Origin of the sequence: Nonomuraea rosea (assembly GCF_039539705.1) — a bacterium.
GTDB lineage: Bacteria > Actinomycetota > Actinomycetes > Streptosporangiales > Streptosporangiaceae > Nonomuraea > Nonomuraea rosea.
Genome location: NZ_BAABDQ010000031.1, coordinates 1 through 57671, shown reverse-complemented (window position 1 = coordinate 57671; position 57671 = coordinate 1). Strand labels below are relative to the sequence as shown.

The following is a 57671-nucleotide window of genomic DNA, read 5'->3' as shown; positions in this document are numbered from 1 at the left end:
ATCAGGCGTTGACCCACCCCGACTTCCTCTGGCGCAACCCCGACCCGAAGCCGTCCTACGACGTCGTCATCGTGGGCGGCGGCGGGCACGGGCTGGCCACCGCCTACTACCTGGCCAAGAACCACGGCCTGCGCAACGTCGCCGTCCTGGAGCGGGGCTGGCTGGCCGGCGGCAACATGGCACGCAACACCACGATCATCCGCTCCAACTACCTGTGGGACGAGAGCGCCGCGATCTACGAGCATTCGCTGAGACTGTGGGAGGGGCTCAGCGAAGAGCTGGACTACGACCTGCAGTTCAGCCAGCGCGGCGTGCTCAACCTGGCCCACAACCTGGGCGACGTGCGCGAGGGCCGCAGGCGGGTCAACGCGAACCGGCTCAACGGCGTGGACGCGGAATGGCTCGACGCGGACGAGGTCAAGAAGCTCTGCCCGGTCATCAACGTCTCCGACCGGGCCCGGTACCCGGTCATGGGCGCCACCCTGCAGCGGCGCGGCGGCATCGCCAAGCACGACCACGTGGCGTGGGCCCTGGCCCGAGGGGCGGACGCGTACGGCGTCGATCTCATCCAGGGCTGCGAGGTCACCGGGTTCGAGCTCACGGGCGGGCGGGTGACGGCCGTGGAGACCTCGCTGGGCCGGATCGCGGCGGGCAAGGTGGCGCTGGCCGCGGCCGGGCACACGTCGGTGCTGGCCGAGCGGGCCGGGCTCCGGCTGCCGCTGCAGTCGCACCCGCTCCAGGCCCTGGTGTCGGAGCTGCTGGAGCCGGTGCTCGACTGCGTGGTCATGTCGAACGCCGTCCACGTGTACGTGAGCCAGGCGCACAAGGGGGAGCTGGTCATGGGGGCGGGCATCGACGCGTACAACTCCTACGGGCAGCGCGGCGGCGTCCACGTCATCGAGGCGCAGATGGCGGCGGCGCTGGAGCTGTTCCCGATCTTCAGCCGGGTCCGCGTGCTGCGCACCTGGGCCGGCATCGTGGACGTCTGCCCCGACGCGTCGCCCATCATCGGCACCACGCCGGTCGGGAACCTCTACATCAACGCGGGCTGGGGGACCGGCGGCTTCAAGGCGACGCCGGGCTCCGGCTGGGTGTACGCCCACACGATCGCCGAAGGGACGCCGCATCCGCTGGCGGAGCCGTTCGCGCTGGACAGGTTCACCACGGGGGCGCTCATCGACGAGCACGGCGCGGCGGCGGTGGCGCACTGATGCTGCTGATCCCGTGCGCGCACTGCGGGCCCCGCGACGAGAACGAGTTCCACTACGGCGGCCAGGCCGGGATCGCCTATCCCGCCGCCCCCGCGGACCTCTCCGACGAGGAGTGGGCCGGGTACGTCTTCCTGCGCGACAACCCCAAGGGCTGGTTCCGCGAGCGCTGGTTCCACGTGCACGGCTGCCGGACCTGGTTCTCCGTCGAGCGGCACACCGTCACCCACGAGATCAGGCCCATGAGATCGGAAGGGGCCTTATGAGGTTCACGTTCGACGGCCGTCCGCTCCAGGGCGAGCCGGGTGACACGCTGGCCGCCGCGCTGCTGCGCAACGGCGTGCGGGTGGTGGGCCGCAGCGTCGAGCTCGGGCGCCCGCGCGGCGTCTTCACCGCGGGCCCCGAGGAGCCGAACGCGCTGGTGCGCGTGGGCGCGGACCCGATGCTGGCGGCCACCACCGTGGAGCTGTACGACGGGCTGGAGGCGTGGAGCCTGCGGGGCAAGGGCCGGGTGGATCCCGAGGCGGCCGACGACCGGCGCTGCGACAAGGGCTACCTGCACTGCGACGTGCTGGTGATCGGCGGCGGCCCCGCCGGGCTGGCCGCCACGGTCGCGGCCGGGCGGTCGGGGGCGCGGGTGATCCTCGTGGACGACCAGCCCGCGCTGGGCGGCGACCTGCTGAACAGCAAGATTCTGCTGGACGGCGCGCCCGCGCTGGAGTGGGTGCGGTCGCTGGAACTGCCCGCGCGGGTGCTCACCAGGACCACGGCGACCGGCTACTACGACCACGACTACGTGGTGGCGGTGGAGCGCCGGGCCGGGGGCGAGCGGCTGTGGCACATCAGGGCGGGCCGGGTGGTGCTGGCGACGGGGGCGCACGAGCGCTCGCTCGCCTTCCCCGGCAACGACCGGCCCGGCGTCATGCTGGCCTCGGCCGCGCGGGCCTACGCCAACCGGTACGGCGTGCGGCCGGGGCGGCGGGCGGTGGTGTTCGCGTGCGCGGACTCGGGCTACGAGGCGGCGGCGGAGCTCGCGGCGGCGGGGGTGTCCGTGGCCGCCGTCGTGGACCCGCGCCCCGAGGGGCTTACGGCTGGCGACGCCGAGGTGCTGGCCGGTCAGGTGGTGACCGGGACCGTGGGCGACGCGGACGGGGTGCTCACCGGGGTGCTGGTCGGCGACCGGCTCATCGAGGCCGACCTGCTGGCCGTCGCGGGCGGCTGGAACCCGGCGGTGGAGCTGTTCAGCCAGTCGCAGGGGCGGGTGCGGTTCGACGCGGAGCTGAGCGCGTTCGTGCCGGGCACGTCGGCGCAGAACGAGCGGTCGGCAGGGGCTTGCCGCGGCCTGTACGGCACCCGCGAGGCCATCGCGGACGGCTACGCCGCCGGCGCGGCGGCGGCCTCCGCCCGGCCGGACGGCTCGCCGGAGCATGCCGTCGCGGACGGGCCGGACGGGCCGGACGGGGCGCGGATGCCGGACACCGGACCGGACGAGGTGCGGATGCCGGACACCGGACCGGACGAGGTGCGGGTGCCGGACAGCGGACCGGACGGGTTGCGGGTGCCGGATTGCGATGAACGTCCGCAGCGGCCGCCTGCCGCACTCTGGCTCGTCGAAGGCCCCGGCACGGGGGAGCCGGCGTTCGCGGACCTGCACCGGGACGTGACCGTGGCCGACCTGGCCAGGGCGACGGGGACCGGGATGCGCTCGGTGGAGCACGTCAAGCGCTACACCACCGCGGGCACCGGGGCCGACCAGGGCAAGACCTCGGGCGCGGTCGTCGTGGGCGTCATGTCCACCTTGCTCGGCGCCGGGCCCGGCCGGATCGGCACCACGACGTTCCGGCCGCCGTACGTGCCGGTGTCGTTCGCCACGCTGGCGGGACGCGACCGCGGCGCGCTGTCCGACCCGGTCAGGACCACCGCCATGCACGACGCCCACGTGGCGCGCGGGGCCGTGTTCGAGGACGTCGGCCAGTGGAAGCGGCCCTGGTACTTCCCCGTGGACGGCGAGCCCATGGAGGCCGCCGTGCTGCGCGAGTGCCGGGCGGCGCGCACCGCCGTCGCGGCCATGGACGCCTCCACGCTCGGCAAGGTCGACATCCGGGGCGCGGACGCGGGCGGGTTCCTGGACCGGATCTACACGAACATGTACTCCACCCTGGCCGTCGGCGCCTGCCGCTACGGCCTGATGTGCACGGCGGACGGGATGGTGTTCGACGACGGCACCACGACCAGGCTCGCCGACGACCACTTCCTGATGACCACGACCACGGGCAACGCCGCCGCGGTGCTCGACTGGCTGGAGGAGTGGCGGCAGACGGAGTGGCCGGAGCTGGACGTGTCGTTCACGTCGGTCACCGACCACTGGGCGACGGTCGCCGTCGCCGGGCCGCGCGCGCGGGAGGTCATCGCCGTCGTCGCGCCGGAGGCGGTGGATCTGGCGTTCATGCGGTACGCGGCCACGGACGTGCTCGGCGTCGAGGGCCGGGTGTTCAGGATCAGCTTCTCGGGCGAGCTGGCCTACGAGGTGAACGTGCCGTGGCGGTACGGCAGGGCGCTGTGGGAGACGGTCCTGGGCCTCGGCGCGGTGCCGTACGGGACCGAGACCATGCACGTGCTGCGCGCCGAGAAGGGGTTCGCGATCGTCGGCCAGGAGACGGACGGGACGGTCACCCCGCAGGACCTCGGCATGGCGTGGATCGTCTCCAAGCGCAAGCCGGACTTCGTCGGCAAGCGCTCCCATGCCCGCCAGGACACCGCCAGAGCGGATCGCAAGCGCCTGATCGGCCTGCTGGCCGACGACCCGGCCGCGTTCGTCGAGGAAGGGGCCCAGCTGGTCGCGTCGTCCGACGGGGCGTCCATGCTCGGCCACGTGACCAGCAGCTACGTCAGCGCCGCGCTCGGCCGCCCGTTCAGCCTCGCCCTGGCCAGGAACGTCGCGCCCGGCGACCGGCTGACGGCGGTGGCAGGAGGCGCCAGGCATGCCGTGACCGTCGTGGACCCCGTCCTCTACGACCCTGACAACGCCCGCCGCGACGGCGACCCCCTGACGGCCGCGCCCGAGCCGTATCGGGGCGACTGCCGGGCGGAGAGCCCCGCCGCCGCCTTCGCCGCCCGCTTCGAGGCCGTGAGCAGCCCGGACGCGCGCCTGCGGGAGGTGCCGTTCGTGCCCATGTGGGAGGTCCGGGGCACGGATCCGGGCGCGGGCCTGCGGCTGGGCCCGGACTGGTGGCTCGTGGCCGGTCACCAGGATCCCGGGCCCGGCTGGGTGGACGTGTCGGGGCAGCGGACGATCCTGGAGCTCTCCGGCTCCTCCGCCCTCGACGTCCTGATCACCGGCTGTCCCATCGACCTGCACCCGTCGGTCTTCCCCGGTCACGCCCAGACGCTGCTGGGCAGGACCGCGGTGCTGCTGGAGCGGCGGGACGGCGACGCCTACCGGATCTACGTCAGGTCTTCGTTCACGAAATACCTGGCAGAGTGGCTGATCGACGCGATCAAGGCGTTATAAGACCATTTATGGGCACTTACTAGACCTAAACTTTGCTTGGCAATCGAGGCCTGGGAGTACACGTGCGCGTTCGGGCGTTCATGGCCGGTCTGGCCACCATGGCGATGCTGGCCGGTTGCGGAGGGCTCGAAGCGCAGTCGTCGGGCCCCAAGACCTCAAAAGCGGACTCGGCCTCGGTGTCGGACGCCCGCAAGAAGCTGGCCAAGCTCTCCGTCAAGGGCCGTGCCCCCAAGACCGGCTTCGACCGCGACGAGTTCGGTTCCGCTTGGTCGGATGTGGACCACAACGGCTGCGACACCCGCAACGACATACTCAAGCGCGATCTGGACAACGAGAAGTTCAAGTCGGGCACCCATGACTGCATCGTGCTGAGCGGCACGCTCAAGGACCCGTACAGCGGCAAGACGATCGACTTCAAGCGCGGCCAGGACACCAGCACGGCCGTCCAGATCGATCACCTGATCCCGCTGTCGGACGCCTGGCAGAAGGGCGCGCAGCAGTGGTCGGCGACCAAGCGCAAGGAGTTCGCCAACGACCCGCTGAACCTGATGGCCGTGGACGGCCCGCTGAACGGCCAGAAGAGCGACTCCGACGCCGCCACCTGGCTCCCGCCGCGCAAGGCGTACAGGTGCACGTACATCGCCCGCCAGATCGACGTGAAGGCGAAGTACGAGGTGTGGGTGACCTCGGCCGAGAAGGACGCGATGAAGACCATTCTCGACGGTTGCTGATCTCTGTACGGCCGGTCACGACGTCCGTAAGATCCGGATCATGACAAGGGGTTTGCAAGTGCTCGCGGCGGCCATGCTTGCCGTGGCCGCCACCATGGTTCCGGCCACGGCACAGGCGGCGACGAGCCTGGTCGTCCTCGACTGGAACGTCCATGGTGACGGTGCCGACATGAAGGCCATCGCCGCGGTGATCCGCGGCAGCGGCGCGAACATCGTCACGGTTCAGGAGATCCATCGCAGGCCGGACGCCGACCAGGTCGCGCAACTGGCCGCTGAGCTCGGCTGGGACCTCACCGCCAACGCCCACTTCGGCGTGGGCGACGACGTGGGCCCGTGCGACGACCCGCAGCCCGGCAAGGCGGGCAACGCGATCCTGTCCAAGTTCAGGATCGTCGAGCGGGTGACGATCCCGCTCTCCGACTTCGCCACCTGCCCCGTCAACCGCTCGATGGCCGGCGTCAAGCTCGACCTGGGCGGCGGCTCGGCGGTCACGGTGTTCAGCACGCACCTGTCGCCCGGGCTGTCGGCGACCTCGGTGGCCCGCCGCGAGGCGCAGGCCGACAAGGTGCGCGCCTACTTCGGATCGAGGACCGGGCTGATCCTCACCGGCGACTTCAACGCCCCGCCCACGGACGCGCTGTCGAAGCAGTTCGTGAGCGCGGGCTGGGCCGACACCGGCGCCAAGTACGCGAACATGCCCACGCTCGGCAACGCCCGCATCGACTACGTCTACACCAAGGGCATCACCACGACGAGCGGCTCCGTGCTCTCGACCACCGCCTCCGACCACCGCCCGATCGTCATGCGCATGACCCGCTGAACCCCGTCCAGACATGAGGACGCCGGCCCGCCGTGTGGCGGGCCGGCGTCTTTCGCGTGATGGGTCAGTCGTCGCTGCCGTCGTCGTCGTTGTCGGCCTGCTCCGTCTCGTGCTTGGTGACCTTGCCGGTGGCCGCGTCCACGTCCACTTCGTGGCGCTCCGCGCCCTTGACGAGCTCGAGCTCCCACGTGTCCGCCTGCTTGCCGCGGCTGTCGTGGTCGAGCTCGTCGACCCAGGCGCCCGGCACCTGCTTCTGCGCGGTCTGGATGGCCTGCTCGGCCGTGACCTTGGGGGCGGGGGCGGCCGAGGAGGAAGTGGCGGCAAAGGCGGCGCCACCGCCCGCGACCAGCGCGACGACCCCGGCACCGACGACGATGAACTTCTTCGTGATCTGCATGACTCCACGAAACCGCGATCTTCGATAACCGCGCGCTAAGCCGCGGTTAACAGCAGCACCATGGCACAGCCGGCCGCCATATCGCTTTTCCATAACACCGTGCTATGGGGCCCAATAAGGTCAGCGGCTGTCTTGGCTGATCAGGGTGATTTCGGCGGCGCCGGAGCGCCGAATTCGGGAAACGGCGCCGTGGTCATTCGCTGGAACGGTACAAGAAAGCATCTCAGCAGTTGAAGCCCGCCGTCCCCGCAGCCGGCCGAGCTCTGTCCCTGGTCGCGCACGGAGTGTCACGCACGCGAAACCTCCTTGTCGTGATCGTTGCCAGCTGCTTTCCTTCGAATTTGTACTCGGAAAGTCGGCCATTTTAGCTTTCTGTCCCTCCACGGGGGAGGTTCGAGCAATGCCCGCCAAGAGTCGATTCAGACGTGCCCGAATTAGGGTGCTGTTACTGGTCTCCACGTTAGCGGCGTCGTTCCTGGCGCCCATCGACGTGGCCGCCGCCCAAGCCGATCCACCGGTCCCGAAGGTCACGCAGGGCGGCGCGCCCGCGGCCCGGCCGATGCCCGCGGGGGTCCGCCCGGACGCGGCGCTCAGCCCCGATAAACGTCCGCCGGTGGTGCCGCCGGGCACCAAGGCCGAGGGCAAGCCGGCCAAGGTCGCGGACCGGCAATGGTCGCCGCTGGCCAGGCAGGCCGCCGCGGCCACCGCCGCCGCCATCGGCTCCACCGGCCGCCCGGCCGCCGCGCCCGCCGCCGTCGAGGACGGGTTCAGCGCGCTGTCGCTGCGGCCCGGGTTCGTGCTCGGCGACACCTCGCTGGTGCTGTACTTCGGCGCGGGCCAGGTGGATCCGTCGTGGTCGGGCGCCAGGGTGCGGCTGTACGAGAAGGACTCGCCCACCGAGCAGGCGTCGGTGCTCGTGCCCCGGGCCGAGCTCGACAAGACCACGCTGACCTGCGGCGGCGCGGGGGACTACTGCCGCTCCTTCGGCACCGCGGACGGCTGGGTGCTGGAGACGGGCAAGGAGTACTTCGTCACCGCCGCGGCGGTCTACGACGACAGGGAGGTCGCGTCCGGGCCCTCGGACCTGGCCGCGCCGCGGGAGACGATCGACCCGCCGCCGGTGCCCGATGAGCAGGCGGCCGGGTGCGGGTGCGGCAACGCGCTGGCGCTGACGTCGGCCGGGCAGGCTCAGCGGGCGCTCGGGGTCAACACCGGCACCGGCGCGTACGTGCGTACCGAGCAGGACTTCGCGATGACCTCGTTCGGGCCGCAGTTCGTCACCGCGCGGACGTACTCGTCCATGAACCGGGGGCCGAGCCCGCTGGGGCCGGGGTGGGCGTGGTCGTACGACATGCGGGTCAGCGAGCAGGACGGCGTCGCGACCGTGCGGGCCGAGGACGGCGCGCAGGCCAGGTACACCGCGCAGGACGGCGGCGCGTACCAGCGCCCGCCCGGCGTGCGCAGCACGCTGCGCAAGACCGACGGCGGCTGGGTGCTCGCCACGCCCAGGCAGGTGCGCTACGTCTTCGACGCGCAGGGCCGGCTGACCGCCGTCCGCAACGCCCGCGACGTCGGCGTCACGCTCGCCTACGAGAGCCCCGGCGTCAAGATCACCGACGCCTCGGGCCGGATCGTCAGGGTGCGCGTCGAAGGCGGCCTGATCCGCGAGATCAGCCTGCCCGACGGCCGCAACGTGAACTACTTCTACACCGGCGGCCTGCTGACGTCCGCGCTGGACGCACGCGGCTTCCCGTGGAAGTACGCCTACCACGCCAACGGGCTGCTGGCCCAGGTGATCGACCCGCACCGGGTGGCGGCCATCTTCAACACCTACGCCGCCGACGGCCGGATGGCCGCGCAGAAGGACGGTCTCGGAAAGCAGACCACGTTCGCGTGGGACGCCGCCAAGCAGGAGGCCACCACCACCGACCCCGACGGCGTGGTCATCTGGGACGGTTACCGCGGCAACACCCTGGTCTACTCCCAGCGCGGCACCGGCGACTCCGACAACCACCGCTACGACCGTGCGCTCAACAGGGACCTGGTGGTCAACGGCAACCAGCACCAGCACGAGGCCACGTTCGACGCCAACGGCAACCGGATCGAGGCCAGGGCGCCGCGGCCGCTGGGGTACTCGGAGAAGGTCGCGTTCGACGCGAACAACAACCCGACCGAGCACACCGACGCCAACGGCCAGGTGTGGAAGGACACCTACAACGAGTTCAACGAGCTCGTACGCAGCGTGGACCCCGAGAACCACGACGTCACCTACGAGTACGACGCCCGCGGCCTGCTGATCGCGACCAAGGACCAGCGCGGCAAGGTCACCCGCTTCGAGCACTTCCCGCCGGGCGGCCTGAACGCCGGCCTGCTCAAGGCGACGGTGTCCCCGCTCGGACGGCGGGCCGAGTCGGTGTACGACCTCACGGGCCGCGAGATCGCCACGATCGACCCGCGCGGCACCGTGCAGGGCGGCAACCGCGCCGCCTACACGACCAGGTACGGCTACGACGCCCAGGACCGGCTGCTCAGCACGCTGGAGCCGGGCAAGTTCGGGGCCTGGCGCAGCGGCTACGACGAGACCGGCCGGCTCATCCGCAAGCAGACGCCCACCGGCCAGACGACGACCTACGCCTACTTCGCCAACGGCCTGCTGAAGACGGTCGACGACGAGCGGCGTACCAGCGCCTACACCTACACGGAGGCGGGCCGCCAGGCGACCTCGCAGGAGCTGCTGCGGACCCGCGCGCCGATCGTCACCTCCTACGCCTATGACGGCAAGGGCCTGCTCAAGAGCGTCGTCTCGCCGCTCGGCAACGAGCCGGGCGCGAACAAGGCCGACTACACCACCACCTACTTCTACGACGCGAACGACAACCTGGTCCGCGTGCGGCACCCGTACCCGGGCGGCGGGCACGTCGATCGCGACGTCAAGGTGGACCCGCTCGACCGCACCACCGCCAAGACGGACGAGCTCGGCAAGCAGTCCTCGTTCACGCACGACGCCGCGGGCCGGCTCAGGGCCACCACGGACAACCTCGGCAGGGAGACGCGCGCGGCCTACGACAAGGCCGGCCGCCAGACCGAGATCACCGACTCGGGCGGCAAGACCACCAAGACCGAGTACGACGAGGCCGGCAACCGGATCAAGGAGACCAGCGCCACCGGCGGCATCACCACCTGGGCCTACGACGACGACGGCCTGCTGAGCAAGGTCACCGACCCGCGCGGCAACGCCGAGGGCGCGGACCCCGACAAGTTCACCACCCGCTACGAGTACGACCAGGCCGGGAACCAGGTCAAGTCGATCGACCCGCTGGGCAGCACCACGAAGATCACCTACGACGTGAGCAACCGGGTCTCGGCCGTCACCGATCCGCTCGGCCGGACCACCCACCAGTCGTTCCGCGAGGACGACCTGCTGGCGACGGTGCACACGCCGGACACTCCGTACAACCCGCTCGATCCCACCGCCCGCTCCACCGTCTACAACTACGCGGCGGACGGGATGCTGGAGTCGGTCCGCGACCCGATGGGCCGCCACACGCGGATGGCGTACGACGACGCGGGACGCCTGGTCACCAGGTCCGACCCGCTGGCCCGCCGGGTGGAGATCGCCTATGACGCGGAGAGCAACCCGCTGACGGCGATCGCGATCAACGGCCCCGAGTGGCTGACGCCGGAGGAGCGCGCCAAGCGCACGGTCACCAGCGCGTACGACATCCTCAGCCGGCGCACCAGGACCACGCTCGGCTCGCAGGGCCCGGTCTACACCTTCGCCTACGACGCCAAGGACCGCACCACCGCCTACGGCGACCCGACCGGCGTGCGCGAGGTGAAGTACGACGACGAGGACCAGATCGAGAACGTCGTCCGCAAGACGGCCGGGCAGGCGGAGGAGAAGTTCACCTACGGCTACGACGAGCGCGGCAACATCACCTCACGCGTCTACCCCGACGGCACGAAGGTCGGCATCGGCTACGACGACGACAGCCGGGTCACCTCGCACACCGTGGGGGAGACCGAATGGCGGTTCGGCTACGACCCGGCGGGCCGGCGTACGAGCACCACGCTGCCGACGGGCGGGCTGACCGAGAAGCGCGCGTACGACGAGGCGGGCCGGCTGACCGGCGTGCGCACCGCGGCCGGTGACGCGGCCCCGGTGTCGGCGTACGACCTGACGCTGGACCGGGTCGGCAACCCGACCAAGGTCGTCACCACCAGGGGCGAGCGCACCGAGTCGGTCGCCTACGACTACGACGACGTCAACCGGGTGACCTCGGCCTGCTACTCGGCCACGAGCTGCGCGTACGGCAGCGAGATGACCGGGCGCATCGACTACAGCTACGACCTGATGGGCAACCGCCTCAGCCAGAAGCGGACCGGCACGGCGGGCAACGACCTCACCACCTACCTCTACGACGCCGCCGACCAGCTCCAGCGCGAGACCGTGGTCAAGCCGGGCGGTCTCACCTCGAAGGACTTCGCCTACGACGTCAACGGCAACCAGATCCGCGCCGGGGCGGACAGGTTCACCTACAACCTCGACAGCAGCCTCGCCACGGCGAACGTGAACGGCAAGGCCACGTCCTTCACCTACGACGCCACCGGGCTGCGGCTGAGCGCCGCCGGCCCCGGCGGCACGCAGCGGTGGAGCTGGGACACCAACGGCACGCTGCCGCAGATCGCCCTCGACACGGCCACCGACGCCTCCGGCGCCACGCTGGACAAGCGGATCTTCGGCTACGGCCCCGACGACGAGCCGCTCGCCATGATCCTCGGCGACGGCGCGCACATCTACACGCACGACTGGCTCGGCGGCGTGGCCAACATGCTCTCACCGACCGGCCAGGTCGAGGCGGGCTACGACTACGACCCGTTCGGCAACCCGCGTACCGGCACCACGCTCACCGCGCCCGCCGGGAAGACCCCGCAGGCGGAGACGGGAGCGGAGGCGGCGCCGTCGAACCCGCTGCGCTTCACCGGCGCCTACCAGGACGACACCACCGGTGAGGGCAACTACTACCTGCGTGAACGCAACTACAACCCGGGCACGGGCCGGTTCACCAGCACCGACCCGATGCCCATCAGCGCGGGTGCGACCTCCGCCTACACCTACGCGGCCAACAACCCGCTCGTCTTCACCGACCCCACGGGCGAGATGCCCGACGCCGGGGCCACCGGCGGCGGCGAGACGGCACCGGGTCAGGAGGCCGAGCCGGGCCCGAGCCCCGAGGACGTGGCCAAGGCCCAGCAGATGCAGAACAAGAGCATCCTGGACGTGATCCTGGAGGCCGGCGGCCAGATCCTGATGGAGATCCTGGGCGTCAACGACATCATCAACTGCCTCCAGGGCGACCTCGGCGCCTGCATCTCCGCCGTCGTCGGCTCACTGCCGTGGGGCAAGATCTTCAAGGCGCCGAAGATCATCGGGGCCATCTGGAAGGCCGGCAAGGCGGTCATCGCCTTCTTCCAGGAGCTGAAGTGGGCCAAGGCCATCCTGCGCGGCGCGGAACGCGCGGCGGAGGCGGCCAAGGCGGCGGCCGCCAAGGCGGCCAAGGCAGCCGCGGAGAAGGCGGCGGCGGCCAAGGCGGCGGCCGAGGCCCAGGCCAAGAAGCTGGCGGCGGAGGCGGCCGAGCGGGCGAAGGCCCTGGCGGCCAAGGCCAAGGCGAAGACCAAGACGCAGCAGCCGTCGGCCAAGCCGAAGGTCGAGGCGGGCGACGCCTGCCCCACCCGCAACAGCTTCGCCGCCGGCACCCTCGTCCTGATGGCGGACGGCACGTCCAGGCCGATCGAGGACGTACGGCTCGGCGAGGAGGTCGTCGCGACCGACCCGGAGACGGGGGAGACGGCCGCCAAGCCCGTCGTGCGGCAGATCCTCGGTGAGGGTGAGAAGCACCTCGTCAAGGTCTCCCTGGAGTCCGGCGGCCACCTGGTGGCCACGGATGGGCACCCGTTCTGGGTCGAGTCGGCGCACGCGTGGCTCGACGCCGGGGATCTCGCGCCCGGAATGTGGCTGCGCACCAGCGCGGGGACGTTCGTCCAGGTCAAGGCGATCCAGAAGTGGACCGCCCAGGAACGGGTGCACAACTTCACGATCGCCGACCTGCACACGTACTACGTGGTCGCCGAGGCGACGCCCGTCCTCGTCCACAACTGCGGATGGGGTGAGCTGCGCGCGTACCGGGCCCGTCAGGGGATGCCGTCCGCGGGCAGCGCGGACGACGTCTTCACCGCGGCCCGGCTTAAGATAGACGGCCAGGTCTTCTTCGGCAGGAACGCGCACGGCCGGAACATCGACATCCGCGTCAACGCGCAGACCAAGACCCACGCCGAGGCGGACGTCTTCCAGCAGGCGAAGAACGCTGGAGCGAAGGGCAAGGTGGCGGTCCTGCACGTCGATCGCGACTTCTGCCGATCGTGTGGCGCGACGGGCGGAGTCGGATCGCTGATGCGCGGGCTGGGCGTCGAGGAATTGCTCGTGCACACGCCCTCCGGGATCTTCACCATCAATGCGACACGAAGACCATCGATTCCCATACGGCTGGGGTAGGCGCGCTGTGATCAAGCTGGCTGGAGACGACAGGACCGGCTCGAAGACCGACGACTGGGAGGTGGACGATCCCGGCATGGAGCGCATCGCCGCATCGATCGGCCGCCTCGACGGCCTGCGGTTCACGGAGGTGTCCGTGACGGACGACGAGCCGTTCAGGTACGTCTCCGTCGCGGGCGGCCCGGAGCTCTTCCTGGTCACCGGCGAGTCGGCGGACGGCGCGATCCTGCAGCTCAGGGGGTCCGACGCCGGCGGCGGGCAGGTCAAACTGGTGTGCGGCGGGCAGCTCGGGGACTTCGAGCGGTCCGACCTCGTCACCGGGGACGCGGCCGTGGCCGCGGTCGCCGACTTCCTCGCCGGTTTCCCCGGCGGGCTCGGACCGGCCTGGTCCGCCGAATAGCACGTGACGGCCCGGGGAGCGGCGGCTCCCCGGGCCGTCGCCCGCTCAAGCCTGTTCGGGCCCAGCCGCCGGGGCGGTCAGGGTCACCTCCACGAGCGCGCCGCCGCCCGCCGGCCGGGAGACGGTCAGGCGGCCGCCGCACGACTCCGCGGTACGCCGGGCGATGTCGAGGCCGAGCCCGGTCGAGCCGCCCGCGCTGTTCCCCCGCTCCAGCAGCGCGGGCTCGAAGCCGGGCCCCGAGTCCTCGACCGCCAGCAGCGCCCCCTCGGAACGCGGCGCGAGCCGTACGGACATCGCCGCCCCTTCGGGAGTGTGCGCGAAGACGTTGCCGAGCAGCGCGTCCACGCAGGCGGCCAGCTCCTCGGCCCCCACCGCGACCGGCAGCGGCGCGGCCGGCAGGGAGATCGCCACCTCCCGCCCCTGGTCCTCGGCCAGCACCGACCAGAACCGGACCCGCTCGCGCACCACCGCCACCGCGTCGCACGACCCGCGGCCCGCCGAGCGCCGCCGGGCCTCGGTGATGACCGCGCTCACGGCCCGCTCAAGCGCGTCCACCCGGGTCTGCAGCCGTGCCGCCTCCTCGGGGTCCCGCAGCGACTCCGCGTCCAGCCTGAGGCCCGTCAGCGGCGTACGGAGCCGGTGTGAGAGGTCCGCCACCGACTCCCGCTCGGCCACCAGCAGGTCGTCGATCCGCCCGGCGAGCTGGTTGAGCGCCAGCGCCACCGAGCGCACCTCGGGAGGCCCGCCAGGCTCCGCCCGGGCGCTCAGATCCCCTCCGGCCAGCCGGTGCGAGACCCGCGCGAGCCCGTCCACCGGCCGCGTCACGGCCAGCGCCAGCCGGTCGGCCAGCACGATCCCCAGCACCACCAGGGCGAGCCCGAGCAGCAGCAGCGCCAGCCACGCCTCGCGCACGCCCCGCATCAGCTCCGCGTCCGGCACGAACACCCTGATCACGGCCGTGCCCTCCGGCGACTGCGCGGAGACGAGCACCTCCCTGCCGCCCGGGGCCGAGGCGGTGACGCTGCGGCCCGTCGCGGCCAGGCGTACCGCGTCGGAACGCGCGGCCGACACGCCCACCGAGCTCCCGCCGGGCAGGAACACCGTCACGGGCCGCGCCTGCTGCTCCACGGCCAGCTCCAGGTCGGGCGTGCCCACCGCGACCGCCACGGACTCGGCGGCGGCGGTGGCCCGGCTCATCGCGCCGTTCTCGGCCACGGCGCGGATCAGCAGCGCCATCGGCACCAGCAGCGCGATCAGGACGAGGGACGTCGTCGCCGCGACGAGCAACGCCAGCCACCGCCTCATGACGCGCCCCCCGCGCCCCCCGCGCCCCCCGCGTCGCCGGTCGCGCCGCTCATGACGGCTCGACCAGCTTGACGCCGACGCCGCGCACGGTGTGCAGGAACCGGGGCTCCGAGGCCGTCTCGCCCAGCTTCCTGCGCAGCCACGACAGGTGCACGTCCACGGTCTTGTCCGCGCCGCCGTACGGGAGCTGCCACACCTCGGTCAGCAGCTCCCGCTTGGTGACCACCTCGCCGGGCCGCGCCGCGAGATAGTGCAGCACGTCGAACTCGCGCGGCGTCAGATCCAGCGCCGCCCCGTCGAGCGTGGCCGTGCGCGCCCGCGGGTCCACTCTCAGCGTCCCGACCGCCAGCGGCTCGGGCGTGGATTCGCCCGCCCGCCGCAGCACGGCCCGCACCCGCGCGTCGAGCTGCGCCGCGCTGTACGGCTTGACCACGTAGTCGTCGGCCCCCGCGTCCAGCACCGGCACCATCTCGGCGTCGCCGTCGCGGGCGGTCGCCACGATGACCGGCACCCGGCTGACCGCGCGCAGCATCCGCAGCAGCTCCACCCCGTCGAGGTCGGGCAGCCCGAGATCGAGCACGATCAGGTCGGGCCGGTCCTGCACGGCCAGCCGCAGCCCGTCCAGCGCCGTCGGGGAGGAGGAGACGGCATGGCCGAGCTCCCGCAGCCCGCGGCTGAGCGCGGTGCGGATCGCCACGTCGTCCTCGATGAGCAGGATGTCAGCCATATCAAGAAACGTAGACGCTCCCTGGCCATGCCTTGAGCAGCCTTAGCGTCGCCTTAACCTGGCATTAGCCGTACAGGGGGGAAGCTGGGGGCGATGAAGAGACTCGTAGCCGCCTGGGCCGCCACCGCCGTCGCCGCCACCGGCACGGCCGTGGCGGTGCTCGGCCTCCTCGGAAACGGCCTCACCGGCACCAGCAGCCACGTGCTCAGCCAGGGCGAGGTGCGCTCGGCCCTGGCCACCGCCACCACGCGGGCGGCGGCCACGCCCGGTGCCGCGCCGTCGCAGGCGGCGCAGGGCAAGCTGATCCGCAGCGCGGGCGGGACGGTGATCGCCTCCTGCGACGGAGACCTGGTCACGCTGCGCTCGTGGAGCCCGGCCCAGGACTACTCAGTGGACGACGTCGAGCCGGGCCCCGCCGTCGAGGCCAAGGTCGAGTTCGAGCCGCACGAGGGCGACGAGCTCGAGCTCAAGATCACCTGCTCGGGCGGCCGGCCCGTCATGCGCACGGAGTCATAGCTCGGCGCTCAGCGCGGACTTGGTCAGCTCGGCCTGTTGCCGGATCTGCCCCATGATGATGGGGTTCACCCCCTTGGCCTGGAAGACCGCGACCATCCGGTCCATGACCGCGTTCGCCCGTCCCAGGTCGCCCTGCCGGGCTTCGGCCCTGGCCAGGCGGCGCATCACCAGGTTGAGGGTGATGTTGTCGAGGGTGGCGTCGTTGGCGACGTGGGTGAGCTGCTCGATGCCCTGTTTGGGGTCCGGCGGGCGTACGCGCAGCCGCTTGCCCGCCGTCAGCGCCTTGAACTCCCGCTCGGCGTTCAGCCCCTTGACCAGGCGGGCGTAGACGGCCAGCGGGTGCGTGCCGTACCTGTCGATCACCTCGTCCAGCGCCTGGTTCCCCGAGCGCAGCGCGGGGGAGTCGGAGCCCTGCAGCGAGAACAGCTTGCCCTGCTCCTCGCCCAGCATGAGCTCGGCCACCTGGTGGTCGTCGCGGCTGACCGGCAGACGCACCTTGACCAGGCAGGCGGGGGAGACGATGCGGGAGCCGTCGGCCGCGATGTACTGGGCGCGCACCTGGTATTCGCCGGGCTGCTGGAAGTAGTGGCCGTCGCGGCCGTGCCCGATGTACGCGCTGCGGTACATGGCCGGGTTGCCGGTGTCCAGGCGGATCTGCGGCGAGGAGTCCACGCAGTGCCGCATCATCGGCCGGTACAGCACGGTCCTGCCGCCCGGCTGCGTGATCGACACCTGGGTGAACTCCGTGTCCGGATGCAGGTGGCCGTGCGTCGTGCGGGGCTCGCCGGCGTACGACAGCTTGAACTCGATCACGACGGGCTCGCCCAGCTCGAACGACTCCTTGGCGCGTAGTTCGAGCCGCAGGCCCGACAGGTCCTCGACGGGCTGCTCGAAGGGTGCGATCTCGGCGGCCCCGGTGCCGAACGCGTTCGCGCCCATGGTCACCTCGCGGAAGAAGCCGTGCCGCAGGTGCACCAGCTCGGGGTCGGTGAAGTGGAACGGGAACGCCGCCCAGTAACCGGGCTCGCCGCCAGGGCGGTAGTTCTGTACGTAGTTCATCCACGACAGGTCGCCGAAGCCGCCGTCGGGGCCGAGGGGCTGGGGCGGGCTGGCGAGGTTCTTCTGCCAGGAGTGCAGCAGGTTGAAGGCGTGCCCGAGCTCGTGCACGTACGTGCGTAACTGCGCCCGGTGCGCCTGCGGCGTGTCGCCCCTGATCGCGTCGTAGAACACCGCGGACCCCTGCCGCTGGTGCGCGTCGTTGTAGTCGAACATGATCCCCCGGTAGCCGCCCACGTGCTTGCTGGCCACCAGCAGCCACAGCCGCCAGGCCGGCGCGTCGCCGAACGAGGCGAACTGCTGCGTCATCGCGTGGTGCAGCTCGGCGTCGTCCCACGCCAGGTCCGCGCCCGACCCGTCCACGGGGATCACCCCCGGCTCCGCGACGGTCAGCTCGATGCCCGCCTCCGCGTACGCCGAGCTCACGTTCAGCTCCCGCGCGGGAGCGCCGGCCGGCCCCGGCAGCGAGCCCGTCGCGTACGACACGAACGGCACGGTCCCCGTCACGGAGTCCTGCTCCAGCAGCACGCTGCGGAAGAACGGCGAGGCGAAGGCCACCCGATACGTCCGCCCCGCGACCTCCGCCGCGGCCGTCCCCTCGGAGACGGCGATGCTCACGTCCTTGTCCGCGGTCTCGAACGTGAAGCTCCCGCGCCCGCTGATCCGCGCCTCGCCGCCCTCGGCCCGCACGGAGGGGGCGTTGACCACGAACGAGCCCGCGTAGGAGGTCGTCGCGCCCGCCACGGTGAACAGGTCGCCGCTCACCCGCCCGGTGGGCCTGGCGCCGTCGACGTCGAGCCGGAGCGCCAGCCGCGAGTCGCCGTCCTGTCCCTGGTACAGCCCGCTGATCATGGGAGCTCCCTGGGGGAATCGCTGGGGTTATACCCGGGAACACTTCCCCCGCAGGAAGACCCTGTCAACGACCTCCGCGAACTTGCAACGCCCCCAGCAGCTCCTCAGAGGCCTTGGTGACGGCCTCGACGGCCCGGTCGAACGCCTCGGCGTTGTGCGCGGCGGGCGCGCGGAACCCGGAGATCTTCCTGACGTACTGCAACGCGGCCGCGCGCACGTCCTCCTCGGTCACGCTCTCGGTGAACGGTGGACGCAGCGTCTTGATGCTTCTGCACATGCCCTAACGGTAATAGCCGATTCGCTGACTTATCTCCCGCGCGCCCTCGACGAGCAACTCGCCCACCTCGGGCAGCCGGGGCGGCGTCAGCCGGTAGGAGGGCCCCGAGACGCTGACCGCGGCCACCACCGAGCCGTCGCCGCCCCTGATCGGCGCGGCCACCGCGTTCAGCCCCACCTCCAGCTCCTCCACGGTGCCGGCCCAGCCGCGCTCCCTGATCGCGCCGAGCTCCAGCCCAGGCTCCGACGTGATCGTCCGCGGCGTGTAGCGCTCCAGCTCGGGGGGCAGGCGCAGGGCGCCGAAGGCCAGCAGCACCTTCCCGCTCGACGTGGCGTGCGAGGGGGTGCGCTGGCCGACCCAGTTGTGGCCGCTGATCGCGGCGGGGCCGCGCACCTGGCTGATGTTGACCGTGTCGCCGTCCTGCGGCACCGCGATGTTGACGGTCTCGCCCACCGCCTCCGCCAGGCGCAGGCACACAGGTCTGCTCTCGCGCGACAGGTCGAGCTGGGCCGTGGCCGCGCCGGCCAGCCGTACGACGCCGAACCCCAGCCGGTAGCGCCCGCGATCGCCGCTCTGCTCCACCAGCCCGCCCTGCTCCAGCGCCGCCAGCAGCCGGAACGCGGTGGACTTGTGCACGTCGAGCTCCACCGCCAGGTCCGTGACCCTCGTGGCGCCCTCGCGGGCCAGGATCTCGAGGATCGCGATGGCCCGGTCGACCGACTGCACGGTCGTGCTGTTGCCCATAGCGCAACAGCGTACTTTGTCCTAGCGATGTGACAGGCTCGGACCATGGCAGAGAGAACCGGTTTTCCCGACGGCGCGCCCTGCTGGGCGCAGCTCCTCACCACGGACGCCGTCGCCGCCGAGCGCTTCTACGCCGATTTGCTGGGGTGGGAGTGCCATGCGCAGGGCGGATGGACGATGTGCCGCCTCGGCGGCCGTCCCGTCGCCGCGATCACCCCTGATCCGCGGGCCGGCGACCCGGCCGCCTGGACGGTCTACCTCGCGACCTCCGACCTGACCTCGGCCGTCGCCAAGCTCGACGCGGCGGGCGGCAAGCTGATCGAGGGGCCGGCCGCGGGCTATGCGCTGGCCAGCGACCCCTCAGGCGCGACGTTCGCCCTCTATCAGGCGACGCCGGAGTTCGCCGGAGCGGGGGTGGTGGCCGAACCAGGGGCGATGAGCTGGGCGGAGGCCAACGTCCCCGACGGCGAGGCGGCCGACGCCTTCTACGCCTCGCTGTTCCCGTACGAGCAGGAGCAGGTGCCGGGCGGCATCGACTACGCCGTCTACAAGTCGGGCGGCGAGCCGGTCTGCGGGCGGCTGCAGATGAACGAACTCTGGACGGGCGTGCCGCCGCACTGGATGGTCTACTTCGACGTGGCCGATCTCGACGCGGCCGCCGCGACGGCCGTCGAGCTGGGGGCGCAGGTGCCGGTGCCGCCGTTCGACTCGCCTCTCGGCCGCATCGCGGTCATCCACCACGCGGGCGGCGGTGGTTTCTTCAGTCTGCGTCAGCCGCTACGGGGCTGAGCTCGGCGCCGAAGTCGAGGGCGATCTTCCGCATGCCCTCCGCGAGGTCGTCGCGGTCCAGCGCGTCGATCCGCTCGGCGGGCCCCGACACCGACATCGCCGCCACCACCCGGCCGCCGTCCCACACGGGCACGGCCAGGCAGTGCACGCCCAGCTCCTCCTCACCGAGGTCCATGGCATAGCCGCGGGCCCTGACGAGGTCCAGCTCGGCGCGCATGGAGGTCAGGTCGGTGAACGTGTTCGGGGTGCGGCGCGGCATGCCGGTCCGCTCGAAGACGGCGACCGCGTCGGTGGCCGGCCGCCCGGCCAGCAGCACCTTGCCCACGGCCGTGCTGTGCGGCAGCACCCGCCTGCCCACCTCGGCGAACATGCGCAGCCTGCGCGGCGAGGGCACCTGCGCCACGTAGACGACGAAGTCGCCTTCGAGCACGGCCAGGTTCGCGGTCTCGCCGGACAGCTCGACCATCTTGGTCAGGTACGGCTGCGCCCACACGCCGACCATGCTCTCGGCGATGCCGCCCAGGCGGACGAGGCCGCCGCCCAGCGCGTAGCGGCGGTCGGATTCCTGGCGCACGTAGCCGCGCGCGAGCAGGGTCTGCAGCAGCCGGTGAATGGTCCCGTACGGCAGCCCGGTCCTGGCGGCGATCTCCGACAGGCCCGCCTCGCCACCGTGCTCGGCGAGGGCTTCCAGCACGTCGAGCGCCCGCTCGACCGACTGGACGCTCACAGAGCGACCCCGCGCAGCGAGGCGTCGAGCACTTCCGCCGTGTGGGCCACCCTGATCTCCGCGCCCGCGCGCCGCATGGCCGTGGCGATCTGCATGGTGCAGCCGGGGTTGGCCGACACCAGCAGCTCCGCCCCCGTGGTGCCGACCGCCTTGGCCTTCCTGTCGCCGAGGTCGCGAGCGGCCTCCGGCTGGAAGATGTTGTACGTGCCCGCCGACCCGCAGCAGATCGCCGACTCGGGGATCTCCCGCAGCTCCAGCCCGGGGATGCCGCTCAGCAGCTCGCGCGGCTGGGCGCGGATGCCCTGGGCGTGGGCCAGGTGGCAGGCGTCGTGATAGGCGACGGTCAGGGGCAGCGGGTGCCGCTTGGCCACGGGCCCCAGCTCGGCCAGATATTCCGACAGGTCCATCACCCTGAACCCGGGCTCGCTCCCCAGCAGCTCCCCGTACTCCTTCATGGACGACCCGCAGCCGGCCGCGTTCACCACGACGGTGTCCACCCCGGCCCTGGTGAACGCCTTGACCGTGCGCCTGGCCAGCCGCCTGGCCTGATCGGCGCGCCCGGAGTGGACGCTGAGCGCCCCGCAGCAGCCCTGGTCGCGCGGGATCACCACGTCGCAGCCCTCCATCGCGAGCACCCGCGCGGTGGCCGCGTTGACCTGCGGGAAGAACTCTCCCTGCACACATCCCGTGAGCATCCCGACCACGGCCCTGCGCTCGCCCCTGGCCCTGATGACGCGCGGCATCCGCTGCCGGTGCTCCACGCGCGGCGCCAGCGCGGCCATCGCGCCGAGACTCGGATGCACCCGGCCGAGGAACGGCGCCATCCGCGCGGCCAGCCACATCGTCGGCCGCAGCAGCCGCAGCCTGCGCGGGTAGGGGAAGAGGTTGAACACGATCCCGCGCACGGCGCGCTCCCGCGGCTCGCGCACGTGCTCGCGCTCGACCTCCACCCTGGTCAGCTCGATCAGCCGGTCGTACTGGACGCCGGACGGACAGGCCGTGACGCACGCCATGCAGCCCAGGCACGCGTCGAAGTGCCCGGCCATCTCCGGCGTGACCGGCGTGCCCTCGACGTGCTGCTGCATGAGGTGGATCCGGCCGCGCGGTGAGTCCATCTCCTCGCCCCACAGCGCGTACGTCGGGCAGGTCGGCAGGCAGAAGCCACAGTGCACGCAGTCGTTGATCAGCTTCGGGTCCACGTCAGATGCCTCCCAAGAACCGTCCGGGAGACATCCTGCGCCCGGGGTCGAACCGTTCCTTGACCCGCCGCATCAACGGCAGCCCGCTCACCTGCCCCCACCGGTCGACGCTCTCGTACGGCGAGGACAGCACGCTCACCCGCCCGCCGACGGCTTCGACCTTCGTGCGCAGCCCGGACACCGCGGTGGCCAGCTCGTGCTCCCCGACCGCGGTCCACGACTCCAGCAGCACCCGGCCGTAGACCGGTGAGCCGCGCAGCGCCAGGCCCGCCCCGGCGGCCGCGTCCAGCACGGCCCCCGTGCCCGAGGGCGGGAAACGCACCTCCACCAGCACGTCGTCGTTCAGGATCAGCCCCCACCATGAAGGCCGCTCATCGGTCACTGTTCCGGCGCCGATCAGGTCGCGCAGGGCCTGCGCGCGCGACTCGGCCGCCGTCCCCTCGACCAGCACGGCCAGGCCGAGCGGGCCGTCCGGCTCCGGCCGGTCCACCTCGACCGCGCTCGGCTCCGCCTGCGAGGCGGCCAGCGCCGCCGCGACCGGGGGCAGCGCGGCGCGATCGATCTCCGCCGTGACCCAGCGGCGCCCGGGGGGCAGCGGATGCAGGCGGAACGTGGCCTCCGCGATGACGCCGAGCGTGCCGTACGAGCCGGTGAAGAGCTTGCCCAGGTCGTAGCCCGCGACGTTCTTGACCACCTTGCCGCCCGACTTGGCGACGGTGCCGTCGGCGAGCACGACGGTGATGCCGATGAGCAGGTCGCGGGCGGTGCCGTACCGGAAGGAGCGCGGGCCGGGAAGCGCGGCGGCCAGCGTGCCGCCGACGGTCGTGCCCTCGCTGAACGGCACGTCGAGCGCCAGCTCCTGGCCTTTGTCCGCGAGCACGGCGGCCAGGGCGTCCATCGTCACCCCGGCCTGCGCGCGCACGACGAGGTCGCCCGCGGCGTGTTCGAGCACCTCGTTCATGCAGCACATGTCGAGCAGCACGTCGCAGCGCTCGGGCGGGCGGCCCCAGTGCAGCTTCGTGCCGCCGCCCGCGGGCACCACCGCCAGGTCGTGCTCCGCGCAGGCCCGCAGCACGGCCGCGACCTCACCGACCGACTCGGGCAGCGCCACCCAGCGGGGACGCACGCCGCTGACGGCGTCGTCGTCGTCCGCCGGCCTGACCGTCACCCCGGTTCCGGCCAGCGCCGCTTCTTCCTGGGCCTGCATCAGAGCTGTTCCGCCTTCCCGGACTCGACGAGGGGGTGCACGCCCTTGCGCACTCCCGGCACCTCGCCGCACAGCCGCGGCGTGGGGAACACCTTGCCCGGGTTCGCCAGCCCCTGGGGGTCGAACGCGCATCGGACGAGTTGCATGGTGTCCAGGTCGTCTTCGCTGAACATCCTCGTCATATAGCGCGATTTATCCACCCCGACGCCGTGCTCGCCCGTGATCGAGCCGCCGTGCTCGATGCACAGATCCAGGATCGCGCCGGACACCACCTCGGCCCGCTCTCCCGCCCCCGGCTCCGCGTCGTCGAACAGCACCAGCGGATGCAGGTTGCCGTCCCCCGCGTGGAAGACGTTGGCCACCCTGATCCCGTGCTCCTTCGAGAGCCGGTCGATGGCGGCAAGCACGCCGGGCAGCGAGGTGCGCGGGACCACGCCGTCCTGCACGATGTAGGCCGGGCTGATGCGCCCGACGGCCGCGAACGCCGACTTGCGGCCCTTCCAGATCGCCGCCCGTTCGGCCGCATCGGCCGCCACCCGCAGCTCGAACGCCGCCGAGCAGATCTCCCTGAGCTGCGCGAACTGCCGCTCCACCTCGGCGGCCGGCCCGTCCAGCTCCACGATCAGCACAGCGCCGGCGCCCGCGGGGTAGGAGCAGGCCACCGCCGCCTCGGCCGCCTCGATGGCCAGCGCGTCCATCATCTCGATGGCGGCGGGCACGATGCCCGCCCCGATGATCGCCGAGACCGCCTGCCCGCCCTGCTCGATGCTCTCGAACGCGGCCAGCACCGTGGTGACGGCCTCGGGCGCGCGGCACAGGCGTACCGTGATCTTGGTGGCGATGCCCAGCGTGCCCTCCGAGCCGATGAACGCGCCCAGCAGGTCGTAGCCCGGGTCCATCCGGTCGAGCGTGACCAGGTCGCCGTCGGGGGTGACGATCTCGCAGGCTTCGACGTGGTTGACGGTGAAGCCGTACTTGAGGCAGTGGGCGCCGCCGGAGTTCTCCGCCACGTTGCCGCCGATGGAGCAGACCTGCTGGCTGGAGGGGTCGGGGGCGTAGTAGTAGCCCTGGTCGCGGACGGCCTCGGTGATCGCCAGGTTCGTCACGCCGGGCTCGACGACGGCTCTGCGGTTGGGCAGGTCGATCTCCAGGATCCCGCGCATCTTGGAGGTGACGATGAGGACGCCGTCCTCGCGGGGGAGCGCGCCCCCCGACAGGCCGGTGCCCGAGCCCCTGGCCACGAAGGGCACGCCGAAGTCGTTGCAGAGGCGTACCACGCGGGCGACCTGCTCGGCCGTGCCGGGCAGCACGACCACGCCGGGGGTCGCCCGGTGGTAGGTGAGCCCGTCGCACTCGTACGTGCGCAGGCGCACAGGGTCGGCGATCACCGAGTCATGGGGCAGCAGCGAGCGCAGGGCCGCCGTCAGCGTTTCCAGCACCGATCCCCCTTTTTGCATGTCCTACGGCATTTGAGCATAGGCGGGCAGGGTCAGGAAGTCGGCGAAGTCGTCGTCCAGCGCGACCTCCTTGAACAGCGCGGTCGCCTGCGCGAACAGCTTCTCGTCGTAGCCGGGCCCCGCCGCGATCTTGTCGAGCTCCTCCGTGATGATCTGCTCGACGAGCTCCTTCGTCACCTGAGCGCCGGTGTCGGCGAGCGTGATGTCGTTGTGGATCCACTGCCAGATCTGCGAGCGCGAGATCTCGGCCGTGGCGGCGTCCTCCATGAGGTTGTGGATCGCCACCGCGCCCAGCCCGCCCATCCAGGCGGCCAGGTAGCGCAGCGCCACGTCCACGTTGTTGCGCAGCCCGGTCTCGGTGATCTCCCCGGGCGTCTCGGAGACGGCCAGCAGCTCGGCGGCGCTCACGCTGACGTCCTCACGCAGCCGGTCGAGCTGGTTGGGCCGCGACCCCAGCACCCCGTCGAACACCTCGCGGCAGATCGGCACCAGGTCGGGGTGCGCCACCCAGGACCCGTCGAACCCGTCGCCGGACTCGCGCGTCTTGTCCGCCCTGACCTTCTCCAGCGCCACGGCGTTCACCTCGGCGTCGCGCCGCGACGGGATGAACGCCGCCATCCCGCCGATGGCGTGCGCCCCGCGCTTGTGGCACGTCCGCACCAGCAGCTCGGTGTACGCGCGCATGAACGGCGCGGTCATCGTCACCGCGTTCCGCTCGGGCAGCAGGAACTCGCGCCCCCTGGTGCGGAACTTCTTGATCACGCTGAACAGGTAGTCCCAGCGGCCCGCGTTGAGCCCGGCCGAGTGGTCGCGCAGCTCGTAGAGGATCTCCTCCATCTCGAACGCCGCCGGGTAGGTCTCGATGAGCACGGTCGCCCTGATCGTGCCGTGCGGGACGCCGAGCAGTTCCTGCGCCCTGGTGAACACGTCGTTCCAGAGCCGCGCCTCCAGATGCGACTCGATCTTGGGCAGGTAGAAGTACGGGCCCTTGCCCTTGTCGATCTGCCGCTGCGCGCAGTGGAAGAAGTAGAGCGCGAAGTCGAACAGCGACCCCGACACCGGCCGGCCGTCCACCTCGGCGTGCTTCTCGTCCAGGTGCCACCCGCGCGGCCGGACCACGACCGTGGCCAGCTCGCCGTCGGGCTTCAGCGCGTACGCCTTGCCGCCGGACTCGAAGTCGATCGTGCGGTCGAGCGCGTCACGCAGGTTGAGGTGGCCGCTCACGCAGTTTTCCCAGAGCGGCGAGTTGGCGTCCTCGAAGTCCGCCAGCCACACCTTCGCGCCCGAGTTGAGCGCGTTGATGGTCATCTTCTTGTCGACCGGGCCGGTGATCTCGACGCGGCGGTCCTCCAGGCCGGGCGCCGGGGGCGCGACCTTCCAGTCGCCCTCCCTGACCCCCTTGGTCTCGGCCAGGAAGTCGAGGCTGCCGCCCGCCGACAGCTCGGCCTGACGCGCCTGACGGGCCTCCAGCAACTCCAGCCGCCGGGCGCCGAACTCCCGCTGGAGAGCCGCCACGAACGCGAGCGCCTCCGGCGTGAGGATCTCGTCGAACCGGTCGAGCATCGGGCCGGTGATCTCCATGGGACCTTCTTTCCACTGTGCGGAAAATGAGTTCTGGATTGTGGAAGCGAAATTACTCCTCTCGCCCTTCCCGGGTCAAAGGCGGGGTTCCCCCGGGGCGTGTCCCCGGGGTTTCCCCGATGCGGGGCGGTGCCATGCCACGAAAGGATTCCGAGCATGAAGACGATGGTGATCGCGGGCGGGCTACTGGCCTCCGCCCTGCTGCTGACGGGATGCGGGCTCGCGAGCATCGGCGGCCCCAACAACCAGGACACCGTCTCCTACCAGGTGACGGACAAGGTCACGAAGCTCCAGCTCAAGAGCAACGCCGGCGACGCCGTGGTCACCGAGACCGACGGCAACGCCATCAGGGTCGTCGAGACCCTCCACTGGCGCGGCGACGAGAAGCCCACGCCGCAGCACAAGGTCGAGGGCGGCGCGCTGTTCGTCACCTACGACTGCGCGTCGAGCTGGGGCAGCTGCGGGGTCGACTACAAGATCGAGATCCCCAAGGGGCTCCCCGTCGACCTGGACAGCGGCTCGGGCGACATCACGCTCAGGAGCCTGACCGGGCCGATCGACGCGCACGTCGGCTCCGGCGACCTGGGCGCCACGGGCCTCGCGGGCAAGAAGGTGTTCGTGGAGGCGGGCTCGGGGAACATCCAGTTGCAGTACACGGCCGTCCCGGAGAGCGCCGAGCTGAAGGTCGGCTCAGGAGATATCGCGCTCAACGTCCCCGACGGTGCGTATGACGTGAAAACCGAAGTGGGCTCCGGAGACGTGGCAGTATCCGTAAAGACCGACAAATCTTCGCCCAACAAGATCTCGCTGACCTCGGGTTCTGGGGACATCGCCGTGCTGCCTGGATAACCAGGTGATTGCGCCGCGGCTGTCGTGCCACCATCGTGGGAAGACACCGAGGTGTCCAGACGTTCCCTAATAGAGATGACACGAATGCACGAATACACCGCGCTCGACGAGTTCGAGACCGGCGACATGGACCTTGAGGAGCGCCAGGCGCTGCGTCGCGTGGCGGGCCTCTCCACCGAACTCCAGGATGTCTCCGAGGTCGAATACCGGCAGCTGCGGCTCGAGCGGGTCGTTCTCGTCGGCGTCTGGACCTCCGGCACCGTCGCGGACGCAGAAAACTCCCTGCTCGAGCTCAAGCTCCTGGCCGAGACGGCCGGGTCCGAGGTGCTCGACGGGCTCATCCAGCGGCGCCAGAAGCCCGACCCGGCCACTTACATCGGCTCGGGCAAGGCCCTGGAGCTGCGCGACGTGGTCGAGTCCAGCGGCGCCGACACCGTGATCTGCGACGGCGAGCTGACCCCCGGTCAGCTCCGCCAGCTCGAAGAGACGGTCAAGGTCAAGGTGATCGACCGCACCGCGCTGATCCTCGACATCTTCGCCCAGCACGCCAAGAGCCGTGAGGGCAAGGCCCAGGTCGAGCTGGCCCAGCTCTCCTACCTGCTGCCGCGCCTGCGCGGCTGGGGTGGCAACCTGTCCAGGCAGGTCGGCGGTCGCGCCGCGGGCGGCGTCGGCATCGGCGGCCGTGGCCCCGGTGAGACCAAGATCGAGCTGGACCGCCGCCGCATCCGCGAGCGGATGTCCAAGCTGCGCCGCCAGATCGGCGGCATGTCCACCTCACGCGACACCATGCGCCACCGGCGCCAGAGTCGCGAGGTCCCGGCCGTGGCCATCGCCGGCTACACCAACGCGGGCAAGTCCTCGCTGCTCAACCGCATCACCGGTGCGGGCGTGCTGGTGGAGGACGCGCTGTTCGCGACCCTGGACCCGACCGTGCGCAGGGCGCGCACGCCCGAAGGCAGGCTGTTCACGATCGCCGACACCGTCGGCTTCGTCCGCCACCTGCCCCACCAGCTCGTCGAGGCGTTCCGCTCCACGCTGGAGGAGGTCGCCGACGCCGACCTGATCCTGCACGTGGTCGACGGCTCGCACCCCGACCCCGAGGGGCAGCTCTCGGCCGTACGCGAGGTGTTCGCCGACATCGAGGGCGCCTCCGACGTACGCGAGATCGTCGTGATCAACAAGGCTGACGCGGCCGACCAGGAAGTGATCGACCGGATCGCCAGGCGCGAGCGCGAGAGCATCGTGGTCTCGGCGCGCACCGGCAAGGGCATCACCGAGCTGCTGGCGCTCATCGAGCGTGAGCTGCCGAGGCTCGACCACGAGGTCCATCTGCTGGTGCCGTACGACAGGGGCGACCTGATCTCGCGGGCCCACAAGGAGGGCGAGGTGCTCTCCGTGAACCACGTCGGGGACGGCACGATCCTGCACGCCCGCGTGCTGCCCAGCCTGTTCCAGGAGCTGGAGCGGGTGGGCAAGCCGGTCGAGCGCGTCGCCTGACCGGTCCTTTCTCGCTTCGCCGGGCAGCTCTCGCCACAAATCTGCGCAGAGCTGCCCAAAAGCGGCAGTGGTCCCCGAACCCTGGGATTGCTAGGATGGCCAGACCTAACGTTGGTCTGGTTTTTTGGTTTGGGTTCTGGGTTTCGGATGATGACTCTTGGTAGCGATGTCGTCAGCGGGGGCCATGGGGACGAGGTAGGGCTGGGTGACGGTTGGGATGAGTGGGCTTTCTTCCGAATAACCCTGTACACCGAGCCCAGCTGTGAAATAACGTAACTGAACTGAAATCGCCGGATCATGACCCCGGCGATACGGTCACCGCACAAGTGGATGCGGATGAGAGCAGGAGACCCCCCATGTCGTCCGGACCCGGAGCGGACTCAGTGGGCGCGGCGAAAGCCGTGCGCTGGGTGCTGCACTCATGCCGGGCCTCTGACGGGGGCTCGTGCGGGGCGGTGATGCGGTGACCGTTCGACTGCTTACCAACATCGGCCGCCTCTGGACCGGCAACGAGGTCCTGAGCAATGCCGCCATCCTCGTGCACAACGACCGCATCGCGTGGGTCGGGCGAGCGCCCGACCTCCCGCAGAGCGTGCCCGGAGTCGTCGACGACATCGTCGACGTCGACCACGTCGAAAACCTGGGCGGCGCTCTCGTCACGCCCGGCCTCATCGACGCCCACACGCACCCGGTCTACGCCGGCAACCGCTACGCCGAGCTGGCCATCCGCACCGGCGGCTCCAGCGCCGCCTCGATCACCGCGGCGGGCGGCGGCGTGGGCTCGACCGTCACCGTGACGCGCGGCACCGACCCGTGGACGCTCTGCAACGGCGTGCGCGAGCGGCTGCGCGGCTGGCTGCTCAGCGGCACCACCACCGTCGAGGCCAAGACCGGCTACCACCTCACCCGCGACGGCGAGCTCGCCGACGTGCGGCTCCTGCGCGAGCTGGAGAAGGAGCCGATGATGCCGCGGGTGCACGTCACGTTCCTGGCCGCGCACGTGGTGCCGCCCGAATACTTCGGCCGCCAGCGCGAATACGTCGAGGCCGTGGGCGCGTGGTGCGCCGACGCGGCCGCCGCCGGCGCCGACAGCGTCGACGTCTACTGCGACGAGGGCCACTTCACCACCGAGGAGTCCCGCTGGGTCCTCGCCTCGGGCCGCAACGTCGGGCTGCTGCCGCGCATCCACGCCGGCCAGTACAGCCGCCGCGGCGCCGTCCAGCTGGCCGCCGAGCTCGGCTGCGCCTCCGCCGACGGCCTGCACCACATGTCCGACGAGGACATCGCCATCATGTCCCGCTACGGCGTGCCCGCCGTCGTCTGCCCCGCCACGGCCCTCCAGCGCGGCCAGCTCCCGCCGGTCCGCCAGATGATCAAGCACGGCGTGCAGATCGCGCTCGGCAGCGACCACAACCCCGGCTACTGCGGCATCACCTCGATGTCCCTGGTGATCGCCATGGCGGTGTCGGCCTTCGGCATGAGCGTCAACGACGCGCTGCGCGCGGCCACCCTCGGCGGCGCCACCGTCCTGGGCGCCCCTGACCGCGGCGTCCTGGCGCCTGGGCGGCTCGCGGACATCGTCCAGTGGGACGCCGACCACGAGGGCGCCTTCGCCTGGTCCTTCGGTCTCAAGCCACGGCGGGTGTGGCGGGGTGGGACGCCCGTTCAGTAGTTAGATTCGGGTTATGCCGCACTTGGTCGCCGTGGTCACGGATTCAACCGCTTATCTGCCTGCTGTGCCGGGTGTCACGGTCGTACCTGTGCAGGTGATTTCCGGCGGGCTGTCGTACGACGAGGGCACCTTCAGACTCGGCGGTGAACGGCCCCGGGGCCTTCCGGCCGGCGGCGCTCCGCGGGACGGGACTCGCCCTTCCGAGGCGGGCACCTCCCACGGCACCGCGGTGCCGCCGGGCGACCACGGGTCGCCGCAGGCAAGCGCTCCTGACGGTGGCTCGCGACCGGGCCACGCTCTTGACGGGGGTGCGCGGCCGGCCCACGCTCTTGACGGGGGTGCGCGGCCGGCCCACGAGAGCGCTTCTGACGGCGGCGCATGGCCGAGCCGCACGAGCGCCTCCGACCGGGAGACACGGCCGCACAACGGACCTTCGCCTTCCTCCGAGGGCCGTTCGCCTGCCGACGGGAGCACCTTCATCGGCACCCTGGCCTCAGCCACCACTTCCCGCCCCGCACCGGCCCGCTTCGCCGCCTGCTACGCCTCCCTGGCCGCCGCCGGCGCCACCGCGATCGTCTCGATCCACGTGTCAGGAAAGCTGTCGGGCACCATCGAGTCCGCGCAGGCGGCAGCCCGCGACGCACCCGTACCGGTGGAGGTGATCGACAGCCGCTCGATCGCGATGGGCCTCGGCTACCCCGTCCTGGCCGCCGCGCGCGCCGCCGCACGGGGAGCCTCACTGGAGGCGGTCGCCTCGGCCGCTCGCAGCTGCATCTCGACCACCCGGACGTTCTTCTACGTCGACACCCTCGAACACCTGCGACGCAGCGGCCGCATCGGCACAGCGGCATCCCTGTTCGGCTCAGCCCTCATGATCAAGCCGCTGCTCCACATCACGGACGGCGAGATCTCGCTCCTGGAGAAGGTCCGCACCTCGTCACGTGCCATCGCACGCTTGGAGGACCTGGCGGTGGAGGCGGCGGGGGAGGGGCCTGTGGAGGTGGCGGTGCAGCACCTGAGAGCCAGGGAACGAGCCGAGGCACTGGCGGAACGGCTCCCGAAACGGATCGCGGGGCTGGTGGAGTTGCGGGTGGTGGAGATGGGAGCGGTGATCGGCGTCCACGTGGGCCCCGGCATGCTCGGTCTGACCGTCGCCTCATGCGACCTCTAGCCATCCCTGACCTCCAGCCACCTCTTGGCCCCTGACCACCCCCGGGCCTCCAGCCGCCCCCTCCCGGCCCCTGGCTGCCCTCGGCCCCAAGCCACCCACGGCCTTTAGCCACCACCTCCCAGCCCCTGGCCGCCCCGCCGCAAGCCACCCCCGGGCCTGTAGCCATCACCTCCCGGCCCCAAGCCACTTCCCGGCCCCAAGCCACCCCTTCGGGCCTTCAGCCACCATCCCGGGCCCCTAGCCACCTTCCCCGACCCCTGGCGGCGCTCCTGACCTCCCGCCACCCTCCCCAACCCACCCGGCTCGCCCCTGGGACCGGTCACCTCAGCACCCCTCCTGGGACCGGTCACCTCAGCACACCCCCTGAACCGGTCGCCCCGGCGCGCCCCTTGGACCAGCCTCCCGGAATCGCCGCCGCCCAGTTCGGGCCCCAGTTATCCACAGCCTCCTCGCCGGCCGCCGTCCCCATCCCCAGAACGCCGCTCGGCTCCTTCCCAATCAACGCTGCAGGTCTACGTTCGCCAGCGTGCGAACCCCCGATCCGACGGCAGAGCGCGCCATAGCCGAGTCCCGGCTACGGTCGATCACCGCCCCTGCCCGCCGCTCCCGCCGGCCCTTCGCCCGGCACACAGAAGCCGAGCACGAGCCCGTCGGCGACAGGGGAAGTATCCCTCCGGGGGACCCGTACGAGGAGGAGCCCTCAGCCCACCCCTGGGCCGACACCAACCACGAACGCGCAGCAACAACCCACACCACCACCCACTGGCCCGGCGGCCGGGACGCTGCCGCCCCACCAAGCCTCCAAGAGCCCGACACCCCTTTCCCGCAAACCCAGCAAAGAGCCGGACCCCTCCCCATACCCGCCACCTTCCAAGGCTTCCGCACAGCGCTCGCAGCCCAGAAATCCGTCCTTGACCCCGGCAAACCCGGCCTCCGCGTGCTGCTCGCCGTGGGCGCGCTCGCCATAGTCGTCGCAGGATTCTTCGCCTGGCGATCCCAGCCCTCGCCAGAGCCCCTGCCACCGCCCGTCCCGATCTCCCCCATGGCACCGTCCCCCGCCCTCACCAGCAACACCACTACGACCGCCGCCACCGCCACCAGGGTCACCGTCCACGTCACCGGCAAGATCCGCAAACCAGGCGTCTACCTGCTCCCGACAGGCTCCCGGGTCACAGACGCGGTGACAGCAGCCGGCGGCGTGCCCCGCGGCGCCTCCACCGGCGCTCTCAACCTCGCCAGACGCCTGATCGACGGCGAACAGATAGTCGTAGGTGCCCCGGCCGGCCCACCAGCCCCAGGCTCTCCCGTGCCGCCAGACCCAGCTACAGCCGTGCTCGACCTCAACTCCGCCACAACCGACCAACTGGAACAACTCCCAGGCGTGGGGGAGGTCCTGGCAGCGCGCATCGCCGAGTTCCGCGACAGCCACGGCGGCTTCACCGCAGTCGACCAGCTTCGCGAGGTGAGCGGCATCGGCCCCAGAAAGTTCGACGAGATCAAGTCAAAGGTCCGCGTCTGACATGGCCATCCCGCGCACCCAGGACACCGAACCACCGCAATCAGACAAGACCCGCAACCCAGGCCGTACGAGCAAGCCGGAAACCCGGCCAGACCCCAGCGTCCTGAACACCGACGACCGCGAACACGCCTGGCCCCTCGCCCTCCCAGCGACAGCCGCCTGGGCCAGCACCCTGACGCTCCTCGGCTGCTCAGCTTCGACCGGCATGATCGCCGCCCTGTGCGCAGCACTCGCGGCCTCAGCAGTGGCATGGACTTCCCGCCCCAATGCCAAACACGCCCCACAGGCCAAGACCCCGCCACCCCGCCAAGCCCCGCTGCACCTCCCACCACTTCTCCGCCCACTCGCCCCAAGCCACAGCTCGCCGCCCAACCCATCATCGGACGGAAGCTCTCCAGCCAGGCCCTCGGTACGAAGTCCAAGCGCACCAGCGTGGCCATCGTCATGGGATGATGATCCGCAGGTCAGCTCGTCGCCAGGGAGCGCGAGCTCACTGGTGGGACCCTCATCGAGGGAAGAGAACCCGTCGCTCAGCTCGTCAGCACGGAGCTCAAGCGCAGGACCCGGGGCATCGGGACGGAGCCCGAGTGCAACGGTCAGTTCGTCAGCCGTGCCGGTCAGTTCGTCACTCACATCCGCACCCGCACCCGCACCCGCACCCGCACCCGCACCCGCACCCGCACCCGCACCCGCACCAGCACCAGCACCAGCACCAGCACCAGACAGCTCGTCACCTGCTCAGGGCAGATCAACAGCCGCACCGGGCAGATCGTCAGCGTGGCGCAACATCACCCTGGCCACACTCATCTGCGCCGCAGCGGCATCGGCATCCGTCGCCTTCCGAGTCCACGCCCTAACCACAGGCCCAGTGGCCGAGCTGGCCGCCCAGGGCGCATCCATCACAGCCCAGATCGCCCTGACAGACGACCCCAAACGCAGACCAGGCAAACGGGGCCCTTTCCCCCAGGACAGCTACGTGATCCCGGCCACCCTGAAGATCGTCCAATCCGCCCGAAGCCGACAAGCGGTCGACGTTCCTATCACCGTATTCGCCACCGGGCAGACCTGGGGCACCCTCCTCCCGAGCCAGCACCTTCACGTCACAGGTCGCTTGGCCGAACCCAACCCGGGCGACCTGGTAGCGGCCATCCTCCTGGTACGAGGCCCACCGCAAGTCCTGACGCCACCATCCGGCCTCCAGACGGTGGCCGGCACCCTCAGATCAGGCCTGAGGACCGCCGCCGAGGCGCTACCGCCCGACCAGCGAGGGCTCCTCCCCGGCCTGGTCGTCGGTGACGTCTCTCGTATGGATCCTCAGGTGTCCTCGGACCTCAAGGAATCCGGGCTGAGCCACCTCAACGCAGTAAGCGGCGCCAATCTGGCGATCGTGGCGGGTGCGGCGCTGGCCCTCTCCCGTCTGGTCGGTCTCTCCCTCTCCGCAAGGGCGATCTTCGCCGCGCTCGCTATGCTCGCGTTCGCCGTGGTGGCCCGCCCGTCGCCGAGCGTCCTTCGCGCCCTGCTCATGGGCCTGGCCGCCGCCATCGCCCTCGGCACCGGCCGGGCCAGGGACGGCTTGGCCGCCCTGTCGGCAACGGTCCTGCTGCTGGTGCTGTTCGCCCCGGAGCTGGCCCGTTCGTACGGCTTCGCCCTCTCGGTCGCGGCCACCGCAGGCATCCTCCTCCTCGCCCCTCGCTGGCGCGACAAGCTCTCGACCTCGAACGATGAACTCGACGCGCCAAAGACGGACACCCAAGAACGCACTGAACACCCAGCGGAACGCGCTGGCCGCCCAACGGAAGACACCGGGCATCCAGCGGAAGGCACTAGGCACTCTGCGGAAGGCACTGGGCACTCGGTGGGAGGCGCTAGGCAGTCAGTGGGAGGCATCGGACACCTAGGGGGACGTATCGGGCAGTCAGCGGAACGTACCGGGCACCCCACGGAACGCGCCGGGCATTCCGTGGGACGTACCGAGCACCCAGCTCACGACCAGCCCCGGGCCAGTCCTCCCGCCATCGGCCCCACCCCGACCACTCACCTTCAGCCAGCCAACGGAACAGCGCCGCCCGCCCACTCACAGTCCGCCGCCCACTCACAGCCCGCTTCCCGCTCACAATCCACCTCCCGCTCGCAGCCAACCGCCCAGCCGGATGAGCCTCGGGGAGAAAGGGGCCCTGCGGACGACGAGATGCATCCGCACGCCCTCCGCGCTACGGAACGCCCACAACCCCCGGCTCGAAAGGGACCTCGTAGGCTGTCATCCCTCGTAGACCGAAGAGACACTGACAGCCGAGCCTCATCGGACTCGAGAACTCAGAGCCGGACACGTGAATCCCGAACCGGGGCCGCCAACGCTGCGAGCCGGTCGTCGAGGCCCTACCGGCTGCCGCGCTGGATGGCCGAGGCGGTGGCGGTGCCGGCGGCGGCCCAGTTTGCCGTGACGCCGATCCTCGTGCTCATGTCAGGCCAGGTGACGCCGGTCGCGTTGATCGCGAACCTGCTCGTGGCCCCGGCAGTGGCGCCCGCGACCCTGCTCGGCTTCTCAGCAGCTCTGATCGCGCCCATCTCGCCTGATGTGGCGCGGCTTCTGGTGATCCCCGCCGGTTACGCGGTCGGATGGATCATCATGGTCGCCGGTTGGGCGGTGAACCTGCCGTTCGCCATCGTGCCGTGGCCGAGCGGGCTCGCCGGGGTAGGCCTGCTGGCGCTCACCCTGGCCGTCGCGATCCCGATCCTGCGGCGCCGTGCCTGGCGGGCGATAGCGCTGACGGCGGCCGGTGCCGCTCTGGTGGCGGTGCTGGTGGTCCGGCCCATCGCCGCGCCTTGGCCGCCCAAGGGCTGGTTGATGGTGATGTGCGATGTGGGCCAGGGCGACGGCCTCATCATCGCGGCCGGACCAGGCCGGGGTGTGATCGTCGACACCGGGCCCGATCCGGTCGTCATGGATCGCTGCCTTCGCAGGGTGGGCGTCGACGACGTACCCCTGCTCATCCTCACTCACCCTCATGCCGATCATGTGGACGGTCTCCCCGGCATCCTCAGGAACCGGCGCGTCGGGGCCGTGATCGTCAGTCCCCAGCGGGCGGGGCCGCGCTCCGGCGCCCGGACCTCCGCCACGCTGGCCCGCCACCGGATCCCCGAAGGGACGGCCTCGCCCGGGACTCGCTGGCGCTTCGGCCCTTCAGAGGTGGCCGTGCTCGCCCCCGATCCCGCCCAGGCCGACATGAACGGTCAGGGCGAAGGAAGCGCGATCAACAACTCCAGCGTGGTGCTCCACGTACGCTGGAGGTCCGGCTCCGCGCTGCTCGGCGGCGACCTGGAAACCGAGGCGCAGGACGCGCTGCTGCACCGGCTGGCCGTACGAGCCGACATCCTCAAGACCCCGCATCACGGGTCCAACAGGCAGTCGCCGGCGTTCCTGGCGTCCCTCGGCGCACGTGCGGCGCTGATCAGCGTGGGCGCCGACAACGGCTACGGCCATCCGGCCACGTCCACACTCGCCCTCCTGCACCGGCTCGGAGCCACCGTCTACAGAACGGATCAGTCAGGAGACCTCGCCGTCGTCGAGCGGGAAGGGAGGTTGGCAGTGGTGCCCCTTGGACGGTAGCCCCCAGCGGCCCGCAACACCTTGGCCGGCCTGGCACCCGACCTCGCGCCCGCGTACGGCGGGTTGGTCGTAGAAGGCCAGAGGGCGGCGCAGCACGCGGATCAGGATGGACGGCGTCAGCACGTCGACGCCATTTGCCTCGAATAGAGACTCTCGAATAGAGTCATGTGCTCTAGGCATCTTAGGAGCGGCACTATGGCGACTTTCGTTCACAACGTGATGCGGGACGCACCGGACGAGTTTCTGAAAATCCTGCTGCTCGACGAATGATCGCAGTTCAGGCCCTGGCATCGTGTTCTGTCCCACCTTGGAATCACCGTGAGCGGATGCGGCTATCGGCGACGGCGCGGACGGATTGGGAAGCGGCAGAAATCCGTCAACTCGGCTGAATGCCGACACGAGTAATGACAACAACACGCGAACACCGAGAGCTCCAACTACGACCGACAGCGTGGGGGTGCCGGACGGCGCTGACTGGAGTAAAGGTTCAGCCGGAGGGGCGTTTGTTGGTCCGATGGGTGATGGGTGATGGGTGATGGGTGATGGGTGATGGGTGATGGGTGACGGGTGATGGGTGATGTCCAGAGGCCGGCCGTGGGATGGCGATTGGGGCGGTGGGGTGTTCGGCTGGGTGACGGTAGGCGTGAGCGGGTGGTGGCCGATTCGGTGAGGTGTTGACCGGGAATCGAATATGGCGGCCGGTCGGTGATCGGAGATCACTGGGGATGATGCGTCGTCGAGTACCGGGTTGTCGGTGGCGCATGGCATGCTGCCTGACATGGCGGGAACCGATCCAGCACTTGTGACCTTGGTCGTCGGCGATGAGGAGTTGCTGGCCGAGCGGGCGGTGAGCGGCATTGTCGCGGCGGCCCGGGCCGGTGCGGCTGGGGCCGAGGTGCATGATCTTGTGGGGGGCAAGGTTGCGGTCGGTGAGTTGACGCAGCTGACCTCACCGTCCCTGTTCGGCGATCGGTCCGTGGTGGTGATCCGGGCGGCGCAGGACCTGCCGAAGGATGTCATCGCCGAGATCGTGGCCTATGCCAAGCGGCCGTCCGATGACACCGTGCTCGTGCTGTCCCACCCTGGCGGGGTGAAGGGGAAGGCGCTGGTCGATGGGGTGAAGAAGGCCGGGGCCCAGGTGGTGACGGTCAACAAGGTCACCAAGGCCGGGGAGCGGCTGGACTTCATCAGGACCGAGTTCAAACGGGCCGGGCGAGGTATCGCCGGGGACGCGGCCCAGGCGTTGCTCGATGCGGTGGGTAACGATCTGCGGGAGTTGGCGGCGGCGTGCAGCCAGCTGGCGTTCGACACCGAGGACAAGACGATCGGCGCGGCTGCCGTGGCGCGCTACCACAAGGGGCGGGCCGAGGTCACCGGGTTCAACGTGGCGGACTCCGCGATCGAGGGACGGCTGGCGGATGCGCTGGAGCAGTTGAGGTGGGCGCTCGGCACCGGGGTCGCTCCCGTGCTGCTGGTGAGCGCTCTGGCCGGTGGGTTGCGGTCACTGGCCAAGGTCGGCAGCGCGCCGCGTAACCTGCGGGGCGGGCAGCTGGCCAGCCACGTCGGCATGCCGCCGTGGAAGGTCGATCGGGTGAAGCGGCAGCTGAACGGGTGGGGGCCGAATGGGCTCTCGCGGGCGATCCAGGCCGTGGCCAGTGCGGATGAGCAGGTCAAGGGTGGCGGCGCCGACCCCGCTTACGCGCTGGAGCATACGGTGCAGGTCATCGTCGGCAGTCGTACGGGGCGGTAGTCGGTAGCGGCCGGTGGGGTGAGCCGTCGCCCGAGGCCGGGGCCGAGGCGGGGGATGCGTGACTGTATACCGCCGGAGTGTGGGAGAAACCGCTTGAGCTGGTGCCGGCCCGTCAACAGCCCGAGGTGTTGGTGGTGGTTGATCTCAAGTGCTGTTGAGGTTGCATAGTGGCGGGCGTGGAAAACTTCGAGATCGGGGTGATTCTGCCCGGGATCGCCGTACAGCGCAGAGACGGGATCGACCTGCGTGCGGCCGCGCGGCATGTGGAGGATGCCGGGTTGGACGGTGTGTGGCACGGTGATCACCTGGCCGTCGGCGGGCCGATAGTGGATGCGCCGATCGCCCTGGCCACTGCCGCCGCGGTCACTGCCCGGGTCAGGATCGGCGTCAGCGTCTTCGTTCCGGCGATCCGGCCTCTGGTCTGGGCGGCCAAGCAGATCGCGTCCCTCCAGTACGTGTCCGGCGACCGCCTCGTGCTGGGCGTCGGCTCGGGTGGCGGGCCCGGGCAGTGGGCGGCGGCCGGGGTGCCGTACGACCGGCGCGGCAGCCGTACCGACACGGCTCTGGAACTGCTGCCCCGGCTGCTCGCGGGCGAGGAGACCCGGCTGCCGGATGAGGCCGGGCAGCCGGCGGTGACGTTGGCGCCGGCGGTGGCCATGCCCCCGGTGTGGGTGGGCAACGCGTCCGCGGCGGCGATCCGGCGGGCCGCGCGGCTGGGCGACGGCTGGTTCCCCTCACTGATCTCGCCTCGCGAGCTGGCCGAGGGCAGGGCGCGGCTGGCGGGCCTGGCCGCGGCACACGGCCGGTCGGCTCCCGTCATCGCCATCGGGGGTGCCGCCGCGCTGGGAACGGGACCGGGCCTCCCGTCCCGGGCGGAGATCGCCACCGGGATCAGCGGCGCGTACGGCCGTCCGCTGGCGGAGGTCATGGAGATCCCTCTCACTGGCCGGCCGAAGGAGGCCGCCGAGCGGCTGGACGCCTACCGCGAGGCGGGGGCGCGGCATGCGGTCATCGGGATTTCTGGTGGTGACTGGCGGACGCAGGTCGATCTCCTGGCGGAGGTGCGTGACCTGCTGCGTTCCGCAGATGGTGGTGCGTGATCTGCTATGTCCTTCGGGTGAGTGGCGCGTGATCTGCCGCGTTCCCCTGGCGGAGGTGCGTGATCTGCCGCGGTTCCCGCGCGGTGGTGTGTGATCTCCCCCGTTCCCTTGGCGGTGGTGCGTGATCTGCTGCGTCTTCCGGGTGGTGGTGCGTGATCTGTTGTGTCCTCCGGGTGGTGGTGCGTGGAGGGGGTGGAGGTGGTTATCGGTCGGTTTCCGCCTTGAGCAGGAGGCGTCTGAGCAGGTCGTCCAGGATCGCCTGGTCTTCGGGGGGAAGCGCGCTGATCATGCTCGTCTCCACCTCGCCCCGGATCGTCATCGCCTCCATCCAGAGGTCGTGCCCCTTGGGCGTCAGCTCGACGTCCACCCGCCGCCGGTCCTCCGTGCTGCGCACCCGGCGTACGAGCTCCGCCCGTTCGAGCGTGTCCAGCCGGCCGGTCATCCCGGCCGGGGACAGCAGCAGGTCGGCGGCCAGCTCCGACGGGGTGGCCGCGCCGCCGCGCGCCACCAGCCGGTGCAGGGTCTCGAACTCGAAGTCCTGCATCCCCACCTCCGACAGCGCCACCTCCTTGGTGTGGCTCAGGTGCTTCACGAGGAACTGCATGCGCGACACGATCGCCTCCACCCGCTCGTCGAAGGGCGCCTTGCCGCGCCATCGAGCCAGGTGGCGATCGACCGAGTCCTCCATCCCAGGGATACTACGCTAGCAAGTATTTTGTTGACGAAACATTAGCTGGCGAAATATTGTCCTGGCCATGATGAACCGGCTGCTGATCGGGCGATGCCTGTCCGCGCTCGCCACCGCCCTCATTCCGACGACCCTGACCCTGGCGGTGCTGAGGGCCACGGGCGACGGCGCGGCGCTCGGCATCGTGCTGGCGAGTGAGATGGTGCCGCTCCTGCTGTTCCTTCCGATCGGAGGAGTGGTGGCGGACCGGCTGAGGCCCGAGCGGGTGGCGCTGCTCGCCGACCTGACCCGCTGCCTGTCCCAGGCCGCCATCGCCGCCGAACTGCTGCTGGGCGTGCACCGCCTGCTCGACCTGGCCCTGTTGTCCGCGCTGGCGGGGGCGGCCATCGCCTTCGGCAGCCCGGCCGTGCCGAGGCTGGTGGTCGCGGTGGTTCCCGGCGCGGACCGGTTGCGGATGAACGCTCGCATCGGTGTGGTGACGAGCCTGTCCGCGGTCGTCGCCCCGGCGATCGCCGGCACGATCACGCTGGCGGCCGGCCCGGGCTGGGCGGCGGCGCTCACGGCGGTGCTGTTCGCCTGCTCGGCGCTGACCCTCGGCGGGATTCGCACCCGTGTGAACGGCGCGGAGGCCGTTTCTTCCGCAGGTCGGCGGACCTCTTTCTGGGGGGAGCTGGGGGACGGGTGGCGGGAGGTCAGGACGCGGCCCTGGTTCCTGACCTGCGTGCTCGGGCACGGTGTCTGGCATTTCATGGCCGGGTTGTTCCTCACGCTGGGCCCGCTGATGGCCGTAGGGGAGCTGGGCGGCGAGGCGAGCTGGTTGGTGATCGTGCAGAGCGGGACGGTGGGCCTGGTCCTGGGCGTGTTCGCCGCCCCTCGGCTGCCCATCCGGCGGCCGCTGGTGGCGGTCCAGGCCGGGGCGGCGTGCTACCTGCTGCCCATGGTCGCCCTGGCGGTGCCGGCGCCCGTCGCGGTGGTGGCGGGTGCGTACGGTGCGGCGATGTTCGGGCTGGGGGTGCTCAGCCCGCTGTGGGAGACGATCGTCGCGGAGGAGCTCCCGGAGGAGTCGCTGGGGCGGGTGCGGTCGTTCGACCAGCTCATCTCGTTCGCGTCGCGGCCGTTCGGGCTGGCGGTGGCGGCTCCGCTGGCCGGGGTGACCGGGGCGACGGCGCTGCTCCTGACGGGCGGCGTGCTGGTCGCCGCCGCCAACCTCGCCGCCCTCGCCAACCGCGCCGCCGTCACTGCGGGAACCAAGAAGCCCCCCGCCGTCGCGGGAACGGGAGCGGGAGCCGACGGGGCCCCCGCCGTAGCGGGAGCGGGAACGGGAGCGGGAGCGGGAGCGGGAACGGGAGCCGACGGGGCCCCTGCCGTCTCGGGAGCGGGAGCGGGAGCGGAGGCCGACGACACCCCCGCCGCCGTCACGCCAGCGCCGCCTCCCGTACGGCGCCGTCGCTGATCTCCAGCACCCGGTCGGCCAGCGTGATCAAGCTCGGGTCGTGGGTGGCGACCAGCGCCGTGACCCCCTCACTCCGTACGAGCGCCCGCAGCAGCTCCATGATCTGCCGCCCCGTCTGCGAATCGAGCTGCCCGGTCGGCTCGTCGGCGATGAGCAGCCGCGGCCGGTTGGCCAGGGACCTGGCGATCGCCACCCGCTGCCGCTGCCCCCCGGACAGCTCGTACGGCCGCTGGTTGACATGCTGCTCCAGCCCCACCAGCGCGAGCAGCATGCCGATGCGCTCCTCCCGCTCCGCCACCGGCATCCGTACGAGCCGCATCGGCACCCCCACGTTCTCCGCCGCGGACAGCACCGGGATCAGCCCGAACGACTGGAACACGAACCCCAGCACGTCCCTGCGCAGCCCCAGCAGCGACTCCTCGGACATGGCGGTGACCTCGTGCCCGGCCACGACCACCCGCCCGGCGTCCGGCCGGTCCAGGCCGCCGATCTGGTTCAGCAACGTCGTCTTGCCCGACCCCGAACGCCCTCTGACGGCGACCAGCTCGCCGGGGAACAGCTCGAACGACACCTCGCGCAGCGCCACGACCTCGTTGGGGCCGCTCCGGTAGACCTTGCGCAGGCCCTCGACGACGACCAAAGGCTCATTGCTCACCTGCGGGCTCCTCTCGGGCGGGCCACACGCCGATGTGATCGGATTCGAGTTCGAGACGCACCCGGCGCTCCATCTCGAGGGCGTTCATGAAGTCGCGCGGGAGTTGCAGCCGCCCGACCCGGTCGAGCACGGCGTACTCCTCGGCGATGATCTGCCCTTCGGCGTCCTCTCGCCGCAACGTCTCGCTGCTGGTACGCCCGTCGCGGATGCCCACCGTCCGGTCCACCTGCTCCGACACCAGCGGGTCGTGGGTCACGATGACCACGGTCACCCCGAGCTCCCTGTTGGCCTTGCGCAGCGCGTCGAACACCAGCTCCGACGTCTCGCTGTCCAGCTCGCCGGTCGGCTCGTCGGCCAGGATGAGCTGCGGGGAGTTCGCCAGGGCGACGGCGATGGACACCCGCTGCTGCTCGCCGCCCGACATCTCGCCGGTCTTGCGGCCCGCGCAGTAGCCGACGCCGAGCAGTTCGAGCAGCTCGCCGGCCCGCTCCCGCGCGCCCTTGCCGCTCCCGGCCAGCTTGATCGGCAGCTCGGCGTTCTCCCTGGCGGTCAGGTACGGCAGCAGGTTGCGCGCCGTCTGCTGCCAGATGAAGCCCACCACGGAACGCCGGTACCGCAGCCGGTCCTTGGCGCTCATCGACAGCAGGTCCGTGCCTGCCACCCTGGCCACCCCCGCCGTGGGGATGTCCAGCCCGGACAGCACGTTGAGCAGCGTGGACTTGCCCGAGCCCGACGCGCCGACGATGGCGACCAGCTCGCCCTTGTCGATCACCAGGTCCAGGCCCTGCAACGCGACGACCTCGACGCCCTCGGTCTTGTAGATGCGCACCAGGTTGTCGCACACGATGTGCGCGTCGCCGCCGAACGCGGCCTTCTTCCGCGTGGCGTTGGCTTCCAGCTCAGACAGGGTCGGGTTCATGACAGATCCCCCACTCGGAGAACGGCGCCGAGGCTGCGGCGGCGGCCGATGACGATGTGCGCGTACGCGCCGAGCACGGCGACGGCGGTGAGCCCGGCCGCCAGCGCGGCCGGTGTGACGAGGCCGGGTGTGTAGTCGCCGACGGGCACGTCGCCCGCGTACGACGACAGGTCCACGCCGGGGCCGAGCGCGGCGGGCAACCCGAGGCCCAGGCCGAGCCCGACCAGCGCGGTGAGGAGGATCATGGGCAGGATCTCCAGCACGGTCAGCCGCCGCGCCTGCCGGTCCGACAGGCCCAGCGTGCGCAGGAACGACACCGCCCTGGCCCGGTCCGCCGCCCCGATCACCAGGGACAGGACGACGGCGACCAGCGCGTACGAGGCCAGCGCCACGGTCACCACGACCAGCGTCCAGCGCACGGTGGTGGTGAGCGGATCGTCCTGGATGGCCCGGAGCGCCGCCTCCTGGGACTCCACGGTGGCCGACGGCACCAGCCGCCGCAGCTCGTCCAGCGACGCGTCGCCCTTGATCAGCAGCGTGTTCACCGAGGGCCGCACCTGCGCGCTCAACGGCACGACGACGAACTTGCCCGTGGTGTAGAACCCGGGCACCGACGCGATTACGGCCTGCGGGGTGAGCTTCAGCCGCGACTGCCAGCCGATCTCGAGCGTCCCGCGCCCCCGCAGCTCCGGTGAGACGAGCGCGGACGTGCCGCCGGACAGGGCGGGCAGGCTGATGGGCGCGTCCTCGATGAGCCGCCGCCACTGGGCCACGTCCACCGCGATCGCGTCGGCCCGCTCCGCCGCGTACCCGACCTGCACCTTGGCCGTCTGCGCGAGCACCACCTGCGCCACCCCTGGAGCCCGGCGCACCTGCTCGATGGCCGGCTCCGGGATCTCGATCTTCGAGGTCATCTTGATCGGCGCGCCCACGCTCTGCCAGGACGCCAGCCGCTGCGTGCCGGCGATCCCGTCGGAGATCACCGCCGCGAACACCGACACGCCCAGGGCGGGCAGCAGGATCAGCACCGGCAGCGCGCTGGCGGAGCGGGCCCTGGCCGCCCTGGTCAGCCCCAGGAACGGCACCGCCGACCGCCCGCGGGCGGTCAGCCGGACGAGCAGCCGCAGCGGGTACGGGTAGCAGCGCAAGGTGACCAGCGCGGCCGCGAGCGTCAGCGCGATCGGCACCAGCAGCAGGAACGGATCCTGCCCCGCCTCCTGCGTCAGCCCGCGGGCCCGCAGCAGGTACGCCCCGGCCAGCGCGAGCACGACGACCAGCACCTCCAGCGTGATCCGCCGGGCGGAGGGCCGGGTCGCGGCCACGTCGTCGCGGCGCTCGTGCAGCGGCGCGCGATGCGTGACGGCGGTTCGCGCGGCGGCGAACCCGGCGGCCGTGAGGACCACGAGCACCGGCCCCGCGTGCACGATCGGCAGCAGGGGACCGGGCACCAGGGAGGACAGCGCGTACCCGGCCGCCGCGGCGGGCGCCACGGCGAGCGAGGTCAGCGCCGCCGCGGTCCCCGCCACCTGACGCAGCGACCCGCCGCGCGCCCGGGCCAGCGTGAGCGTGTGATCCATCCGGTCGGCCAGCAGCTGCACGGCCAGGACGATCACGCCGAGCGCCACCGCCAGCAGGCCTCCGAGCACCAGGTACATCACGGTCTGCGCGGTGGACAGCGCGGCGCGGAAGTCGTCGAGCAGCTTCGGCAGGCCCGTTTCGAGCCGGTACGGGCTGCGCGCGTTCGACGACTGGAGCTCGACCACCCGCCCGAACTCCGTGAGCGCCACGCCGAGGCCGGGCACGTCCAGCGCGCTCACCGGCCGGGCGTCGAGCGGCAGGATCCAGCGGTAGATCAGGTTGCGCGCGTCGCCGCTCAGCGCGGCCAGCCCTTCGTCGGAGATCAGGGTGGTGATGTGGTGCTCGAATTCCAGCTTGCCCGGCGGCAGCAGCTGGGTGACGCGCAAGATGTCCTGGTTGTGGCTCCAGTACCGATCGCCGGGGTTCTTGGCCTTGAAGACTCCGACGATCCGCACGGCGGCGTAGTCGCTCTCGCCGATCGTCTTCGTCTGGCCCACCTTGAGGTTCATCTTGGTGAGGGCCTCTTCGACGACCCCGACCTCGAACACCGGGATCGTCGCGCCCTGATAACGCGTCGTGGACTGCTTGCCGGGCGCCCGCCCCTGGACCCAGTCCACCCGCTGTCCGGCGTCGGACAGCCAGCCCAGGTTGATGTACGTCTGGCCGCCGGTTCCGGCGACCGGGGTGAGCGCGGTCTTGGCGCTCATGTGGCCGGCGCCCGTACCGGCTGGGACGACCATCGGGCGCAGGGCCGGGGGCAGGAGCGCGTGCCAGCGACGGTCGCGGGCGTCGAACTGGGCACGTTCGTACAGGTCGTCCTCGCGCGAAAGCGACGTCACGGACACCGCCAGGTCGGCCTGCGTGGCCGGCGCGGCGGCCAGCGACCGTTGCAGCGCCTCGTCGAACGACGCCTGCATCGCCCGCGGCAGCCCCGCGACCAGCAGGCAGGCGCTCAGCGCCAGTACGAAGAGCACGGCCAGCGCGCCCAGGTGCACCCGGGCCAGCAGCGGGATCCTCACTGTTCCTCCCGAAGGCCGAGCCCTTGCCGGCGCAGGTTGCGGGCCAGCCCCGCGACGATCGCGAACAGCACCGCCGTCACCCCCGCCAGCATGGCCAGCGTGGCCGGCCACGGGATGTCGAGCACCACGCCGGGCGTGACGGCCGAGGCCTGCCCGGTCAGCACGATGTGCGGCACCACCAGCACGCCCACGACCAGCGCGAGCGCGGTGCCGGCCGCCAGCGACAGCCCGATGACGAACGCCTGCTCGATCGCCAGCAGCCCGAACATCTGCCGCGAGCTCACCCCGAGCGCCCGCAGGATCGCGAACTCGGCCGTCCGCTCCCGCGCCGCGACCGCCGCGTTCACCAGGAACCCGAGCGCCGCGAACACCAGCGCCGCCCCGAAGCCCAGCATCAGCGCCCCTTGAAGCCCGCTGGCCAGCGGGTCGCCCTGCAGCCTGGCGGCGACCTCCCGCTGGTCGAGCGGGGTGACGTCCCATTCGGGCCGCGCTCCGAGCGCCGTGACGGCCGGCGCGGTGTCGCCGGCGGCGAGCCACCACTCCGTCGCGGGCCTGGGCAGCTGCATCGCCGCCAGCTCGTGCGCCTGCATCGTCCCCCAGTCGGCGAGTACGGCCGGCTGCCCCGCGGCGCTCGTCGGCATCGTGTCGACGACGGCCACGACCTTGATGTCCAGCACCCTGCGGTCGATGGCGGCCCGCCCGGTCTGCCCGGCGCGCAGCTTGAGCGAGGTGGCCAGGTCGGAGGTGAGCACGACGGGCAGCGGCCCGAGCGCGGGCAGGGGCGCGAAGGGGACCACGGCGGGCCGCGAGCCCGTCACGTTCATGGTGATCGCGGGCGTCGCCAGCTCGCGGCCGTCGGTGCTCAGGCCGGTCAGCGTCAGGTTCACGTTGCCCGCCGGCGGTGTGCTCACGGCGAGGCTGCGCAGCGACAGCGGGTACGTGATCTTCCCGGACCGCCCGGCCAGCTCCTTGAGGTTCACCTCGATCCGGTTCTCGCCCGCTTTCAGCACACCGAGCGGCAGGTCGCGCCACACGCCGAGCGCGTCGGAGAGCACCAGACGCAGCGCCAGCGCACCGTCCGACCGCGCCCGCAGGGTGAGCGTGGCGGGCTGACCCGGCAGGTCCAGCTTGCCCGCCTGCGGCCCGGCCAGGGCCCGCGACATCTCGCCGACCGACTGCGCCGACAGGTCGGGACGGAGCTGGAACAGCTCATCGAGCTTGCCCGCGTCCACGCCGAGCAGCAGCGCGCTCTCGCCGCTCACCTCGGTCTGGCCGCGGAACCCCGGCGCGGCCGCCGTGACGCCCGGCAGCGCGGCGAACGCCGTGCCGCGCCCGAGCGCGCCCAGCTCGGGCCCGTCCGGCGGCCCGGACAGCCGCAGGTCGGTCCCGGCCTGGTGGCGGGCCTGGTCGAGCTGCGAGGTCCGCCACGTGGCCGCGGTCGCGATGGACACGATGCCGATCGCGATGGCCATGGTCAGCAGCAGGGCGGGGCCCGCGTACTTGAGCGGGCGCCTGCTCACCTGCCACGCGCCGAGCGCGGGGGCGAGCGTGGGTCTTCTGGAGGCGATCCGCTCGGCCAGCTTCGACACGCGCGGCACCAGCCGCAGCCCGAGCATACCGCCGGTGAGCAAGGCCAGGGCGGGGCCGGAGATGATCAGCGGGTCGATGCCCAGCTCGCCGGCCGCCGTGGTGGTGACCGGGGCGCCGTAGCGTTGCAACTGCCAGATGGCCAGCCCGGCCACGACCAGCAGCGCCAGGTCGGCGCCCGCCCGTTCGATCAGCCCGCGCCCGCCGCCGCGCCCGCGCGCCGACTGCTCCTCCACGTACGTGCGCCGCGCGCCCGCCAGCGCCGGCAGCATCAGCAGGACGGCCGCGGCCAGCGCCACGCCGAACGACACCAGGAACGAGCCCAGGTCGGCCGCCGCCCCCAGCCGTACCCCGGCGACCTTGATCCACGGGAGCTGGTTGACCAGCGCGAGCATCGGCGGGCCGAGGAACGGCGCGACGAGCGCGCACGGGAGCGCCACCAGCAGCGCCTCGCCGCCCGCCAGCGTCGCCAGCCGCAGCGTGCCCGCGCCGCGCGAGCGCAGCAGCGCCACCTCCATGCGCCGGTGGTCGGCGAGCAGCCGCGCCGTGAGCATCAGCGCGTACGCGGCCAGCAGCAGCAGTTGCAGCACCGGGATCAGCATGGTGGAGCGGGCGACCAGGGACGCGGTGCCGAGCTGGGTGAGCATCTCCGGCAGCCGGCTGGTGGCCACGCAGGTGGCGCAGCCGCCCTCCTTCAGCCGCTCGCCCACCTGGCCGATCGCGCCGGCCAGGGGACGGAGCTGCTCGGGCGTGAGCGTGCGCAGGTCGGGCACGGCGGTCCAGGTCGCGTTGACGTTGGTCGCGAACCGCGCCAGGAACGTCTCCCGCGCCACCATCAGCGGCCCGTACGAGGTGAACTCGCCGCGCTCCGCGCCCCTGGTCAGGAGCGGTTCGCCGGCCCAGCGCTCGCCGAACGGGTCGTTGAGCTGGAAGACGCCGACGACGCGCACCTTGACCGGGCGCGGGTCCAGCCGGCCCTCGGTGCTGAGCTCCTGGCCGGCCTTCAGCCCGCTCGCCGAGGCCGCCGACAGGGAGATCGCGGCCTCCACGACGTCGCCCCCGGCGCGCGGCCAGGCGCCGGAGACCAGCTTGGCGTGCCGGTCGAGGCCGTCATAGCTGCCGAACCTGAGCAGCTCGGGCCGCTCCTGACCCTCCTGGCCGGGCATGACGTAGGAGTCGGAGCGGAAGCTGGTGGTGACCGCCGGCTGCCCGGCATAGGCGCGGCCGAGCTCGGCGCGTACCGATCGGTCGATCGCGGGGAACGTCCGCGCCGTCACGGGCGCGCTGATGGTCGCCGCGGTCTGGTGGTACGAGGCCGTCTCCATCGTCCTGCGGACGCCCGCGTCGGCGATGGAGGAGGCGTACATCGTCAGCGCCACCAGCGTGGTGGTGGCCAGCAGGATCGATCCGAACGCGGCCAGGAGGAGCAACGGCTCGCTGAACGCCCTTTTGACGACCAACGGCCCCCGCATGTGTCCCCCTTCGCCCGTTTAGTGCACCTTCGAGCAGGGATGCGACCGGGGGCAAGGTGATCTTTCCAACGGTGACGCACCCGATACGGGGCGGCGATGGCCGTGTGATATCGAAATCGTGACAAAGCGCATCGCGACAGGGCGTTTCGGGAAACACAAGAACGCCGCACCTCCTGGGGAGATGCGGCGTCTGCGCTGCTTGTCTTACTTGGCAGCCAGCGCCGCGGCCTGCTTGGCGATCGCGGACTTACGGTTGGCGGCCTGGTTCTTGTGGATGACGCCCTTGCTCACGGCCTTGTCGAGCTGACGGGCGGCAACCTGCTGGAGCGCCGCTGCCTGCGCGACGTCACCCTGCTCCGCAGCCTCGCGGAACTTGCGGACGGCCGTCTTCAAGGAGGACTTGACGGCCTTGTTGCGCAGGCGAGCCTTCTCGTTCTGCTTGTTGCGCTTGATCTGGGACTTGATGTTCGCCACGAAGAAGCCTCGGTGAAAGTCTAAAGTGATGGATGGGGCGCGCGGGCTCGATGAGAGGGCGCGCCACACGCAGTTGTACAGCGTACCAATAACCTAGGTCGCTGCTCAAATCAACGCCAGCGAGTCAGGTATTCCCGCCAGTCCTCTTCCGTCGCCGCGAAGTCGACATAGAGAGCTAGGCCGAATCGCTCGCGACGGCCGTGGGCCGACAGGGCCAGCTTAGCGCCCTCGGCGGCCATCGCGACGCTTTCCGCCGCATCCAGCCAGGGAACGCCGTGGTCGTGGTAGGCGGGAGCGCCGATGTACAGGGCCTTGGAGTCGGGGACCAGGTCCAGCGCCAGGCCGGCCTGGCGGGCGACGTAGCCGCCGTAGAGGGACTGCAGGGGCGTGTACGAGTCGTAGGTCATGATGGCGACCTGGTCCACCCGGCTCACGACCTGACTGAAGTAGCCCTCGGACCAGTACTTGTCGTGGGTCAGGACGGCCCTGGCGGCCAGGCGCATGCCCGTGTACGGCTCGATCTGCGGGGTGGACGTGGACAGCAGCGTGGTGTGCTGCCTGGTGCGGTCGAGCAGGTCGAGGAACTCGGTGTCGCCGTCGCCGATCGGCTCGAAGTTGTAGTGGATGCCGTCGTAGCCCTGCTTCATGATGGCGGCGACGCCGGCCAGGACGTTCGCGCGGGCCTTGGGGTCGTCGAGGTCGAGCCCCTTCTTGACGGTCTGGCCGAGCCAGGCGGAGATGCGCAGGTTGGGGAGGTGTTTCCGCATCCATTTCACGAAATTTCCGGCGTTGGGGTATTTGGCTGGATCTAAGCGGCCGTCGTACTCGAACGGGCCGGAGTGGACGTACACGTCCTTGATGCCGGTGGTGCGCAGCCGTACGGCGAGTTGCTCGACGTCGCGCTCCGTACGGCGGCCGTCCACCCACGCGTGGCCCAGCCACAGGGCGTCGTTGCCTGTGCTCTTCGCCCATGGCTCCGGGGCACCGGTAAACTGGATACGGAGCGCGGCGGCGAGCAAGCCGGCCAGCGCCACCACGACGGCCAAGGCAAGCGCGAGCAGGCGCAGGCCGCGGCGGATGACGGTTCGGGCAATCACCCGGGCATGTCACCATGAAAGACGCTTGACCTCAACCCTGTCGAAACGGACTTCGGTGCGCACTCAGCCTGGCCAGACCGACCCCGCGTTGATCCGCAACTTCTGCATCATCGCGCACATCGACCATGGCAAGTCGACCCTTGCCGACCGGATGCTGCAGATCACCGGCGTGGTCGACGACCGCTCCATGCGCGCCCAATACCTCGACAGGATGGACATCGAGCGCGAACGCGGCATCACGATCAAGTCGCAGGCCGTCCGCCTGCCGTGGGACGGACACGTCCTCAACATGATCGACACTCCCGGTCACGTCGACTTCACCTACGAGGTGTCCAGGTCGCTGCAGGCGTGCGAGGGCGCGGTCCTGCTGGTCGACGCGGCCCAGGGCATCGAGGCGCAGACGCTGGCCAACCTCTACCTGGCCATGAACGCCGACCTGCACATCATCCCCGTCCTCAACAAGATCGACCTGCCGGCGGCGCAGCCGGAGAAGTTCGCCGAGGAGCTGGCGGGCCTGATCGGCTGCGACCCCTCCGACGTGCTGAGGGTGTCGGGCAAGACCGGCATCGGCGTGCGCGAGCTGCTCGACCACGTCGTCCAGACGGTCCCGGCGCCGGTCGGGAACGCCGACAAGCCCGCCAGGGCGCTGATCTTCGACTCGGTCTACGACACCTACCGGGGCGTGGTCACCTACGTCAGAGTCATCGACGGCCATCTGGGCAAGCGCGAGCGCATCCTGATGATGTCCACCAACGCCGCCCACGAGACCCTGGAGATCGGCGTCATCTCGCCCGAGCCCATGATCTCCGCGCTGGGCCTGGGCGTCGGCGAGGTGGGCTATCTGATCACCGGCGTGAAGGACGTGCGCCAGTCGCGCGTGGGTGACACGGTCACCTCGGTCGTCAAGCCTGCCAAAGAGATGCTGGCCGGCTACGACCACCCGAAGCCGATGGTCTTCTCGGGCCTCTATCCGATCGACGGCGACGAATATCCGGAGCTGCGTGAGGCGCTCGACAAGCTGCAGCTCAACGATGCGGCCCTGGTCTACGAGCCGGAGACGTCGGCGGCGCTCGGGTTCGGCTTCCGGGTGGGCTTCCTCGGGCTGCTGCACATGGAGATCGTGCGGGAGCGGCTGGAGCGCGAGTTCGGCCTGTCGCTGATCTCGACGGCGCCCAACGTGGTCTACCGCGTGGTCATGGAGGACGGCAAGGAGCTCACGGTCACCAACCCGTCGGAGTTCCCGACCGGGGGGAAGATCGCGCAGGTCTTCGAGCCGGTCACCAAGTCCACGATCCTGGCGCCGGCCGAGTTCATCGGGGCGATCATGGAGATCTGCCAGGGGCGGCGCGGTCAGCTGCTCGGCATGGACTACCTGTCGGAGGACCGGGTCGAGATCCGCTACACGCTGCCGCTCGGCGAGATCATCTTCGACTTCTTCGACCAGCTCAAGTCGCGCACCCGCGGCTACGCCTCGCTCGACTACGAGCCGGCCGGCGAGCTGGAGTCGGAGCTGGTCAAGGTCGACATCCTGCTGCAGGGGGAGCCGGTCGACGCGTTCAGCGCCATCGTGCACAAGGACAAGGCCTACACCTACGGCGTCGACATGGCCAAGAAGCTGCGCGAGCTGATCCCGAGGCAGCAGTTCGAGGTGCCGATCCAGGCGGCCATCGGAGCCAGGGTCATCGCCCGCGAGAACATCCGCGCCATCCGCAAGGACGTGCTGGCCAAGTGCTACGGCGGTGACATCTCCCGTAAGCGCAAACTGCTGGAGAAGCAGAAGGAAGGCAAGAAGCGGATGAAGATGGTCGGGCGGGTCGAGGTGCCTCAGGAGGCCTTCGTCGCCGCGCTGTCCACCGACACCGACAAGAAGAAGTAGCAGGTAGGGGTCACTTCTTCCGGTGGGCGTGCGACTACGCTGAAACCATGGAAGTGGTGCACACGGAGCGAATGACGCTTTCTCGTGTGACGGGTGACGATCTAGCGTCCGTTCACGAGATTCACTCCGATTCGCGGACAAACGTCTACAACTCCGGTGGGCCCACGGTTGACCCGGAGTCGAGCCAGGCCATGCTGGACCTCTGGATCTCCGACTGGTCGGAGCGCGGGCTCGGCTACTGGGCGGCGCGCCTGACGGGGGAGCCCCGTGTGCTCGGCTTCGGCGGCCTGCGCCACGCGGTCGTCGGCGGGGACGAGGTGCTCAACCTCTACTACCGCTTCCGGCCGTCGGCGTGGGGGCACGGGTACGCGCTGGAGCTCGTACGCGCGGCGCTGCGGGTGGGGAAGGCTCTCGGGACCGTGGTGGCGGTGATCCGCGACGTCAACGAGCCGTCCCGGCGGGTGGCTGAGCGGGCGGGCATGCGTAAGGACCGCACGATCCCGTACGGCGGCGTCCCCAGTGACGTCTACGTCGCCTGACAGGGTACGCGGGCACCCCGGGTCGTCCCGAGGGCCGATACGCCGCCTGCGGCGGACCTGAGGGCGGCTCGCCTGGTCGCGTATCAGGACGGCTCGCCTGGTCGCGCCCGCAGGACGTACCCGGTCAGCACCAGCACGCCGGCCACCGCCTGGGCCGTCAGGTATCCGCCCAGCCCGGCCGGCGGGAAGAGCAGCGCCGCCACGGTGGGCAGGCAGCCGAGCACCGCGAGGTCCACGCCGGTGAACGCCCAGATCAGCGGGCCGGTCGGGATCGCCCCACCGGGGGTGTCGATGACCGGCATGGAGTGATCGATCGGCCGCCGCCTGGCCATCCGCAGCGCGCCTGCGGTCAGCGCGGGCGCGACCAGCACCCCGAACAACCACCAGGACCCAGAACCACTTGCACCAGCCAGTCCACCGGTTTCGGCCAGGCCGCTCGTACTTGCCGGGCTGCCTGTACCGGCCATTCCTGGGAGGGCGCCCGCGAGGGTGAGCGCGGTCAGCGCGAGGGTCGCCCAGACGCCGCTCAGGAGGGTGGGCAGCACCGCTCGCGCCGCCAGCGCCTGGCGATGCCCCACCCCGATCAGCCTGGCCAGGCTCGGGTTGTCGGAGTCCCTGCGCACCCCCGACGTGCTCGTCGCCGCCACCGCCAGCGCCCCCAAGAGCACCGCCGCCCCGAGCGCCGCCGAAGCGCCGCCCGCCTGGGCCAGCACGGCAGGCAGCGCGGCGGTCGCGAACATGGTCGCCAGCCGTCCGGGCCTGCGGGCCAGCCGCAGCCAGTCGTGCCAGGCCAGGGCGAGAGGCGCGGGCAGCGCCGGCCACCGCCGTGAGCGCAGCTTCCTGGCCCGCCAGTGGTTGTCCTCGGCGATCCAGGCCAGCCCGCTGGGGTCGAGGCCGACGGCCGCGTTCGCCACGTGTCCCGCACGGGTCGAGGCGGTGAGGAGCGTACGGGTGGGTATGCGGTCCAGGGACGACCACGCCTGACGTACGAGCAGCCCGGAGACCACGGCGGCCCCGGACACGGCGGCGGCCAGGGCGGGGAGGGGTGCGCTCGCGGCGACCGCCAGCACCGAACGGGCCTGACCGCTCACCGCCACCACCGCCAGCACCAGCAGCGCGGCCATCGAGGCCGTCACCCAGACCTGCCACGACTGGGACGCCTGCCCGAGCACCGCCAGCGCCATCCCGCCCGCCGTCATCGCGACCCCGAGCGCCAGCGCGCCGAGCAGCCGCCAGACGAGCTGGTCCGGCGCGCCCAGCACGGCGACCAGCCCCAGCCCCAGCACCAGGCCCGCCACCACGGCGACCACGGCCAGCGCCCGCCAGGACCGGCCGAGCACGCGCCGCCGGTGCAGCGGCGAGAGCAGCAACCAGGACGCGTCGGGGGCGGGCAGCAGCACAGGCCCCGCCGCGCGGGCGCCGGCCAGGAAGGCGACCAGGGCCAGCGCGAGCAGCGCCGCCCCCGCGCCCATCCGCCCGGGATCGACCGGGCCCGCCAGCCCGGCGACCACGCCGGAGATCGGCCGGCCCACAACCACGAGGACCATCGCCAGCCCGAACCCGGCGACGTACTGATCGAGCAGGCTGGCTCGGGTGCGGCCACGGGAGCGGAGGTAGGCCCGCACCGCCCGTACGTTGCCCATGGACGCGGTCATGCCGCCACCGCCCCAGAGGGCGAGACCTGGCGGGCGCGGGCGGCCAGGCCCAGGTCGTGCGTGGCCATGACGACGGTGCCGCCCTCGTCCGCGTACTCGTCGAGCAGGTCGGCGAGGGAGGCGCGGAAGCCGGTGTCCAGGCCGCGCTCCGGCTCGTCGAGCAGCAGGAGGGTGCTCGGCCTCAGCAGCGCGGAGGCCAGCGAGAGGCGCTGCCGCTGGCCCGTGGAGAGGTTCAACGGCGGCGCGTCCGCGCGTTCCACCAGGTCGAACGTCTCCAGCGCCGTGTCCACCGTCATACGGGCCTCGGCGTACACGGCGCCCATGAGCTCCAGGTGCTCGCGGGCGGTGAGGCCGGGATACCAGGCGGGCTCGTCGCTCAGCAGCGCCACCCGGCGCCAGAAGGCGGCGTCGTCGGCGGGTGTCTCGCCGAACACCTGGACGGTGCCGGAGGTGGCGGGCTGGAGGCCGGCCAGGCAGCGCAGGAGCGTGGACTTGCCGGACCCGTTGGGGCCGACCACCGCCACGATCTCGCCTGGCGCCACGGCCAGTTCCATCCCTTGGAGCACGGGGTTGCCCCCGAGCTCTACGGTGAGGCCGGCAACGCTGATGATCGAGTCGTACACCGTTCGAGCGTAACCACCCCAGCATCCGCCCGCGCAGCCACCGGGCATCCGCCCGCGCGGTCATCGGGCATCCACCCGCGCGGTCACCGGACACCCGCCCGTGCGGTCACCGGGCGTCCGCCCCGGTCGCCCGGCGGATTCGGCCGGGCGGGGCCGCTGTGATGGCCGGGATCCCCGTGTGCGCAAGGGATTCTGTCGGTGGCGCCGTCTACCTTTCTGTTCCGAACACCTGTGCGACTGGAGGGTGACGTGATTGCTTCTGAGCGATTCGAGCGTGCCGCTGTGCTGGGGGTCGCTGTGGCTGAGGAGGCTCGGCGGCTGCTGAGGCTCCACCTGGACGCAGGGGAGGAGGACGACGACGGCACGGTGCTCGTCGATGTGCCCTATCCCGATGCGGTCGTGGTGACGGCGCTGCTGGATGTGGCGGCCGAGTGCTTCGGCGAGCGTGGCGACTCGGTCGAGGAGACCAGGCAGGCGGCGCTGGAGACGTTGTTACAGCTGGCCGGGTTCGATGCCGAGTCGCAGCTCAATGCGGAGGTGCGAGGCCATGACGATAGGCGTACGTGACCGCCTGGGCGCGGTCCCGTAGGTGCGCTTTGGCGAAGATGTTGTTGATGTGGGTTTTGACGGTCGCTTCCGTGATGTAGAGGCGGGCGGCGATCTCGACGTTCGAGAGGCCGTCGGCGATGAGCGCCAGCACCTCGCCTTCACGGGGGGTCAGGTCGTCGGGGAGGGCCGTGCGGCGCGACCCGCGTCCCCGCGTCGCGCCGTCGTCCTCCGCTCGACGCGCGGCTGCGTGGGTGGGGGGCCTTGATGCGGGTGCGGGGTCCTGAGCCGGGCGTGCTCGCGAAGGGATCTCGCCCGGGGACGCTGACGCACTCGCCCCGCCGTGCGGCAGCCCGGTAGCAGGGTCGAGTCTTCGGCCGGGAGGTGGCGTGGCAGAAGGGGAGGAGGGGCCCAGGCGCGCGGAAGACGGGGGTGTGGGAGATCCCGGGCGTGCGGAAGGCGGGGGCGTGGAAGGTTCCGAGCGTGTGGGAGGCGGCGAGGAAGGCGAGGAAGTGGGAGGTGGTGCGGAAGGTCCCGAGTGTGCGGGAGGCGGTGACGAGGGCGGCGATGGTGCAGCGGGGGGCGAAGAGGGCGGGGGCGACATGGTGTCCAGGAGGCGGCGTTGCACGGTCGGGTCGAGCTGGGCGTCCCCGCGCATCACCGTGGCGACGGCCTTGGCGAGCTCCTCGGCGTCGGCGTCCTTGGTGAGAAAGCCACGCGCGCCCGCCCGCAACGCCGCGAAGACCGACTCGTCGTCCGAATAGGTGGTGAGCACCACGACCTGGGTGTCCGGGTACGCGGCGCGGATGCGGCCGGTCGCCTCCACGCCGTCCATCCTGGGCATGCGCAGGTCCATGAGCACCACGTCGGGCCGCTGTTCCGCCACCACCCGCAGCGCCGCCTCGCCGTCGCCCGCCGAGCCGACCACCTCGATCTCCGGCAGGAGCCCGAGCAGCAGCACCAGGCCCTCGCGCACCACGGCCTGGTCATCGACCACGACCACCTTGGTCATGCGGAAACCTCCTGGGCTTCGGCTCGGGGGACGTACAAAGGGAGTGATCAACGTCGTCATGTCGGCACCTTCAGGTGCACCAGGAAGCCGCCGTCGCGTTCGCCGGCCGACAGCGTGCCGCCGAGGAGCTCGGCTCGTTCGCGCATGCCGACGAGGCCGTAGCCGCCTCCTGGCGCGCCCGGCTCGGCGGAGGCGGGGTTCGTGATGCGGAGGTCGCATCCGGCCGGATCGAACGCGAGCTCGACGGCGGCGGGGCTGCCGGGCGCGTGGCGGCGTACGTTCGTGAGGGCTTCCTGGGTGGTCCTGAGCAGGGCGAGCTCTGTTTGCGGCGCGAGGCGGTGCGCAGGACCGGAGACGCGCAGCGTGCAGGGCCGGTGCGTGGTGCTCTCGAACTCCTCCGCCAGCGTCCGCAGCGCCACCGGGAGCGCGGGCGGGTCGTCACGCAGCGCCGACACCGCGCGCCTGGCCTCTTCAAGGCCCGATTTGGCGAGGTTCCTGGCGTGCGTGACCCGGTCCAGCGCCTCGTCCGTACGCTCGGCGCGGAGCAGCAGCTTGGCGCCCTCCAGGTGGACGAGCTGGGCGGAGAGGGAGTGGGCGAGGATGTCGTGTATCTCCCTGGCGATCCTGGCCCGCTCTGCCAGTACGGCCTCGCGCGCCTCGGCGGCCCTCGTGGCCTTGCGCTGCTTGGCCGCGTACGTGGTCAGGAAGACCAGGCAGACGGCGAGGAGAAGGGTGAGGTCCGGCGAATGGCCGCCGCCGATCATGCCCGCCACGAGCAGGCCCGCGACGGCCAGCAGGCCGATGGGCAGCGATTGGCGCAGGGGGAAGCGGGTCACGGTGAGGCTGAGGCAGATGAGCAAGGCCGCGATCGCCGGGCCGCCGTGTGTGACGGTGTGCAGGGCGATGGCGAGTAGCACCGCCAGGCCGAGGCTGACCAGGGTGAAGCGAGTCGGGCGGACGGGTCTGTGCTTGAGTGCCAGACGGATTCGCGACACCTTCGACGGCCACGCCGATCGGCCCCGTTCCTGCGCCTCCGGTCCCGATCGGAAGCGGTCCTCATCCTGGCCCGAGTCCCGGAGTTGCGGCTGGTGGGCATGGAGTGGGCCCACGTTGCCGAGTTCCGGTCGGGAATGGTGCTGAATGTCGGGCTGCACGCAGGCGTGATCCCGACCCTGGTGTTGTGATTCGGACCAGGGATGGTCCTGGTTCTGGGGTTGGGGTTGGGGTTCTGGTTCTGCGGTCTGGCCGGGTGGTTG

Annotated in this window: 45 protein-coding genes (1 of these 45 running past the window's edge); 22 read left to right on the top strand and 23 right to left on the bottom strand. The window is 71.3% G+C overall.

Annotation, left to right across the window (positions count from 1 at the left end; all coding sequences use genetic code 11):
- The 6 genes from ABEA43_RS46905 to ABEA43_RS46880 form a co-directional block, all read left to right on the top strand.
- On the top strand, positions 1–12 hold the 3' end of the coding sequence (locus ABEA43_RS46905) for a GcvT family protein (protein WP_345572570.1). It extends 2430 nt beyond the left edge of the window; the window shows 12 of its 2442 coding nt (coding positions 2431–2442); its start codon lies off the left edge, out of view; its stop codon occupies positions 10–12.
- The gene (locus ABEA43_RS46900; protein ID WP_345572569.1) at positions 9–1211 is read left to right on the top strand and encodes a sarcosine oxidase subunit beta family protein; all 1203 of its coding nucleotides are present in this window, start codon (positions 9–11) and stop codon (positions 1209–1211) included. The genes ABEA43_RS46905 and ABEA43_RS46900 overlap by 4 nt, the downstream gene beginning before the upstream one ends.
- Entirely contained in the window at positions 1211–1474 is a 264-nt protein-coding gene (locus tag ABEA43_RS46895) for a sarcosine oxidase subunit delta (RefSeq protein ID WP_345572568.1), read from the top strand. The genes ABEA43_RS46900 and ABEA43_RS46895 overlap by 1 nt, the downstream gene beginning before the upstream one ends.
- A complete protein-coding gene (locus tag ABEA43_RS46890) occupies positions 1471–4719 on the top strand; it encodes a 2Fe-2S iron-sulfur cluster-binding protein (protein WP_345572567.1) in 3249 nt (1082 codons plus the stop codon). Before ABEA43_RS46895 ends, ABEA43_RS46890 begins: the two co-directional genes overlap by 4 nt.
- A 62-nt stretch (positions 4720–4781) precedes the next feature.
- Positions 4782–5450: an HNH endonuclease family protein gene (locus ABEA43_RS46885; RefSeq protein ID WP_345572566.1), complete on the top strand. Its 669-nt coding sequence runs from the start codon at positions 4782–4784 to the stop codon at positions 5448–5450.
- Between the two features lie 40 nt (positions 5451–5490).
- On the top strand, positions 5491–6270 hold the full coding sequence (locus tag ABEA43_RS46880; RefSeq protein ID WP_345572565.1) for an endonuclease/exonuclease/phosphatase family protein: 780 nt from the start codon (positions 5491–5493) through the stop codon (positions 6268–6270).
- A gap of 64 nt (positions 6271–6334) precedes the next feature.
- On the opposite strand, the gene ABEA43_RS46875 is transcribed toward ABEA43_RS46880, so the two are convergent.
- Positions 6335–6667, bottom strand: coding sequence for a PepSY domain-containing protein (locus ABEA43_RS46875; RefSeq protein ID WP_345572564.1), 333 nt, complete (start codon positions 6665–6667; stop codon positions 6335–6337).
- A gap of 439 nt (positions 6668–7106) precedes the next feature.
- Here ABEA43_RS46875 and ABEA43_RS46870 point away from each other — a divergent pair, with 439 nt between their 5' ends.
- Both ABEA43_RS46870 and ABEA43_RS46865 read left to right on the top strand, forming a co-directional pair.
- Positions 7107–13220, top strand: a complete 6114-nt coding sequence (locus ABEA43_RS46870) for a deaminase (protein WP_345572563.1) — start codon at positions 7107–7109, stop codon at positions 13218–13220.
- 7 nt (positions 13221–13227) lie between these two features.
- Positions 13228–13620, top strand: coding sequence for a hypothetical protein (locus ABEA43_RS46865; protein WP_345572562.1), 393 nt, complete (start codon positions 13228–13230; stop codon positions 13618–13620).
- 45 nt (positions 13621–13665) lie between these two features.
- Here the strand turns inward: ABEA43_RS46865 and ABEA43_RS46860 are convergent, their stop codons facing one another.
- A complete protein-coding gene (locus ABEA43_RS46860) occupies positions 13666–14925 on the bottom strand; it encodes a sensor histidine kinase (protein WP_345572561.1) in 1260 nt (419 codons plus the stop codon).
- Positions 14926–14974: 49 nt separating this feature from the next.
- A complete protein-coding gene (locus tag ABEA43_RS46855; protein WP_345572560.1) occupies positions 14975–15652 on the bottom strand; it encodes a response regulator transcription factor in 678 nt (225 codons plus the stop codon).
- Positions 15653–15745: 93 nt separating this feature from the next.
- On the opposite strand from ABEA43_RS46855, the gene ABEA43_RS46850 reads away from it, so the two are divergent.
- Positions 15746–16168: a hypothetical protein gene (locus ABEA43_RS46850; protein WP_345572559.1), complete on the top strand. Its 423-nt coding sequence runs from the start codon at positions 15746–15748 to the stop codon at positions 16166–16168.
- Here the strand turns inward: ABEA43_RS46850 and ABEA43_RS46845 are convergent.
- From ABEA43_RS46845 to ABEA43_RS46835, 3 genes are all read right to left on the bottom strand, one after another.
- Complete coding sequence (locus tag ABEA43_RS46845) at positions 16163–18076, bottom strand: zinc metalloprotease (protein ID WP_345572558.1); 1914 nt, start codon at positions 18074–18076, stop codon at positions 16163–16165. The genes ABEA43_RS46850 and ABEA43_RS46845 overlap by 6 nt on opposite strands.
- A 64-nt stretch (positions 18077–18140) precedes the next feature.
- Positions 18141–18353: a DUF2277 domain-containing protein gene (locus ABEA43_RS46840; RefSeq protein WP_345572557.1), complete on the bottom strand. Its 213-nt coding sequence runs from the start codon at positions 18351–18353 to the stop codon at positions 18141–18143.
- A 3-nt stretch (positions 18354–18356) separates the two neighbouring features.
- Positions 18357–19097 carry an IclR family transcriptional regulator gene (locus tag ABEA43_RS46835; RefSeq protein WP_345572556.1) on the bottom strand — a complete coding sequence of 247 codons (741 nt, stop codon included), beginning with the start codon at positions 19095–19097 and terminating at the stop codon, positions 18357–18359.
- Positions 19098–19142: 45 nt separating this feature from the next.
- Between ABEA43_RS46835 and ABEA43_RS46830 the strand changes: the two genes are divergently transcribed.
- Entirely contained in the window at positions 19143–19886 is a 744-nt protein-coding gene (locus tag ABEA43_RS46830) for a VOC family protein (RefSeq protein WP_345572555.1), read from the top strand.
- Here ABEA43_RS46830 and ABEA43_RS46825 read toward each other — a convergent pair.
- From ABEA43_RS46825 to aceB, 5 genes are read right to left on the bottom strand one after another with little or no spacing between them, the layout of a single operon-like run.
- Positions 19858–20613, bottom strand: coding sequence for an IclR family transcriptional regulator (locus ABEA43_RS46825; RefSeq protein WP_345572554.1), 756 nt, complete (start codon positions 20611–20613; stop codon positions 19858–19860). The two genes, ABEA43_RS46830 and ABEA43_RS46825, sit on opposite strands and share 29 nt — an antisense overlap.
- The gene (locus tag ABEA43_RS46820) at positions 20610–21812 is read right to left on the bottom strand and encodes a (Fe-S)-binding protein (protein ID WP_345572553.1); all 1203 of its coding nucleotides are present in this window, start codon (positions 21810–21812) and stop codon (positions 20610–20612) included. Before ABEA43_RS46820 ends, ABEA43_RS46825 begins: the two co-directional genes overlap by 4 nt.
- A gap of 1 nt (position 21813) precedes the next feature.
- Entirely contained in the window at positions 21814–23019 is a 1206-nt protein-coding gene (locus tag ABEA43_RS46815; protein ID WP_345572552.1) for an FAD-binding oxidoreductase, read from the bottom strand.
- Positions 23019–24476, bottom strand: coding sequence for an FAD-linked oxidase C-terminal domain-containing protein (locus ABEA43_RS46810; protein WP_345572551.1), 1458 nt, complete (start codon positions 24474–24476; stop codon positions 23019–23021). The genes ABEA43_RS46815 and ABEA43_RS46810 overlap by 1 nt, the downstream gene beginning before the upstream one ends.
- A gap of 3 nt (positions 24477–24479) precedes the next feature.
- A complete protein-coding gene (aceB, locus tag ABEA43_RS46805; protein WP_345572550.1) occupies positions 24480–26057 on the bottom strand; it encodes a malate synthase A in 1578 nt (525 codons plus the stop codon).
- Between the two features lie 156 nt (positions 26058–26213).
- On the opposite strand from aceB, the gene ABEA43_RS46800 reads away from it, so the two are divergent.
- The 5 genes from ABEA43_RS46800 to ABEA43_RS46780 all read left to right on the top strand — a co-directional run bounded on the left by ABEA43_RS46800 (position 26214) and on the right by ABEA43_RS46780 (position 32765).
- On the top strand, positions 26214–26906 hold the full coding sequence (locus ABEA43_RS46800) for a DUF4097 family beta strand repeat-containing protein (protein WP_345572549.1): 693 nt from the start codon (positions 26214–26216) through the stop codon (positions 26904–26906).
- Between the two features lie 84 nt (positions 26907–26990).
- Complete coding sequence (hflX, locus tag ABEA43_RS46795; protein ID WP_345572639.1) at positions 26991–28403, top strand: GTPase HflX; 1413 nt, start codon at positions 26991–26993, stop codon at positions 28401–28403.
- Between the two features lie 463 nt (positions 28404–28866).
- Entirely contained in the window at positions 28867–30075 is a 1209-nt protein-coding gene (gene hutI / locus ABEA43_RS46790) for an imidazolonepropionase (protein ID WP_138697335.1), read from the top strand.
- Positions 30076–30163: 88 nt separating this feature from the next.
- Positions 30164–31246 carry a DegV family protein gene (locus ABEA43_RS46785; protein WP_345572548.1) on the top strand — a complete coding sequence of 361 codons (1083 nt, stop codon included), beginning with the start codon at positions 30164–30166 and terminating at the stop codon, positions 31244–31246.
- Between the two features lie 1042 nt (positions 31247–32288).
- Complete coding sequence (locus tag ABEA43_RS46780; RefSeq protein ID WP_345572547.1) at positions 32289–32765, top strand: ComEA family DNA-binding protein; 477 nt, start codon at positions 32289–32291, stop codon at positions 32763–32765.
- Between the two features lie 629 nt (positions 32766–33394).
- On the opposite strand, the gene ABEA43_RS46775 is transcribed toward ABEA43_RS46780, so the two are convergent.
- Positions 33395–33526 carry a hypothetical protein gene (locus tag ABEA43_RS46775; RefSeq protein WP_345572546.1) on the bottom strand — a complete coding sequence of 44 codons (132 nt, stop codon included), beginning with the start codon at positions 33524–33526 and terminating at the stop codon, positions 33395–33397.
- 107 nt (positions 33527–33633) lie between these two features.
- Between ABEA43_RS46775 and ABEA43_RS46770 the strand changes: the two genes are divergently transcribed.
- The 3 genes from ABEA43_RS46770 to ABEA43_RS46760 all read left to right on the top strand — a co-directional run bounded on the left by ABEA43_RS46770 (position 33634) and on the right by ABEA43_RS46760 (position 39222).
- The gene (locus tag ABEA43_RS46770) at positions 33634–36372 is read left to right on the top strand and encodes a ComEC/Rec2 family competence protein (protein ID WP_345572545.1); all 2739 of its coding nucleotides are present in this window, start codon (positions 33634–33636) and stop codon (positions 36370–36372) included.
- 778 nt (positions 36373–37150) lie between these two features.
- On the top strand, positions 37151–38122 hold the full coding sequence (gene holA, locus ABEA43_RS46765; RefSeq protein ID WP_345572544.1) for a DNA polymerase III subunit delta: 972 nt from the start codon (positions 37151–37153) through the stop codon (positions 38120–38122).
- Positions 38123–38298: 176 nt separating this feature from the next.
- Positions 38299–39222: an LLM class flavin-dependent oxidoreductase gene (locus tag ABEA43_RS46760; RefSeq protein ID WP_345572543.1), complete on the top strand. Its 924-nt coding sequence runs from the start codon at positions 38299–38301 to the stop codon at positions 39220–39222.
- A gap of 202 nt (positions 39223–39424) precedes the next feature.
- Here ABEA43_RS46760 and ABEA43_RS46755 read toward each other — a convergent pair whose 3' ends face one another.
- Positions 39425–39910, bottom strand: coding sequence for a MarR family winged helix-turn-helix transcriptional regulator (locus tag ABEA43_RS46755; protein ID WP_345572542.1), 486 nt, complete (start codon positions 39908–39910; stop codon positions 39425–39427).
- 67 nt (positions 39911–39977) lie between these two features.
- Here ABEA43_RS46755 and ABEA43_RS46750 point away from each other — a divergent pair, with 67 nt between their 5' ends.
- Positions 39978–41363, top strand: coding sequence for an MFS transporter (locus ABEA43_RS46750; RefSeq protein WP_345572541.1), 1386 nt, complete (start codon positions 39978–39980; stop codon positions 41361–41363).
- On the opposite strand, the gene ABEA43_RS46745 is transcribed toward ABEA43_RS46750, so the two are convergent.
- The 6 genes from ABEA43_RS46745 to ABEA43_RS46720 form a co-directional block, all read right to left on the bottom strand.
- Positions 41326–42018 (bottom strand): ABC transporter ATP-binding protein, encoded by a 693-nt coding sequence (locus ABEA43_RS46745; protein WP_345572540.1) that lies wholly within the window; start codon positions 42016–42018, stop codon positions 41326–41328. The two genes, ABEA43_RS46750 and ABEA43_RS46745, sit on opposite strands and share 38 nt — an antisense overlap.
- Positions 42008–42937 carry an ABC transporter ATP-binding protein gene (locus tag ABEA43_RS46740; RefSeq protein ID WP_345572539.1) on the bottom strand — a complete coding sequence of 310 codons (930 nt, stop codon included), beginning with the start codon at positions 42935–42937 and terminating at the stop codon, positions 42008–42010. The genes ABEA43_RS46745 and ABEA43_RS46740 overlap by 11 nt, the downstream gene beginning before the upstream one ends.
- Positions 42934–45534 (bottom strand): FtsX-like permease family protein, encoded by a 2601-nt coding sequence (locus ABEA43_RS46735; protein WP_345572538.1) that lies wholly within the window; start codon positions 45532–45534, stop codon positions 42934–42936. The genes ABEA43_RS46740 and ABEA43_RS46735 overlap by 4 nt, the downstream gene beginning before the upstream one ends.
- Entirely contained in the window at positions 45531–48593 is a 3063-nt protein-coding gene (locus ABEA43_RS46730; protein WP_345572537.1) for an FtsX-like permease family protein, read from the bottom strand. The genes ABEA43_RS46735 and ABEA43_RS46730 overlap by 4 nt, the downstream gene beginning before the upstream one ends.
- Positions 48594–48797: 204 nt before the next feature.
- Positions 48798–49067, bottom strand: a complete 270-nt coding sequence (gene rpsT, locus ABEA43_RS46725) for a 30S ribosomal protein S20 (RefSeq protein WP_138696688.1) — start codon at positions 49065–49067, stop codon at positions 48798–48800.
- Positions 49068–49177: 110 nt separating this feature from the next.
- Entirely contained in the window at positions 49178–50164 is a 987-nt protein-coding gene (locus ABEA43_RS46720; RefSeq protein WP_345572536.1) for a glycoside hydrolase family 18 protein, read from the bottom strand.
- A gap of 55 nt (positions 50165–50219) precedes the next feature.
- Between ABEA43_RS46720 and lepA the strand changes: the two genes are divergently transcribed.
- A complete protein-coding gene (lepA, locus tag ABEA43_RS46715; RefSeq protein ID WP_345572535.1) occupies positions 50220–52040 on the top strand; it encodes a translation elongation factor 4 in 1821 nt (606 codons plus the stop codon).
- A gap of 47 nt (positions 52041–52087) precedes the next feature.
- Positions 52088–52579 (top strand): GNAT family N-acetyltransferase, encoded by a 492-nt coding sequence (locus tag ABEA43_RS46710; protein ID WP_345572534.1) that lies wholly within the window; start codon positions 52088–52090, stop codon positions 52577–52579.
- An 83-nt stretch (positions 52580–52662) separates the two neighbouring features.
- Here the strand turns inward: ABEA43_RS46710 and ABEA43_RS46705 are convergent, their stop codons facing one another.
- Positions 52663–54234 carry a DUF6297 family protein gene (locus tag ABEA43_RS46705; RefSeq protein ID WP_345572533.1) on the bottom strand — a complete coding sequence of 524 codons (1572 nt, stop codon included), beginning with the start codon at positions 54232–54234 and terminating at the stop codon, positions 52663–52665.
- Positions 54231–54857: a heme ABC exporter ATP-binding protein CcmA gene (ccmA, locus tag ABEA43_RS46700; RefSeq protein WP_345572532.1), complete on the bottom strand. Its 627-nt coding sequence runs from the start codon at positions 54855–54857 to the stop codon at positions 54231–54233. The genes ABEA43_RS46705 and ccmA overlap by 4 nt, the downstream gene beginning before the upstream one ends.
- Positions 54858–55154: 297 nt before the next feature.
- Here ccmA and ABEA43_RS46695 point away from each other — a divergent pair, with 297 nt between their 5' ends.
- Complete coding sequence (locus tag ABEA43_RS46695) at positions 55155–55424, top strand: hypothetical protein (protein ID WP_345572531.1); 270 nt, start codon at positions 55155–55157, stop codon at positions 55422–55424.
- Here the strand turns inward: ABEA43_RS46695 and ABEA43_RS68330 are convergent.
- Together ABEA43_RS68330 and ABEA43_RS46680 are read right to left on the bottom strand one after the other, a co-directional pair.
- The gene (locus tag ABEA43_RS68330; protein ID WP_425570509.1) at positions 55384–56415 is read right to left on the bottom strand and encodes a response regulator; all 1032 of its coding nucleotides are present in this window, start codon (positions 56413–56415) and stop codon (positions 55384–55386) included. The genes ABEA43_RS46695 and ABEA43_RS68330 overlap by 41 nt on opposite strands.
- A 56-nt stretch (positions 56416–56471) precedes the next feature.
- On the bottom strand, positions 56472–57410 hold the full coding sequence (locus ABEA43_RS46680; RefSeq protein ID WP_345572530.1) for a sensor histidine kinase: 939 nt from the start codon (positions 57408–57410) through the stop codon (positions 56472–56474).
- Between the last annotated feature and the right edge of the window lie 261 nt (positions 57411–57671).

Coding starts and splice junctions, on each gene's coding strand:
- ABEA43_RS46810 (WP_345572551.1), bottom strand. CDS start 24,476: ATGCAAAAAGGGGGATCGGTGCTGGAAACGCTGACGGCGGCCCTGCGC.
- ABEA43_RS68330 (WP_425570509.1), bottom strand. CDS start 56,415: ATGACCAAGGTGGTCGTGGTCGATGACCAGGCCGTGGTGCGCGAGGGC.
- ABEA43_RS46845 (WP_345572558.1), bottom strand. CDS start 18,076: ATGATCAGCGGGCTGTACCAGGGACAGGACGGCGACTCGCGGCTGGCG.
- ABEA43_RS46875 (WP_345572564.1), bottom strand. CDS start 6,667: ATGCAGATCACGAAGAAGTTCATCGTCGTCGGTGCCGGGGTCGTCGCG.
- ABEA43_RS46815 (WP_345572552.1), bottom strand. CDS start 23,019: ATGCAGGCCCAGGAAGAAGCGGCGCTGGCCGGAACCGGGGTGACGGTC.
- ABEA43_RS46835 (WP_345572556.1), bottom strand. CDS start 19,097: ATGGGCAACAGCACGACCGTGCAGTCGGTCGACCGGGCCATCGCGATC.
- ABEA43_RS46750 (WP_345572541.1), top strand. CDS start 39,978: ATGATGAACCGGCTGCTGATCGGGCGATGCCTGTCCGCGCTCGCCACC.
- ABEA43_RS46840 (WP_345572557.1), bottom strand. CDS start 18,353: ATGTGCAGAAGCATCAAGACGCTGCGTCCACCGTTCACCGAGAGCGTG.
- ABEA43_RS46740 (WP_345572539.1), bottom strand. CDS start 42,937: ATGAACCCGACCCTGTCTGAGCTGGAAGCCAACGCCACGCGGAAGAAG.
- ABEA43_RS46880 (WP_345572565.1), top strand. CDS start 5,491: ATGACAAGGGGTTTGCAAGTGCTCGCGGCGGCCATGCTTGCCGTGGCC.
- hflX (WP_345572639.1), top strand. CDS start 26,991: ATGCACGAATACACCGCGCTCGACGAGTTCGAGACCGGCGACATGGAC.
- ABEA43_RS46850 (WP_345572559.1), top strand. CDS start 15,746: ATGAAGAGACTCGTAGCCGCCTGGGCCGCCACCGCCGTCGCCGCCACC.
- ABEA43_RS46705 (WP_345572533.1), bottom strand. CDS start 54,234: ATGACCGCGTCCATGGGCAACGTACGGGCGGTGCGGGCCTACCTCCGC.
- ABEA43_RS46730 (WP_345572537.1), bottom strand. CDS start 48,593: ATGCGGGGGCCGTTGGTCGTCAAAAGGGCGTTCAGCGAGCCGTTGCTC.
- ABEA43_RS46855 (WP_345572560.1), bottom strand. CDS start 15,652: ATGGCTGACATCCTGCTCATCGAGGACGACGTGGCGATCCGCACCGCG.
- ABEA43_RS46860 (WP_345572561.1), bottom strand. CDS start 14,925: ATGAGGCGGTGGCTGGCGTTGCTCGTCGCGGCGACGACGTCCCTCGTC.
- ABEA43_RS46710 (WP_345572534.1), top strand. CDS start 52,088: ATGGAAGTGGTGCACACGGAGCGAATGACGCTTTCTCGTGTGACGGGT.
- ABEA43_RS46755 (WP_345572542.1), bottom strand. CDS start 39,910: ATGGAGGACTCGGTCGATCGCCACCTGGCTCGATGGCGCGGCAAGGCG.
- ABEA43_RS46830 (WP_345572555.1), top strand. CDS start 19,143: ATGGCAGAGAGAACCGGTTTTCCCGACGGCGCGCCCTGCTGGGCGCAG.
- holA (WP_345572544.1), top strand. CDS start 37,151: ATGGCGGGAACCGATCCAGCACTTGTGACCTTGGTCGTCGGCGATGAG.
- ABEA43_RS46800 (WP_345572549.1), top strand. CDS start 26,214: ATGAAGACGATGGTGATCGCGGGCGGGCTACTGGCCTCCGCCCTGCTG.
- ABEA43_RS46895 (WP_345572568.1), top strand. CDS start 1,211: ATGCTGCTGATCCCGTGCGCGCACTGCGGGCCCCGCGACGAGAACGAG.
- aceB (WP_345572550.1), bottom strand. CDS start 26,057: ATGGAGATCACCGGCCCGATGCTCGACCGGTTCGACGAGATCCTCACG.
- ABEA43_RS46780 (WP_345572547.1), top strand. CDS start 32,289: ATGGCACCGTCCCCCGCCCTCACCAGCAACACCACTACGACCGCCGCC.
- ABEA43_RS46890 (WP_345572567.1), top strand. CDS start 1,471: ATGAGGTTCACGTTCGACGGCCGTCCGCTCCAGGGCGAGCCGGGTGAC.